This is a genomic window from Mesorhizobium sp. P2_H9, assembly GCF_056403215.1.
Genome location: NZ_JBFUFX010000005.1, coordinates 281405 through 334779, shown reverse-complemented (window position 1 = coordinate 334779; position 53375 = coordinate 281405). Strand labels below are relative to the sequence as shown.

Sequence of the window (53375 nt, the reverse complement as noted above, 5' to 3'; positions counted from 1 at the left end):
ATCCTTGCCGCGCGGCCGGAAAGCGTCAAATCCGGCAGGCGCATCGAGGAACTGGTGGCGCCACCAAAACCGGCCGGCAAACCCGCCAAACCCGTAGCGCTGAATCCCGGCGCATTGTCCGGCGCGGTCAAGGCGGCGGCGCCTGCCCGCATCGAGCCGCAACTGGCGACGCAAATCGCCAAGCCGCCCGATGGCGAGGACACCGGCGAGCAATGGCTGCACGAGATCAAGTTCGACGGCTACCGCACGATGGCGCATCTGGCCGACAAGGAGGTCAGGCTGATCACGCGCGGCGGCATCGACTGGACCAAGCGCTATGGCGACCTGCCGCACGCCTTCGCCAAACTGCCATGCCGCGATGCCATCATCGACGGCGAGATCATGGTGCTCGACGCCAAGGGCATCAGTCGCTTTGCGCTGCTGCAGGACGCGCTGGCCGCGGGCGCCGGCAGCAAGCTGCATTTCTACGCCTTCGACCTGTTGCACCTCGACGGCTGGGACCTGAGAAAGGCGCCGCTTATCCGCCGCAAGGCGCTGCTGGCGCAACTGCTGTCCGGCGTCGGCGCCAACTCCGCCATCCAGTTCTCCGATCATGTCGAAGGCAGCGGGCAGGGGCTCTACGACCAGGCTAGCGAACTTGGGTTGGAAGGCGTCGTCTCCAAGCGGGCGACCGCGATCTACCAGAGCGGCCGCACCAGGAGCTGGACCAAGACCAAGGCTCTGCAGAACGGCGACTTCGTCATTGCTGGCTACACCACCTCCGATGCGGCCGAAGGGCTGGCGGCGCTCGGCATGGCGGAATTCGAGGATGGTGAGTTGCATTATCGCGGCAAGGTCGGCACCGGCTTCGACGCTGCCACTTCAGGCGCGTTGCTCGCCCGGCTGCAGCCGCTGCGCGAAGGCGCGTCTGCGCCGGAGGGCGTGCCGCGCGAGATCATGCGCGAGATGAACTGGGTGCGGCCGCTGCTGTCGGCGCGCATCCACTATGCCAACCGCACCGCCGACAATGCGCTGCGTCACGGCGTGTTTCGCGGCCTGCGCGATATCGGCCTGTCGACGCCGGTCGCGCCAAAACGCAAGCGGCTGATCGCCGAGGCCGACCTCGCCACCATCTGGGTGACCAACCCGGAGCGGCGACTGTTCGGCAAGACCGGACCGACCAAGCTCGACATCGCCGTCTACTACGCGCTGGTCGGCGATTTCATGCTGCCGCACATTCTGGGACGTCCGGTGTCGCTGGTGCGCTGCCCGACCGGCCTGCCAAAGGACTGTTTCTTCCAGCGCCATGCCTTCACCGGCATGCCGCCCTCGGTGGTGACATTTGAGGCAACCAATTCCGAGAACGAAACCAAATCCTACCTTTCTGTCGAAGGTGCCAAGGGTTATCTGGCGCTGGCGCAGTTCGGCGTCGTCGAGTTCCACACCTGGGGCACGCATCGCTTGAGCCTCGACAAGCCCGACCAGATCGTCTTCGACCTCGACCCGGGCGAGGGCATCGCCTGGCGCGAAGTGGTCGAGGCCGCGGTGCATATCAGGAGCGAACTGGAAACGCTTGGCCTGGTGCCGTTCGCCAAGACCTCCGGTGGCTCGGGCATCCACATCACGGTGCCGGTGACGCAAAAGCAGAACTGGAAGAAACTGCACCAGGCAACCAGCGCCATCTCCACGCGCCTGGCGGCAAGCGCGCCCGATACCTTCACCACCACCATGGGCAAGGACAACCGCAAGCGGCGCATCTTCATCGACTATCACCGCAATGCACGCGGCCACACCTCCGCCGCGCCCTATTCGCTGCGCGCCCGCACCAATCTGCCGGCCTCGACCCCGGTGAGTTGGAGCGATCTCGAATCCATCGATGCGCCACAGGATCTGAACTATTCCTCGCTGCCGGGATTGCTGGCGACGTCAGGCGATCCCTGGGCGGATATCGAGGATTTCGCCCGGGATTTGCCTACCCATCTTTCGTCATCCTAGGGTCTGCGCCGCGTCGCTTCGCTCCTTGCTTCGCCATAGGATGACGAAGGGAAGGACGGCCGCTTCCTCAACCTCCATCGACGCTTCCGACAATTTGAATTATTCTGCGCCGCCGGGCCTTCCGGCGACCCCGGCGCGTTCATGGAAGATTTCGCTAGGGATTTGCCGGTATTGTCGGCAGGCATGTAGGATTTCCGCAGCGCCGCACGTCCTTCGGACGAAAGACAGCTGCAGCAGTTTGCGTAGGAGAGAGTTTCATGGCGCCCAGGGCAAGTTGGAAAGGTTACCTCAAGCTCAGCCTCGTCAGCTGTCCGGTCCGGCTCTATCCGGCAACGACGACGAGCGAGCGCATCAGCTTCAACCAGCTGCACAAGAAGACCCATAACCGCATCAACATGAAGCCGGTCGATCCCGAACTCGGGCTGGTTGAGCGCTCGGACCTGGTCAAGGGCTACGAGTACGAGGACAAGCAGTACATCATCATCGATGATGCCGATCTCGACGCGGTGCGCATCGAATCCAACCACACGATGAACATCGAGGCCTTTGTCGACGAGGGTGAGGTCGATGTCATCTACCAGGACGCGCCCTACTATCTGGCGCCGGACGGCGCTATGGCGGAAGAGACCTTCGCCGTGCTGCGCGAGGCCATGCGCAAATCCGGCAAGCTGGCGATCGCCCGCCTCGTCTTGTCCAGCCGCGAACGCGTGGTGACCATCGGTGCGCGCGAAAACGGCATGTTCGTCTGCACCTTGAGGAACCCGAACGAAGTGCGTGGCACAGCTGAGTATTTCGGCAACATCCCGGCCGGCAAGCCGGAGGCCGAAATGCTGCAACTGGCCGAGGCGCTGATCAAGCAGAAGGAAACCACCTTCGATCCGAAGGACTATGAGGACCGCTATGAGATCGCACTGATGGCGATGATCCGCGAGAAGCTCAAAGGTCACAAGCCGATCATCGCGGCAGCACCCGAGCGGGGCAATGTCATCAACCTTATGGACGCGCTGAAGGCGAGCCTGTCGCAGGCGGCGAAGCCGCCGGCCAAGTCGAAGAGCAAGGCCGATGACGAGGCGAAGCCTGCCGCCAAGGCCAAGGCCGCGCCCAAGGAAAATCCGCTCAAGGCCAACCTGCTCAAGGCCGTCGGCAAGAGCAAAGGGTGACGGCGCCCACCGGTATAGTCACACCCGGTGCCGTCTTCGGCACCATCGGCGCGCTGGCGGCGTTTCCGCTGCGGCTGGCCGCGCGCGAGGTCGAGCGCCAGCACGGCCAGTTGCGGCGCGGCGTCACCCGGCGCACCTCTCATGTTGTCTTCGGCCGCAATTTCCTGGCCAAGGCCGGCGATGCCGAGATTGCGCGCCGCGTTGCCGTAGAGCGCGCCGCCGGGCGCATGCTTCTCAGCGAGAACGGGTTCCTGCGCCTGCTCGGGCTGATGAAGGCGCCGGAGGCGTCGGCGCTGTCGAGGCAATCGCTCATCGACCAGTCGCGGCTCGCCGCGGATGATCTCGACCTGTTGTCGCTGTTCGACGCCTTCGAGCATGACGCAGAACCGTATTCCTTCCGCGACCTGATCCTCGCCCGCAAATATGCCGGGCTCACCGCCGGGGGTGCCTCATGGGGCGCTATCGCCCGCTCCGTGCACCGCTCCGGTCCGGTCGCCTCGCTGACCGCCAAGTCGCTCAATGTCGGATCGCAGCATGGGCGCGCCGACGCGATCTACCTCGAAGGCGGCCAGAGCGAGCTCGACGGGCAATTGCTGTTCGATCTGGGCGCTGCCGATGACGACACGCTGGAAGATTTGTTTGCCGAGGCGGAGGCGGCGGAAGAGCAGGGCGATCACGATCAGGCCGCGACGCTCTACCAGCGCTGCCTGGCCATCGACCCGAGCGACGCCATCGCCGCCTTCAACCGCGCCAATTGCCTGCGCGCCGGCGGCCACGTGGCGGAGGCCGCGCACGACTACGCCCGCGCCATAAAACTCGACCCCGCCTTCGTCGAAGCCTGGTTCAACCTTGCCGGGCTGATGAGCGACGAGGGCAAGGTGGCTTCCGCCCGCCGGCATTTGCAAAAGGCCATCGCGCTCGACAAGACCTATGCCGATCCGGTGTTCAACCTTGCGCGGCTCGAATTCGATGCCGGCAATCTGACCGGGGCGCGCCGGCTCTGGGTTCGCTATCTCGAACTCGACGTCGATTCCGAATGGTCGCGCATGGCGGCCAAGGGGATACAGTTCGTCGATTTGCAAGCGACGCGGACGGCGGGGTGAACTCCACCAAGGGTGGCCTATGTTTGCGAATTCTTCGTCGTATGACTATCTCAGCACCGGTCGGCGGGGATTCAGATGGCGGTTCTTTTTGTTGGACTTACGGTCTGGTTCGTACTCATGGCGATTGGCCAGGCACGGGAATTGCTCTTCTATCGAAGCAATGGTTGGGACTTTTCCTTGGACAACAACATCAGTTGGATGAAGTTCTACAACCGGAGGAGATCGATTCTCGAATTCGGGCCGGATCGCCCCGAGGACCTTGTGTCAAATAGGCAGCGCGTCTGTTTCGGTCGGCCGTTCTTCATGCTGATCGTGGGAATATTAGCCGCCGGAACAGCGCACATCATGTTCCATCCGGAACAGTGGAGCAGAGAAGTTCACGGCTCCAAAGTCACGTATCACCATATCGGGACACCAAAGCCTGATGCCAACTAGCTTCCTCTTCGACGGTCACGAAACCGCCCCCGTCACCATTCTGCTCGCCCATGGCGCCGGCGCCTCGATGGACTCTCCCTCGATGACCGCCACCGCGAAGGCGCTCGCCGCTTCCGGCTTCCAGGTCGCGCGTTTCGAATTCCACTATATGGCGGCACGCCGCTACGGCCACCGCAAGCCGCCGCCGCGCGCCGAGACGGTGAACCCGGAATACATCAAGGCGATCGCCGATCTCAGGGGTAGGGGCGTGACCGGCCCGCTGATCATCGGCGGCAAGTCGATGGGTGGGCGTGTCGCTTCGATGGTTGCCGACGAGATGTTTGCGAAAGGCGAGATCGCCGGCTTGATCTGTCTCGGCTATCCCTTCCATCCGCCGGCAAAGCCCGAGCAGCTCCGAACTAAACATCTCGCCGACCTCAAGACGCCGACCCTGATCTTCCAGGGCACGCGCGACGAGTTCGGCACCAGGGACGAGGTTGCGACCTATGATCTTTCCGATGCCATCGAGGTGATCTGGCTGGAGGATGGCGACCACGACTTGAAGCCACGAAAGAGCGTGTCGGGCTTTTCCACTGCCGATCATCTGAAGACACTGGCCGAGACGGTGAAAGCCAAGCTGGCGCGGCCATCGGCTTCGTCATCCTAGGGCGGAGCAAGGAGCGAAGCGACGCGCGCAGACCCGAGGATGACGAAGTGAAAGGCGTATCCGGCAAATGAAGATCGCCAGCTTCAACATCAACAACATCAACAGCCGCCTGCAAAATCTGCTGGCATGGCTCGCCGCAGCAAAGCCCGACATCGTCTGCCTGCAGGAACTCAAGGCACGCGACATGCAGTTTCCGCGCACCGCACTTGCCGCCGCCGGTTATGGCGCGGTGTGGAAAGGCGAGCCGACCTGGAACGGTGTCGCCATACTCGCGCGCGGTTCGGAACCCGTTCTGACCCGCGATGCCCTGCCCGGCGACGAGGCCGACAAACAAAGCCGCTACATCGAGGCAGCGGTGTCTGGCATCGTAATCGCTTGCCTCTATGCGCCGAACGGCAACCCGCAGCCCGGCCCGAAATTCCAGTACAAGCTCGCCTGGCACAAGCGGCTGGAGGCGCATGCCGGGCAGCTGTTCGACACGGGCCTGCCGGTGGTGCTGGCCGGCGACTACAACATCGTGCCCGAGCCGCGCGACATCTACGCCACGCGTTCCTATGACGACAATGCGCTGGTGCAGCCGGAGAGCCGGGCATCCTTCGCTCGCCTGCTGGAGCAAGGCTGGCTTGATGCGCTGCGCAGAAAACACCCGAAGGAAACGCTCTATACTTTCTGGGATTATCGCCGCAACCGCTGGCCGCGCGACGCTGGATTGAGGCTCGATCACATCCTGCTGTCCAAGAAGCTGGCCCGCCGCCTCACTGCCGCCGGCATCGATCGCGATGTTCGCGGGCAAGACGGCGCCAGCGACCACGCGCCGGTGTGGGTGGAGTTGAAGTAGGCCAATGCGCGCGTGATCTCCACCACTTTCGCGCGCGGCATTTTGCGATACATGTTCGCTGGTAGTCTGAAGAATGGCCAGGCTTCGCAATGAGAGAAGTGCGCGGGCAGGGAGGGGGGGAGCCGATGAACAGGGGTGCTGACAGGCTGCTTGCGGTTCTCCTGCTGGCGATCGGCATCGCCAGTTTGGCGGTGGCGCGTCTGGCGCAGCACGATGCGGGCATGTCCATCGCATCGGTGCGTGTGATGGTGTTTCTGGTGGCGGGTGCTGCCTGCCTGGTCGGCGGGCTGTTGTTCCTGGCCGGCCTGTTGCCGGGCCGCCCGAACCACCAGGCCGGCGCGCCGCTGTTCGGCAGGGCCGCTGAATTGCAAAACCCGGGCAGACCAGGCCTGCGCCGGGCCTTCCTAGTTCTGCCAGCGATCACTGTGCTGGCGCTGCTGGTCAACGGGGTCGGCCCGTGGCTGGCGCATCGCACCGGCCCGGGCGAGGTAGCCGCCCCCAGCGAACCCAAGTCCAATGAACCCAAGGACGTCGCCAGCGCCCCGCCCGCACCGGAACCGGTGACACCGCCGGCTCCCCCAACTTCGCCGCCCGTCGCTGCCCCGGCGCCGCCGCCAGCCGCCCCGCCGCCCGACCTAGCCGCGCCACCGCCCGAACTGGCGGCCAAACCGCCGGAGCCGGCGCCATCTCAGCCGGCGCCTCTGCCTGCCCAGCCACCTACGGCACCCGCAGTGCCGGCGCAGCCACCGGAGGTCGCGCTTGCCCCTCCGGCCTCACCGCCTGAGCCTGCTCCGCCAGCAACCGTTGCGCCGCTGCCTCCCGCTCCGCCGCCGCTGCCGACGCAACCCGAAGGCCACCGCGATGCCGTCGTCTGGCTGGCGGTGGCGCCTGATGGGCACTCGATTATGAGCGCCAGCACCGACCATATGATCAAGCTGTGGGACATCGATGGCAAGCGGCTGATCCGCAACCTCGGCGTCCACAAGGACATGGCGCGCACAGCGCTGTTCATGCCCGACGGAAAGCAGGCGCTGACCGCGGGCGACGATGGCGAGATCGTGTTACGCCAGCTTTCGGATGGGGCGGTGCTGCACGTCTTCTCCTCGGGCGAGAATGGCGGCGTCAGGAACCTGGCGATCAGCCCGGACGGCAAGCTGGCCGTCAGCGGTCACGACACCGGCAGCGTCATCGTCTGGGATATCGACAAGGGCAATGTGCTGCATGTGCTGCCAGGCCACGACTGGTCGGTCAGCGCCGTCGCCGTCTCGCCCGACGGCACGCACGCCATCTCGGGTAGCATCGACGGCGAGTTGAAGCTCTGGGACATCGTTTCAGGCAAGCAATTGCGCAGCTGGCACGGCCACGAGCAAGGCACCTACGGCGCCGTCTTCACCGCCGACGGCCACCATGTGGTGACCGGCAGCGGCGACTACACGATCAAGCTTTGGGATCTCGACACCTTCAGGGAAGTCCGCCGCTTCGAGGGCCATTCCGGTACCGTCTACGAAATCGCGCTATCCCCCGACGGCAAGCGCCTGGCTTCGGTCTCGCTCGACGGCACGGCGCGGCTCTGGAACATGGACACCGGCGCCGAGATCGCCGAGTTCGATCCCGGCACCGGGCCGCTTTATTCGGTCGCCTTCGCCGCAGACGGCACGCTGCTCACCGGCGGCTACGACCGCACCATCAGGGATTGGCCGGCAAGCGGCGGCGACGGCGTGGTGCTGTTTGCCGGCGCGCCGGAGTAGTGCGACATTCAATGCAGCGGATATTCCAGAGCAGCGCGGCTTGCGCTAAGGATTACTGGTGGCTGCAAATGGATCGCCAACTTGAGCAACAATGACTGGCCACTTGAAGCCGATACAACTGTCTTCAGTCCGCCCGCGCCGCGTCGTCGAAAGGTCCTCACCGTCGTCCTGGTGTTGCTGGCGGGCTTCGTGCTGCTTGGGCCTGTCCGAAATTACTATCTGCAGTGGTCAGCCATAAGGAAGTTTCAGGCGGCATTCCTGGCCAAGGATTATCGGGAGCAATTCCATCGGACCTCTCTGCTTGCCGAGATGGGAAATGCTGACGCACAGTGCGGTCTAGGAGCGATGTACTGGAATGGCGCTGGAATCGCTCAGAATGACAAGCTGGCGATCTACTGGTGGGGCAAGGCGGTCGAGCAAGGAAATGGCGATGCGGCAGCTTGGCTCAGCCAAGCCTATTCTCGCGGCAAAGGGGTCGAAAGAAACGATCAACTGGCGTTGAAGTTTGCCAGGCAGTCAGCCGACAAGAGCAACGCCAATGGTCAGTACGCCGTCGGCGCCCTGTATGCGCAGGGCCAAGGCGTTACACAAAGCTACGAGCAAGCTCTCTACTGGTGGCGTAAGGCGGCTGACCAGGGAAACGCGGAGGCGGCTTTCGTCGTCGGTCGTGCCTACTATCTCGGCCAAGGCGTCAAGAAGGACGATCAACTCGCCGTGATGTGGGTGCGAAAGGCGGTCGACAAGGGTGAGCCGAATGCCCAGACTCTGCTGGGTAGCCTCTATTCGCTTGGCCACGGTGTCGGTCAGGATGACCGCCTGGCCTTCGAATGGTGGATGAAGGCAGCAACCGCCGGCCTGCCCGAAGCGCAATACGCCGTGGCAAACGCGTATGAGTTGGGAAAGGGCATCGGCAAGGACGCCACCCAGTCGGTCGCCTGGTTGGTCAAGGCGGCGGAACAGGGCAGTGTCCCGGCGCAATCTGCGCTGGCCTACGCATACGCAACGGGCAGAGGCGTCGCCCACAGTGATGCCGAGTCGGCGTCCTGGTTGCTAAAAGCGGCGAGCCAGGGAGATGCCAATGCCCAGGGGAACCTGGGCGTCTCATACTGGACGGGCGCTGGCCTGACCCAGAGTGACGCGAATGCCGTTTCGTGGTGGCTCAAGGCTGCAAAGCAGGGGAATGTTTCGGCCGAGCTGTATTTGGCTGCTGCCTATGCGCAGGGCAGAGGGATAGCCAAGGATAACAAATCCGCCGAATTCTGGTTGCTGGAGGCAGCCAAGGCGGGAAATGTCGAAGCAGAACTCAACCTTGGCAAGCTCTACTACACCGGGATCAGAGGCGAGCCGAATTATCCGGAAGCCATCAAGTGGTTTTCCACGGCGGCGGGACACGGAAACGCCGAGGCCAGGACCTTTCTCGAACTGATGAAGGAAAAAGGCCAGTTCGACAGCAAGACGCTGTGAACTGAGTGCCCAAGGCAACGCTGGCGAAATCGGCGAAGCTTCCCCTTGCAGGAGAGATGCCCGGCAGGGCAGAGGTGATTGAACGCCAACTGGGCCGCCCCATGACCAACCTCCGCCTCGTCGAAGCCTCGATCGCCGACCTGCGCCAGGCCTTGGACGACGGTACCGTCACCAGCGTCGAACTGGTCGGCGCCTACCTCCGGCGCATCGCGCACTACGACCGCCATGGCATCGCGCTGAATGCCGTGCCCGTGCTCAACCCCGAAATGTTCGAGGAGGCGGCTGCGTCGGATTTGCGGCGCCGGAAGGGCGTCACGCTCGGGCCGCTGGACGGTATCCCCTACACCGCCAAGGACAGCTACAAGGTGGCAGGCCTGACGGTGGCCGCCGGCTCGCCGGCCTTCGAACATCTCGTCGCCAGCGAGGATGCCTTCACCATCGCGCGGCTGCGCGCCGGCGGCGCGGTGCTGATCGGGCTCACCAACATGCCGCCCATGGCCAATGGCGGCATGCAGCGCGGCGTCTATGGCCGCGCCGAAAGCTCCTACAATGCCGACTTCTTGACCGCCGCCTTCGCCTCGGGTTCGTCCAACGGTTCGGGCACGGCAACGGCGGCCAGCTTCGCCGCCTTCGGCTTGGGCGAGGAGACATGGTCGTCCGGCCGGGCGCCGGCGTCGAACAACGCGCTGGTCGCCTACACGCCGTCGCGCGGCGTCATTTCGGTCAGGGGCAACTGGCCCTTGGTGCCGACCATGGATGTGGTGGTGCCGCACACGCGCAGCGTGGCGGATATGCTGGAACTGCTCGACGTGATCGTCGCCGACGATGCCGAGACGAGCGGCGATTTCTGGCGCGCGCAGCCATGGCTGGCGCTGCCTCCAAGCTCGGCCGTGCGGCCGCCACGCTACACCGGGCTGAAGCTGGAGGGCTCGCTCAAAGGCGTGCGGCTCGGCGTGCCCCGCATGTATATCGGCAGGGATGCCGAGGCGACAAAGCCCATCGAGACCCGCGCCTCGGTGCTGGCCCTCTGGCAGCAGGCCGCACGCGATCTCGGGCGGCTTGGCGCCACCGTGGTCGAGGTCGATTTTCCCGTCGTCTCCAACTACGAGCGCGACCGGCCGGGTACAAAAACCATGGTCGATCGCGGGCTGGTGCCGGAAGCGTTCGCCGAGCGGGAAATCTGGGATCTCTGTGTCTGGGGATGGGATGATTTCCTGCGCGCCAATGCCGATCCTGCGATTCCCGACCTGGCATCGGTCGACGGCCCGAAGATTTTCCCGCAACCGCCAGGAACATTGCCGGACCGCTATGGCGACGACGGTTTCGACCTGGCGGAGTATGTCGAACGGGCAAAGCTTGGCGTTACGCCCTTCGTGGATATCCCGACAATGGAAGACGGCCTGAAGGGCCTGGAGGCGACGCGGCGGATCGACTTCGAGGATTGGCTGGATGCGCGAGGGCTGGATGCGGTGGTGCTGCCCGCCGTGGCCGATGTCGGTCCGGCCGATGCCGATGTCGACGAGGCCGCCGCCGCCCTTGCCTGGCGCAACGGCACCTGGGTCGCCAACGGCAATCTGGTCTGGCGCCATCTCGGCATTCCCACAGTCACCGTGCCGATGGGCACGATGGCCGATATCGGCATGCCGGTCGGCCTGACCTTCGCCGGCAAGGCCTATGACGATGTGAGGCTGCTGCGCCTGGCCGGCGATTACGAGCGTTCGACCAAACGCCGCACCAGCCCGCCGCGCACGCCGGAATTGCCGGAGGATGTTTTCCAGTCGAGCTCGAGCCAGCCCAGATCGGCGCCACCGTTGTCCCTCATACTTGCCGCCGAGACGCGCCATTCAGATGGTGGGGACGAGATCGTTATCACGCTCGTCATGCATGGCGCGGCCGAGGCCGCCGACTTGGCGGCTGTTGGCGTGAAAGTCCATGTCAACGGCGAGCCTGTCGCCATGCAGCGGACTGGCGCCCGCTTCACCGGGCGTGCCCTCATTCCGGCCGTCGAGCATCGAAGGATCCACAGCGTCTGGCGCGGCGCCTACGGTTCGATCGTTACCGCGATCGTGCGGCATGAGGACGGTTGCGCCGCCGGCGCCTATGTGGTGACCGGCGGCATTGGGTGAGGGGATCTCCCCCCTCGAGGGGGAGATGGCCGGCAGGCCAGAGGGGGTCGGTTCGACTGGGCTCGACGTTTTGCGACAATTGGAGGCTGGCGCTTCACGCACACCGACCCCCTCTGTCGCCTTCGGCGACATCTCCCCCTCGAGGGGGGAGATTCGGCGCCGCTTGACCCTCCTGCCGTCCGCGCTATCTTCGCGCCATGTCAAAGTCCAACCTCGCCCCGCTCATCGTCATCGACCTCCAGACGGGCATGTTCGACGGCGTCGCCGAGCCGCCGATCCATGATGCGGTGGGCATCGCCAGCCGCGTGCGGGCGGTGATGGAATGGGCGCGGCGCGGCGGGCGCAAGGTCGCTTTCGTCAGGCATGACGGGCCGGCCGGCGATCCGCTGGCGCCCGGCGCGCCGGGCTGGCCGGTGTGGCCGGAACTTGGCCAGGCCGAAGACGAGCCGACCTTTTCCAAGAGCGTGGGCAACGCCTTCAGCAATGCCGCACTTGGCGAATGGGTGGCGGGGCAGGGCACCGACGAGGTCGTTCTCGTCGGCGCGCAGAGCGACTTTTGCGTCGCGGCCACGGTCAAGGGTGCCTTTTCCCACGGGCTTGGCGTCACCGTGGTGTCCGACGCCCACAGCACGCTGGACAGCCCCAGCGAAACGGCCGCGCAGATCATCGCCCGCCACAATGCCGAATTCGCCAAGGCCGGCGTGACGCTGGTGACGACAAATTCCTTGACCGGCGTTTGATCCTCGCTCTGGGGTGCCCGCTGTGATGTCGGTGCCTCATGCAAAATAACACCGTGCTGATCACCGGAGCCCGGGCCCCGGTGGCGCTGCATCTGGCGCGGTTGCTCAACAGTGCCGGGCGGCGGGTGATCCTGGCCGACAGCCCGGCTCGGCCGATCGCGGCGGCGAGTACGGCATGCGCGGCCTATCGCCGCTTGCCGCCGCCGCGTTTTGCCCCTGAGGCCTATGCCGAAGCGGTGGAAGCGCTTGTCCGCGCCGAGGGCGTCGACCTCGTCATCCCCACCTGCGAGGAGGTTTTCTATCTTGGCCAGCTCTGGCGTGACCGCGCTATGCCGGCCCGTCTGTTTGCGCCCGACATGGACCTGCTCGCCCGGGTCCATGACAAGCACGCTTTCATCCGGCTGGCGGAGAGCCTCGGCCTCGCCGTGCCGGATACGACGCTGCTGCAGAGCAGGAACGATCTGGAAGCCGTACGTGACCGGTCGCGCGAGCTGGTGTTCAAGCCGGTCTGGTCACGTTTCGCCAGCCATGTCCTACTGCGTCCGTCACCTGAAGAACTCGACACGATCAGCCCTTCGCCTGAAATGCCGTGGGTGGCGCAGCGCTTCGTCGCCGGCGAGGAGATCAGCGCCTATGCGGTGGCCCGCAACGGCGAGCTCAAGGCGCTGGCGCTCTATCGTTCGCTCTATCGCGCCGGCAAGGGCGCCGGCATCTGCTTCGAGCGCGTCGAGGATGCCGCCGCGCGGCGCTTCGTCGAAACCTTCGTCGCCGGTACCGGCTGGACCGGCCAGATCTCCTTCGACCTGATGCGCGAACAGGACGGCCAGGTGTTGCCGCTGGAGTGCAATCCGCGCGCCGTCAGCGGCCTGCATTTCTTTCGCGATCCGCAGCGCTTCACGGATGCCGTGTTCGAAGGCGGCGACGAGGTGAAGCCTGATGTCACCGTACCGCAGACGGTGCGGCTGGCCATGTGGGTGTTTGGATTGCCGGCAGCCTTGCGATCCGGGCAGATCGGACGTTTTGGCCATGCGATGCGCGAGGCCGACGAACTGCTCGACTGGCCGGGCGACCCCGCGCCCAAACGGGCGCAGTGGCGCGCGCTTGCCGAAATCGCCGCCACGGCGCGGCGTCAACACATCAGCCTGCAGGCCGCGTCGACCCGCGATATCGAGTGGAACGGGCCTCTTCACAGCTCGATCTGATGCACCCGCGGCCCTGCGGCTGCCGGTGGCATCTTGCCGTCGATGATGGCGGCGATATCGCGGCGCAGGAAATCCAGCGGTCCGATCGCCGGCAGCACTGCCGGCGGGATGCGGGCATTGTCGCTTGCCGATTTCAGCACGCGGCGATCCTGCTGCAGGGCGAAGGCGAAGAGCGGCCTGAAGGCAAGCGCCTTGAGTTCGCCGAGCAGACCCTGGCGCGGGCCGATCAGCCAGCCGATGCCCTCGACGGTTCGCTCATCCGCCTGGCGCAAATGGAAGGTCGTTGCCAGCGCCAGACCGCGCTTGCCCCAGTATTCCAGCTCGACGATCCCAGGATGGCGGTAGCGGCCGATGGTCTTGGCCCGCTCGCCTTCCAGGAGCCGGCTGACCAGTCCCTGCTGACGGTCCTCGCCGGTGTAGCAACTCTCGACCCAACCCTCGCCGCCGGTCACCTCGACGTGCACGAGATGGCGCTTGGCGGTCAGGCCGCGCAGCACGCCCTTGTGGGTGAAGTGGGTGTGGGTGGCATCCAAAATGTTCTCGGCCGCGTCGAGCACCGTCGATTGCGCCGAACTGCGCACACGCTTCACGACGACGTCCTTGCCCTGCATGCAGTGGAGATAGGGCTCGCCTTCGGGCGTGCCTGAGGAGACGAAGACGACACCGTCGCGCTCGATCGCAGTGAAGCGCCTGACGCGGTAATGCGGGATGTCACCGACATGGCCGGGAATGGCGGTGCAGCGTCCTTCGCCATCATAGCGCCAGCCATGATAGGGGCATTCGATCTCGCCGCCGACGACCTTGCCGGTCGACAATTCGACCAGCCGGTGCGCGCAGCGATCGAACAGGGCGGCAATGCCTTGCGCCGAGCGAAACAGCACCAGCGGTGCACCGTCGAACAGGATGCGCTTCGGCTTGCGTCTGATATCGGCCGACAGCGCCACCGCTTGCCAATGATCCCTGCGCTTTGGATGCCGGGGTTCGCTCACAATTCAAATCTCCGAAGCAGGGGAATGCCGACCCGCGCCAGCACAATTTCCATGATACGCACCGCCACGCGGCGGCGACGCGGCAGATGATTGGCGTAGACGGCGGTGTATTCCACCGTCGCCACGGCGCCGCGCAAGCGTTTGAAGGCGGCGGCGCCAGCGCTCATGTTGAAGAACAGGCCGTGCGCCGTGGCATGGTCCTGCGCCATGGCCATCATCATACGGTAGAGCCCGTCGCCAACCGGCAGGCCGGTGTCGTAGCCGACGATCGGCTGCGTCAATGTCGCGCCGTTCTCCGACAGGGCGGCAACGGCAACGAGTTCGCCGCCGGGCCGGCGCAGGCCGGCAAGCCTGATTATACCGCGGCGGTGCATCTCGGCGATGTAGCGCGCCGTGTAATGCGGATTGAGCGGCGTGTATTTGTCGAGATAGAGCATGCCGTAAAGCGCTTCGGCGCGCGCATAGTCGGTCTCGCTGAAATCGGCATCGCCGACCCTCTCGAAGGGCGTGGTGCGCAGCCGCTTGCGGTCGCGCTTCATGTCGTTGGTCATGGCGGGTGCCGAACTGCGATCGGCGAAGATGTAGATCTGCCGCGCCGCCAGCATGCGAAAACCTTCGGCCTTCAGCGCCGCGATGGTGGCGGGGTCGGCGATCTCGTTCAGCGAGCGGATAACGATGGCCCGATCCGGAAAGCGCGCCGTCAGGCTGGAACGCATTGCCGCGATCGCCTTGCGATCGAGCAGCGGCACCGGATTGGTCGAATAGAGCCAGTTGTTGACCTGCACCTGATGGTCGAGGCCGCTTGCCTTGACCAGTGGCGCGCACAGGCCGATCAGCGTCCGCACCGCCCGCTGCAGAAAGGGAGCCGAGACGAAATTGCGGGTCTCGTCGATGGCGTAGTCGATATAGGCGCTGGACGGGCGGCAGATGTAGCAATTCGGCGCCTCGCTGGCATCGTTGAGCGTCAGCGGAAAGGACCGCCCGGCAATCTCGAACGGCTCGACGGTCACCGTCAAATTGCGGATGAGGTCGCGGACGGGAATCTCGTTGAAGAGCCGCACGAAGGCCTCGACCCGGGTGGGATTGTTTTCAACCCGGTCTGCATGGGCCTGCCTGGTCGCGACAGCCATCGGGCTCATGCTGCCCCCAGTCGGCATTCGACGCGGCGCAGTTTGCGGTTGGTCTCCAGCGGCAGCGGCGCGCGCACGAGGTCAACGGATGCTGTCGCCTGGCGCAAGGCCAGCAGCGCGCGTACCGCCGCCAGCGCGGCAGAAACTGCGTCGTCGGCGAGATCTGGCGCAAGTCGCAATTCGACGGCGTCGGGCGCGGTCTGGATCAGGCGGAAATCGTCGATGCGGCGATCCGCCTTCAGCACCGCATTGCGCAGAATGTCGGGAGTGACCAGGATCGGCCCAGTCGCCGATGCGAGCCGGAAGACATCGTCCATGCGGCCGACGATCTCGTCCACCGTGCGCAGCGGCGAGCCGCAGCGGCAGGGCGCCTTGGATAGGCGCAGCAGATCGTTCATCCGGTAGCGCGCCATGATCTGGGTCTGGCGGCGAAAGGCGGTGACCAGCGGCGTCACCAGCTCGTCGCCGACCGGCTCGAACTCGAAGAACACCGAATCCTCGGCCAGATGCAGCCCGCCTTGCCGGCACGTTACGGCGAACAGCCCTTCTGTTGCCATGTAGATCTGGTCGAGCGGCCGGCCGAAGAATGTTTCGATCACCGGCCGGTCGATCGGGTCCAGCGTTTCGGCGGCTGAGAAGACGCGTAGCGGCGCCAGCTTGAAGTCGGCGGCCGCGAAATGCCGCAGCATTTTGGGCGGCGCGATGATCACCGTCGGTGCGAAATCCTCGAGTGCGGCGCGCCAGTGTTCCGGACCGAGCGTCAGGTCGAAAAAACGCAGATCGATGCGCCGGGATTTACGGGCGCTGTCATAGAGCCCGGTGTTCTGCGGCAGGATGACGGCGACCCGCTGCCGGCGCCAGAGAAGATCGGGCACGGCCTTGGCCAGGATCGCACCCAGCCAGCGATATTTTTCGGCCTGGGAAATGACGAACAGGCCGCGATTGCCTGATGTGCCGGTGCTGGCGCCGACCGTCAGGTCACCGAGGCGGCCGTCGGCGGAAGCGGCGGCCCAGGCATCGCGAGCCGACACGCCGCCTATGTTGAAGCGCTCGAAATTCGCCATCAGCAGCGCCTTGTCGGTCACCGGCAGGTCGCCGAGATGGCGCGGCGCCTTGTCGTAGAAGGGCGCCAGCGGCAGGTCGCGGTCGAGCCAGCGTCGCAAGGCGCGCGCCTGCCAGCGCTCGAAATCCCTGCGGCTCTTGCGCGACACCCAGCGGGTGACGGCAAACGATTTGATCGCTTCGCCGAGCCCGCTCATCCGCCCTCGCTGTCGAGATCGTAGGACGTCGGCTCTGGATCGTGGCAGAACATGACCTCGCCGCCGGTTGCCAGAAACCGCCGCAGCGTTTCGCTGGTTGGCTCAAGGGCTGCGGCATCCTCGGCCAGCAGCGTCGCCGGCAAACCCGGCGTGCGATTTTCGACAAGGGCGGCAAGCAGCCATTGCGCATCGACGCCATAGAGCAGCGGGCGTTCCAAATTTGGGAACAGCAGGCCGAACTGACCATCGGCATGGCCGGGCAAGTCGACAGCGATCACGCTGCCGTCGCCGAACAGGTCGGCGCCGCCGGGCACGCCATCATGCGGCGCGATCTGCTTCCTGGACGACAGCCCGTCGAGGCGGCTCTCGAAATCAGCCGGAAAGAGCTCGGAAAAAACGCCATGGCGCAGATTCTGCCAGCCCGTTCTCGCCTTGGCCCGCGACCACGCCGCATCGCTGGCGATGAAGCGTGCCTCGGGGAACAGCGACAGCCCGGACATGTGATCGGCATGGAAGTGCGTGACGATGACCGCGCGGATATCGCGCGGCGTCAGGCCGAAGCGTGCCAGCACCGGCAGCGGCTGTTCGGCCGCATTGAGCTTGGGCCTCAGCACCGCGCCGTACAGACGCAGCGGCGCACTACGCTCAGGTCCCATTGTTACGTGCGGCGTATAGCCGGTGTCGATCAGCACAGGCCCGGCCTGCGGATGCAGGATCAGCCCATAGCGGACGCGCAGCCGGATTGTCGTCCAGCTGCCGCCGCGCAGGATCAGCCGTTCGGCGGCACCAACCCAGGCACTGTTGGCGAAGACGATCTTCAAAGTGCTGCTCCCTCACCGAATGTGCGGTCGAGCCCGTCCGCGAAGGACACTTTCGGCGCCCAGCCCAACATGCGCCTTGCCTTTGAAATGTCGAGGCTCTGGGCATAGGCAAACAGGCCAAGGCCATAGCGAGTCACCGCCGGTTCCGGCTGGCCGGGCAGGCGTAGCGCCACCGCCTCAATTGCGCCGGCCGCCAGCATCGCCGGCCACAGCGGCATTTTGCGCCATCGTGCGGAAAGGCCGGCGCGCGCGCAGGCCTCGTCGGCGATGCGGCGCACCGGCAGCACCTCGCCGCCGGAGACATTGAAGATCTGGCCCTCGGCATCTTGGTCGGCAGCAAGGGCGGCCAGGATCGCATCGACGACATCGTCGACATGGGTCAGGTCGATGCGCGCTCTGCCGTCGCGAAACAGCGGCAGCGGGCGCCGCCGCGCGGCGCCAAGCAGGCGCGGCAGCAGTGCGCGGTCGCCAGCGCCGTAGATACCGCGCGGCCGCAGGATTACCGGCTTGATTTCGCGGGCTGAAAGCACGACCTCCTCACCCTGCCGCTTGGTGCGCGCATAATGGTTGACCGGAGCGGGCAGGGCGCTGTCTTCGCGCACATCGAGCTGGTCACAAAAAGCGAAACAGACCGAGGGGCTGGAGATATGGACGAAGCGGCGCACATTTTGCCGCCGCGCGAAATCGACGAGGTTGCGGGTTGCCGTGACATTGGCTTGTTCGAAATCCGCCAGCCTGCCGAAGGGCGCGGAAAGTGCAGCGCAATGGACGATCGCCTCGACGTCATCGAGCCGCGCTTGAGTTGATGCATCGAACGGTTGCGACAGGTCGTGGCGGACGATCTCGTGGCCGGCCGCTTCGAGTGCTGCGCAGCGCCGCGCATCGCGGCCAAGGCCAAGCGCCGGCGTGCCCGACGCCGCCAGCCGCGCCATGAGATGCGAGCCGAGAAAACCGCTGGCGCCGGTGATGAGCACACGCCCCATGCTCACGCTTCCAGCGCCATGCCGCCGAACGACACACCGGCCGACGTTCCGAGGAACAGCACTTTGGCGCCCGCAGCAATCCGCCCCTCGCGGCGCGCAATGTCGAGCGCGAAGGGAATCGATGCGGCGATCTGGTTGCCGAAGCACGCCGCGATATCGACGAGTTTTTCCCTGGCGAAGCCGGTCTGGCGCGCCATATGGGCGAGCGCAAAGGGGCTGGCCTGGTGCGGCACGACGATGTCGACATCGTCATGCGTCCAGCCGGCCCGCTGCAAGAGCTCGGCGACAAAACCGTTGAAATGGCGCGACGTGATGCGAAACAATTCCTTGCCGTCCATGTGGAACAGCGCATGGCTGGCGAATTCCTGCGGCTGGCGATGGAAATCGAAGCGGGTGCCGCCGGAACCGATGCTGCAGGCTTCATAGGCCGAAGGGTAGGTGCGCATCAGATTGGCCCTAACCGCGCCCTCGCCAGATGCCGCCCTGCACAGCACGGCCGCCGCCGCGCCGTCGCCGAACAGAGCGGCGATTTCCGGCTGGTTCCAGGGCAGTGCGCGCGAGGCGATCTCGGCGGAGAAAACAAGCGCCCGCTGGCATTGCCCGGCCTCGATCATGTGGGCGGCGGTCTCGAAGGCGGTGAGGAAGCCAAGGCAGGTGCTGTTGACGTCGAAGGCCGCCGCCGAACCGTCGGCCATGCCGAGGCGCTGCATGACAAGCGGCGCGGTCGATGGCAGCGGCTGGTAGGGCACGCCGCAACCGCCAACAACGAGATCGATATCTCCGGCCACCAGCCCGGCATCCGCCAGGGCGAGTCGCGCTGCCACGCAGGCCAGGTCGACCTGCGATTCAGCCTCGCAGACATAGCGTTCGATGACACCGGTGGCGGCTTCGAGCTGGCCATCGCCAAGCCCCAGCCGCGCATCGAGGCTGCGCGACGTCACGCACGCAGCCGGCACGGCCCGCCCGGTTCCGATGATCTTGATCCGCATTCTCATCCCGCCGAGAGAGTAGCGCTTTTTCTAACCCGGATCGCGCCCGATGGTAACAGCGCGGCAGTGACAGTCCACCGATCGCTGTGTGCCGGCCTGGCGACCGCATTCGCTGGAAGCCCACCAGCTGCGGTGGAAGAAGCTTTCAAAATCAAGCAATTTTGCGACGCGGCGCGCCAACAGACGGTCAGCCTTTTGCCATGTTGAGTCCCATTCTCTTTTTCGAATGCCAAACTGGCTGATGGCGAAGGGTGTTCCGATTGGGCTAGGCATGTCAGCCTTCTGGCTATTCAATCGGGCAAGCGGCTCTGATATAGGTCAGCGAGATTGACCTATAATCGACCTGCAAGCCGGGTGGAAGGTGCGTTTTGACATTGATGAACCTGTTGGCGTCGCGCTCTTCGCGCATGAAGGCGTCGGAAATCCGCGAGCTGCTGAAGCTGCTCGACCAGCCCGACATCATCTCCTTTGCCGGCGGCATCCCCGACCCGGCGCTGTTTCCGTCGCAGGCGATCGCCGATGCCTATGCGGCGGTGCTCGGCAGCGCCGATGCGGGTGCGGCGCTGCAGTATCAGGTCAGCGAAGGTTTTCTGCCGCTGCGGCGCTGGCTGGCCGGACAGATGGGCAAGCTAGGCGTCGCCTGCGACGAGAACAACATCCTGATCACTTCAGGCTCGCAGCAGGCGCTGGATTATCTCGGCAAGCTGTTTCTCTCCCCGGGCGATACGGCGCTGGTCACCTGGCCGACCTATCTCGGCGCGCTGCAGGCCTTCAACGCCTATGAGCCGCGCTATGACCGGCTGACGCCCGATGGCGGCAACATGACGCCCGACGCCTACCGCGCCGCGGCCGCCGCCAACGGTGGCAAGGTCAAATTCGCCTATCTGGTGCCGGATTTCGCCAACCCCACCGGCGAGACGCTAGGCCTCAAGCAGCGAGAGGCGGTGCTCGATCTCGCCTCCGAGCTCGACATCGCCGTCGTCGAGGACGCCGCCTATCGCGCGCTGCGCTATGATGGCGAGGGCGTGGCGCCGATCCTGGCGCTCGACTGCGCGCGCTCCGGCGGCATCGACAATGCCCGCACGCTTTATTGCGGCTCGTTCTCCAAAATCCTGTCGCCGGGCATGCGGGTGGGCTGGGTTTGCGCGCCGCGCCGCGTCATCGAGAAGCTGGTGCTGATGAAGCAGGCGTCGGACCTGCACAGCCCGTCGATCAACCAGGTGGTCATGCACCGCGTCGCCGAGTCCGTGTTCGATACTCAGGTCGAAAAGCTCATCGACGCTTACCGCGAGCGCCGCGATGGCCTGCTTGCGGCGCTGGCAGCCAACATGCCGCAAGGCGTGACCTGGACGCGGCCCGATGGAGGCATGTTCGTCTGGGTGACGCTGCCCGAAGGCTCGGACGCCACCGCGCTGCTGGCTCGGGCGGTCAAGGAAGCGCGCGTCGCCTTCGTGCCCGGCAGCGCCTTTTATGCCGACGGAGCCGGCCGCAACACGCTGCGCCTCTCCTTCACGCTCGCCGACAAGCGCGCGGTGAGTGAAGGCATACCGAGGCTAGCGAAGATTCTGAACGGGTAGGGTGGCGCTCTCACCAGCTTTGACCTCGCCCCGGCAGCAGCCCCGCCTCACCCCAGCCACCACCACAGCGCCGCGATCACCGCCACCACCCCGGCGATCGACAGGCCAAGCATGATGTAGGCGCCCTTGATGACGTCGCCGATGACCTTCTTGAGGCTGGCGCGGTCGTTGAGGTTGGGGAAGGGCTCATTTGGTTGCGCCACGCCGAGAAAGTCGCAGAGCGGACCCCAGCCTTCGGTCACCGTGAACACCAGCAGTTTTTCCGCCGGCACCGCGGCCTTCACCTCCTCGGTGTAGGCGTTGTAGCGCGCGATTGCCTTGTCGCGGTCGTCCATCACGCCGCGAAGCGTGCGGCCCCAAATCAGCTTGCGCGACATGTCGCCGAATTTTCGGCCGAACGGCGTCAGCCACTCCAGGATTTTGAACTGCCAGACATTCTCGGTGAAGTAGATCGTGTCGATCGTGCTGTCGTACCAGGCTTCGGCGCCGCGCGGATGCAGCGTCAGCAGCACCTTGGCATCGGGATTTGCGGCCAGCAATTCGCGCCACACGCAGCAGCCGGGATTGTCGACCGTCGCCGTATAGTTGGCAAACACCCTGTTCCAGTCGTGCTGCGTGCCGGGCGCGCTGTTGGCCACCTTGCGCCAGAAGTCGAGATGGCCCTTGTTGGCCTTGTTCAGGATCACTTCCTGCATGTGGTAGCAGGGCAGGCCGAGCCGGTTCAGCGCGGCAAAGGTCGACCACGTACCTGTGCGGCCGAACCCGGCCCCAATGATTTTGAGCGTCATTCCCCCATTTTCCCCGAAACGGACTGATATTCCCCCTGATCTCAGTCTGTGGGGATCAGATTGCGCCCGGGAGGGCCGGCGCGCAATAAATTTCCACTTCAATTGTTCGGGGAGTTGCTACAATGCCTGCTCGGCCAGGCCGGGCGCATCTGAATGCAGTTCGATGATCCCCAGGGCATCGATACCCGTCATGTCGATCGAACGAGGAATGTCATGGCCAGCGCCGCTTCGAGATCGCCGCGCGTGATCCTGCTCATGGGCAGCGCGCCCGATGTGGTGCGTTGCGAGGTGTGGCCGAAGGCCGCCTTCAGCAAGATCGTCGCCATCAACAATGCCTGGCGCGTGCGCCCCGATTGGGATTTTCTCGTCCATTCCGGCGATTTTCCGTCGGACCGGCTGCCGCCGGGCGCCAGGCTGCGGCAGGCGCAGATCTTCAGCGCCTCGCAATATGTGCCGGCGCAGAACGCCTTCGGCGGCTTCGTCTATGCCGGCGCCACCATGTCGCTGACCTCGGCCTACTGGACCATCCACAGCCAGCGGCCCGATGTGCTGGCGTTCCTCGGCTGCGACATGATCTACGACCAGCCCGACAAGACGCATTTCTACGGCATCGGCCGTGCCGACCCGCTGCGCGATGACGTGACGCTGCGCAACCTCGAGGCCAAGTCCGCCCGCCTGCTTGTCCAGGCGCTGCGGCGGGACTGCCTGTGCATCAACCTGTCCGAATTGCCGCGCAGCCGGCTGATCTTTCCGCGCCTGACCTTCGACGAGCTGAAGAGCCTGTCTCGAGCAAGGGTCGCCGAAATGAAAGAGGAGATCCTTGCCGGCATTGCGCACGACAGGGCCGAGAAGGCCGAAAGGATCGAGCAGGACCTCGGCTATTTCTACGAGGACGGCATGTACTGGAACCATCTCGACGAGATCGACGAGACTTACCTGGCCGACATCGACCGGTTGTGGATGTCGGCGGTCTCAGTGGTGTGACCACCAAAATTGTTATTGATCAAGAAGATAGAGCTGGTCTCTGAATCAATTTGGATGGATCGCGGCGCAACATGCTGCGCAGACATGCGTTTGGCCAGCGGTCATAGTTAGAACGAAATAGCCTTGTCGCTTGTCACGGTGTAGGAGCGAGGTGGTGATGACGGTGAGTGCGGCTTTCGTCCTGGCCACGATGGCGGTTCCATTTCAGGGCGGACAACGACAGCCCTATGTGCAACAGCTATGCCATGAGGCCGCGAAAATCTTGCCTGGCGACGTAAGCTCCGCCACCGCACTGCAATCGCTCGCCTTCTGTTTTTTTGCCTATTCGGAAATGGTCTATGGCGGGCAACCGATCCGGAGCTGTGACGCCGTAGTAACTCAGCTGCGGCCCGATAATCCGGGAGCTGCAGCCGAGGTGTGTGAGGCGGCAGCGGCGCTAACTCGAGATTGGGCTAGCGGCCGCTACTGATCAGCCAATTGCAGGCTGCGTTCTACTCCGCCGCCAACAGGTCCTGCGTTTTCGTGTCGAAATCGCTGGCATCGTGGCGTTCGTGCAGCTGCATCGCCGGTTCGCCAAAAGCGCGGTTGACCATGCGGCCGCGCTTTACCGCTGGCCTTGCGTCGATTGCCTTGGCCCAGCGCTGCACATGCTTGTACTCCTCGACCGACAGGAAGGCGCCGGAATCATTGTACATGCGGCCGAGCGCCAGCCCGCCATACCAGGGCCATACCGCCATGTCGGCGATCGTGTAGTCGGCGCCGCCTAAGAATTCAGTCTCGGCCAGCCTGCGGTCGAGCACGTCCAGCTGCCGCTTGGTCTCCATGGCGAAACGGTCGATGGCATATTCGATCTTGGTCGGCGCATAGGCGTAGAAATGGCCGAAGCCGCCGCCGAGATACGGCGCAGAACCCATCTGCCAAAACAGCCAGGACAGGGCCTCGGCGCGCGCCGGCTGCTCGGTCGGCAGGAACTCGCCGAACTTTTCGGCGAGGTAGAGAAGGATCGAGCCGGATTCGAACACCCGCACCGGTTCCTTGCCGCTGCGGTCGAGCAGCGCCGGGATTTTCGAGTTGGGGTTGATCTCGACGAAGCCTGAGCCGAACTGGTCGCCATCGTTGATGCGGATCAGCCAGGCGTCGTATTCAGCGCCCTTGTGGCCGAGCGCCAGAAGCTCCTCCAGCATGACCGTCACCTTGACACCGTTCGGCGTCGCCAGCGAGTAGAGCTGCAGCGGATGCTTGCCGACCGGCAGCTCCTTGTCATGCGTCGGGCCGGCGATCGGCCGGTTGATGCTGGCGAAAGCGCCGCCATTGCCCTTGTTCCAGGTCCATACTTTCGGCGGTGTGTAATCGGTCATGTCGGGAGGCCTCATGTTTTGGCGGGGCTTGGGAGCAGCAGCCTGCGTGACGCGGGCGCGGATTGATGGGGCGGGGGCAGACTTACATTTAGGTACCGGTGCGCGGGCTGGAAAGGGGGAAGTCCAACTTTTGTTGAACTATTGTCGATGTCGGCCAATGTCGGCGCAAGCCCTGAAGTGAGTATCCCTGTCCCAAGCCCTTGCGCCTCGTGCCGTCTGTCATACCTATAGAAGATCAGGCCCTTGCAGGCCGCATCGCCTACCCAGGACAAAAAGCATGACCATCGATCCCAATCTGCGCTCCATCGTGGCCGTGCGCGCCTCGATCCCCGAAGACGCCTTCACGGCGTCGGCGCTGGGCACCCGCCGCGAGGGCAGCGGTGTCGTCATTCGCCCCGACGGGCTGGTGCTGACCATCGGCTATCTCATCACCGAGGCGGAGGAAGTGTGGCTGACCACCCAGGACGGCCGCGTCGTGCCGGCGCATGCGCTGGCCTATGATCAGGAAACCGGTTTTGGCCTGGTGCAGGCACTCGCCCCGCTCGGCCTGCCGGCTCTTGCGCTCGGCGACGCCGGCAAGGCCAAGGTCGGCGATCCGGTGGTTCTTGCCGACGGTACCGGCCGGTCGGTCAAGGCGCACATCGTCACCAAGCAGGAATTCGCCGGCTATTGGGAATATCTGCTCGACGAGGCGATCTTCATCGCGCCCGCCCACCCGTCATGGGGCGGCGCCGCCCTCATCGGCGAGGACGGTTCGTTGCTCGGCATTGGCTCGCTGATGCTGCAGATGAGCCGCAACGGCGAGGTCGCCGACATCAACATGGTGGTGCCGATCAATCTCTTGCCGCCCATCCTCGACGACCTCCTGACCCGCGGCCAGGTGGCCAAGCCGCCTCGTCCCTGGCTCGGCGCCTTCTCCGCCGAAAACAATGGCGCCGTGGTGGTGATGAGCGTCGCCGCCGGCGGCCCGGCCGCCAAGGCCGGCTTGCGCCAGGGTGATATCATCTCGGATGTCCGCGACGGCGAGGTCGACGGTCTCGCCGATTTCTATCGCAAGCTGTGGCAGAACCCGGCGGGCGCGGAAATTCCCTTGCGGGTGGTGCGCGATGGCCGCGACACCTGGCTGCGCATCAAGTCGGCCGACCGCAACAGCTTTCTCAAGAAGCCGCATTTGCAGTAGGTCGCTCCCCTTCCACGAGGGGAGAAGGGAAGGCCGCGCCTCACTTCACCAGTGGACTTTCCCAGACGACGAACAACAATGCCTTGAGTTGGGCGAAGCGCTCCGGACCAAGTTCGGCGCGCCACTCCTCCTCGATGTCGCGCAGGATGTCGACCATCTTCCAGAAGGCAGCGTGGCCGCGTTCGGTGGACCGCACCACGCGCGCGCCACCTTCGCCGGAAATATCGGAGCGGACGATATAGCCGTAGCCTTCGAGGCTGCTGAGCAGCTGGTTGATGGCCTGCTTGCTCATGCCGGCGCGCTCGGCGATGGCGCCGGGGCGCGCGCCGTCCGGCCCGGGAAACTGCAGCACCGCCATATGCGGCAGGCGCAATTCGTCGAAACCGGCGGCGTTGAGCTCCTTGATCAGCCGGCGCTGGATCGCCTGCGCCGGCACACGCAGCAGGGCGCCGATCAGCAGGTCCTGGGTCTTGGTCTGGAGAACTTCGGTTGCGGTGGCCATTGACGATCCGGTAAATTGAGTTTACTGATAGCTAGTAAATGTAATTTACCGGAGGGGTTTGCGCAATGTCAGTCATGGATCTTCACATCAATCCAGCCGACGAGACCATCGGCGACAAGTGGCTATCGATCCGCTTCCTGGTGACGGGCGACAGTTCGAACGGCAGCGTCGCCGCCTTCGAGTTGAAGGTGGCCAGCGCGATGCGTCTGCTGGCGCCGGCGCACAGCCATGATCACTATGAAGAGACGATCTACGGCATTGAAGGCGTGCTGACCTGGACCGTCGACGGCAGGCCGATCGAGGTCGGACCGGGTGAGGCGCTGTGTATTCCACGCGGCGCCGTGCACCGGTTCGACAACAATGGCACCCTCGAAGCGAAGGTGCTGTGCGTCGTCACACCGGCGGCGATTGGCCCGGACTACTTCCGCGAGATCTTCGCCATGTTCTACGCCGCCGCCGGCGGCCCGCCGGACAAGGCCAAGATGATGGAGATCATGCGCCGCCACGGGCTGACGCCGGCTGCACCGAAAGCCTGATTTTCCCTGAGCCGGCGAAGGGCTCGGTGTCCGCCTGCCGGGTCCCCGCTGCTGCGCGGCGTCCCGGCGTTCGCTGGCCTTTCATCGTGCCACTGGCACGATGAATTCGCTTCGCGAACCGGCTGCTCACTCCCCGCAATCGGTAACGCTGGCCCCGCTGTCCCACGTGGCAAACGGGACGACCTTGCCTTCGACGGCCACCGTTCTGTGCAGCCTGGTGCCGTCCGGCTGCATCTTGCTGCTTTTGCCCTTGCCGGTCAGCAGATTGTAGTCGCAGTCGCTGGCGACGTTGTCCTTCATGTAGTCGTGATAGTCATAGGCAAAGCCGGCGACGATGAAGGCGTCGTTGCGCCAGGCGATGGTCAGCGTCTGGTCGGTCCGCGCGCCATTCATCGGTATGCCCGGTATGGAGAGCTTGATCGAGCCGTTCGGCAGTGCCGTCAACTCCGGCTCGATGTAGGACGCCTCGTAGCCCGGCCGGTCATAGCCGTTCCATTCGCCATAGATCTGCTCCTGCACGGTGCCGGCAGGCTTGAGGAAATTGTGTTCCTTGTCCCTGAGGAAAAAATGCATGTCCATGGCACTGCCGGGTTCGGTCTCGACGATCATTGCCAGGTCGATGGCGCCGTCGCCGTTCCAGTCGCCGGTGGCCGCGGTGATGATTTTCTGGGTTTCGATCGGCTCGCTGAGTGCAGCGCCGGAGAGCAGACAACTTGCCGGCAGCAGGGCGAGGCCGAGGAGCATCGATCGCATGGCATTTCCCGAGGTGAGGGTGAGATGTCCGGAACAAAAACAGGACGATAGAAGATTTTGCAGAAGCTACATCATGGCGGGAAGAACCACCATGGGCGTTGGCAGGACAGAAGGGGGTGGGAAGGAACGCGACGGCGGTTCCTGATCCTGCCTGCCTCATCGGATTGGACTGGCAGGCTCCGCTTGTTGGGGAGGGTTCGTTTCGCTAAGCCTGCATTCGGACCACAGCGGCACCGGAGGCACCAGAACGATGACGACAATCGAGACGTGGACACTCCTCTGATGGCGCCGGTCAAGGTCGATCCCGACAAGGTGCACGAATTCCCGGATGCGGCCAGCTTCTACACCTGGCTCGCCAAGCACCACGACAGTGAGACCGAGGTCTGGATCAAGGTGCACAAGGTCGGCTCGGGACTGCCGTCGATCACGCCGAAAGAGGCCATCGATGTCGTGCTGTGCTGGGGTTGGATCGACGCGGTGCGCAAGGGTTTTGACGACAGGAGTTTTTTGCAGCGCTTCACGCCGCGCAGCAAGAAGGGCATCTGGAGCCAGATCAATGTCGGCAATGTCGCCCGCCTGATCGAGGAGGGCCGCATGACCGGGCATGGACTGAAACAGGTCGACGCCGCCAAGGCCGACGGCCGCTGGGCGCGTGCCTATCGCAGCAAGGACATGAAAATCCCCGACGATTTGCAGGCCGCCATCGACGCCGAGCCGAGAGCAAAGGAGATGCTGGGAAAGCTCAGCGCCCAGAACCGTTTCGCGCTCGCCTTCCGCACCCACAACATGAAGACCGAGGCCGGTCGCAAGAAAAAGATCGAGACCTTCGTCGAGATGTTGAAGCGCGGCGAGACGATCTACCCGCAGGGCAAAAAATGACGCCCGGCTCGATCGGTTCGGTGGCTGCTCACCCCACCGGCAACTGCAACCCGACCTTGACCCGGTCCATGGCGACAAAAGTGCGAAAACGCTTGACGTTGTTGTTTTCGAAGAACAGCCGCCTCGTCAGCGCCTCGTAGTCGGCCATCGTCGCCACGGTGACGACGAGGATGAAGTCGGCTTCGCCTGTCACATAGTAGCATTGCTGCACCTCGGGCACCGAGGCGAAGTCGCGCTTGGCAGCGTCGATCAGCGCGGCGCGTTCGCTGACCACCTCCACCTCGACGAACAGCGTGATCGGATGGCCGACCTTGGCCGGGTCGACCAGGGCGACATTGGCGCGGATGACACCCGTCTCCTCCATGCGCCGGATCCGCCTTTGCACGGCCGGCGCCGAGAGGTTGACGGCCTCGCCGATCACCCGCTGCGGCGTCGTGTTGTCCTTTTGCAGGATGGCGAGGATGGCGCGGTCGAAACTGTCGAGGCTTGGCGGCATTTTCCGCTCCAGACGAAACAAACTTGCATTCGGGTTGCCCAAACAGAGCGCAATTCTCGCCCTTGTTGCAATAGACATAAGGCAACGAGGAATCCGACACCCATGTTTTTGCTCAACACCTTGCCTGAACATCGCGCGCCGCTCGATCCGGCCGATGCCACGACGCTGGGCGTGACCGAGGCCGAAGAGGCCGAACGCTTCTTGGCTGAGCGGCAAAACCATGCGGAAACGCCGCTGCACTCTTTGCAGGCGCTGGCGACTGAGCTCGGCGTCGGCTCGGTCCATGTCAAGGATGAAGGCTTTCGGCTCGGGCTCGGCAGCTTCAAGGCGCTGGGGGGCTCCTATGCCGTCATCCGGCTGGTGCTGGAGGAGGCCGCAAAACGGCTAGGCCGCGGCGTCGAAATCCTCGACCTGCATTCGCCCGAAGTGGCGAAGGTGGCCGCTGGCATGACCTTCGCCTGCGCGACCGACGGCAATCACGGCCGCTCGGTGGCGCAAGGCGCGCAACTGGTCGGCGCCCGGTCGGTCATCTTCGTCCATTCAGGCGTCAGCGACGAACGCGTCGCCGCGATCGCCCGCGTCGGCGCCGAGATGATCAGGGTCGACGGCAGCTACGACCAGTCCGTGGTCGAGGCCGCAAGGGTTGCCGTCGAGCGGGGCTGGACCGTTGTCTCCGACACCTCATGGCCGGGCTATGAGCGCATTCCGGGGCTGGTCATGCAAGGCTATACGGTGATGGTGCGCGAGGTACTTCGCCATCTCGCCCGGCCGCCGACGCATGTCTTTCTGCAGGCCGGCGTTGGCGGCTTTGCAGCGGCCGTTGCCGGCCATTTGACCGTCCTGTTTGGCGAACAGAGGCCGACAGTCGTCGTGGTCGAGCCGGCGCGTGCCGCCTGCATCTTCGCCACCGCCAAGGCTGGGCATCCGGTGAAGATCGCCCATGATGCACCAACGGTGATGGCGATGCTCGAATGCTACGAGGCCTCGCCGCTCGCCTGGCGGGTGCTGGTGCGGGTTGCCGACGCCTTCATGACCGTTGACGAAGAGGATGCGGTCGCGGTGATGAGCCGCCTGGCGCGGCCTTCGGGCAGCGATCCGGCCATCGTCTCCGGCGAGAGCGGCGGGGCCGGACTGGCGGGACTGATCCACGCTCTGGCGGCTCCTGAGATGCGGTCAGCCCTTGGCCTCGACGCCAACTCTCGTGTGCTGGTCATCAACACCGAGGGCGCCACTGATCCCGGCCGCTATGCCGAACTGGTCGGGCTCAAGCCGGAAGATGTAGCCAAGGCGCGGGTCGGACAAACGGCATGAGCAACCTGGCCATCAATTCCGGCCGCCTGCTCGGTCGCCTTCGCGAACTCGGCTCGCTTGGCCGCGATGCGCAAGGTCGGCTCGTTCGCCTCGCGGCTTCCGACATGGACGGGATTGGCCGCGACCGCTTCGTCGGCTGGCTCAGGGAGAGTGGACTGGAGGTCTCCGTCGACCGCATCGGCAACATCTTCGGCATCTGGAAAACCAGTGACAACGAGAGCAAGGCTCCCATCCTCCTCGGCTCGCACATCGACACGGTGATCGACGCCGGCATCTATGATGGTTGCTATGGCGTACTGGCCGGGCTGGAAACGATCGTGAGCCTGAAGGAGGCCGGTTTTGCGCCCACCCGTCCGATCGTCGTCGCCGCCTTCACCAATGAGGAGGGCGTGCGCTATTCGCCTGACATGATGGGCTCGCTTGTCTTTGCTGGCGGCATCGGCGTGGAGGAAGCACTTGCAGCAATCGGCACCGATGGCTCGGTGCTCGGCCAGGAACTCGAACGCATCGGCTATGCCGGCAGGCACGAGCCCGGTTTCCTCAAGCCGTATGCCTATGTCGAGTTGCACATCGAGCAGGGGCCGGTGCTGGAGCGCGAGGGGGTGGCGATTGGCGCGGTCGAGAACCTGCAAGGCATTTCCTGGCAGCGCGTCACCATCGACGGCGTCGCCAACCATGCCGGCACCACGCCGATGTCAATGCGCCGCGATGCCGGCGCCGCCGCCGCCCGCGTTATCAGCTTTCTGCAGGATCGCGCCACTGCTTCGCCGACGCCCACGGTGGCGACGGTCGGCACCATCGCCTTCGAGCCGAACGCCATCAACGTCATCCCGTCGCGGGCAAGCTTCACCATCGACCTGCGCGATCCCCAGGAGCATCGCCTGCAGGCCGAGGAAGCCGCGCTGGCTTCCTATCTCGATGCGCTCGCCGAAAACACGGGCGTGACAATCGCGGTCGAAAGGCTAGCGCGCTTCAAACCGGTGACCTTCGACAGCCATATTGTCGACCTCATCGAGGTTTGCGCCAGGGAGAACGGCCTCTCGTGCCGGCGCATGACGTCGGGCGCCGGGCATGATGCGCAGATGATTGCGCGGATCGCGCCGTCTGCCATGATCTTCGTGCCGAGCCGGGGCGGCATCAGCCACAACCCGGCGGAGTTCACGGCCGACGACGAACTGATCGCCGGGGCGAATATCCTGCTTGGCGTCGCCGCCAGGCTTGCGTCGTAAGAGAAGGGGGCTCGAGATGACCGATCTCAACGCACTTCATCTGGAGATGACCGAGTGGCGGCAGGATCTGCATGCCCATCCCGAGTTCGGTTTCGAGGAGAAGCGCACCTCGGCTTTCGTCGCCAAAAAACTGCGCGAGTTCGGACTGGAGGTCGTCGAGGGCATTGGCGGCACCGGCGTCGTCGGCACCCTGACGCGCGGCAGCGGCAACCGGGCGATTGCATTGCGCGCCGACATGGATGCCTTGCGCATCGCCGAACAGGGCACTCAAGATTATCGCTCGCAGACGCCTGGCACCATGCATGCCTGCGGCCATGACGGCCATACCTCGATGCTGCTCGGCGCCGCAAAGCTGCTGGCCGCCGAGGGCGGCTTCGACGGCACGGTGCGCTTCATCTTCCAGCCGGCCGAGGAGTGGGGCAGGGGCGCGCTCGCCATGCTGGATGACGGGCTGCTGCAGCGCTTCCCCTTCGAGGAGATATTTGGGCTGCACAACATGCCAGGCCTGGCGATCGGCCATTTCGAGACACGCGTCGGGCCGATCATGTCGGCCGAGGACAATTTCGAGATCGTGCTGAAAGGCGTCGGCGGTCATGCCGCGCGGCCGCATTGGGGCAGCGAAACGCTGGTCGCCGCCTGCGCGCTGGTCACCGCGCTGCAGACCATCGTCTCGCGCCGGCTGAGCCCGACCGATATCGGCGTCGTCTCGGTGACCGAGCTGATCACCGACGGCACCCGCAACGCGCTGCCCGGCCTGGCGCGCATCCTGGGCGATGCCAGGAGCTTTCGTGCCGAAGTCAGCGCCGAGATCGAGAAGCAGATGCGCACCATCGCGCACGGCACCGCGCAGGCCTACAACGTCTCGGCCGAGGTGACCTACACGCGCGAATTCGTGCCGCTGGTCAACGATGCGGCAATGGTCGACGAGGCGTTTGCCGCGGCCAGGAACGTGCTGGCCGGTGACGCTGTCGGCGTCGCGGCGGAGCCGATGACCGGCTCGGAAGATTTTGCCCGCTTTCTCGACCATGTGCCGGGATGCTTCGTCTTCCTCGGCAATGGCAACTCCGCGCCGCTGCACAACCCGTCCTACGATTTCAACGACGAAGGCCTGCTGCACGGCGCCCGCTTCCATGCGGCGATTGCGCGCCAGCGCTTGCCTGGCGCTTGAGGCGCCAGTCCAAGGTAACGGTTTCTTCTCTGGTTTTGTGCACATTGGCCGCAAAAGGGCGGGCGAAGCCAAGGCATGGCCAAACGAAAGACACGCAGTGGGGAGTTTTGGGCGCTGGCGCTCGAGCGCGCCCATCTTGGCGTCTGGGACTGGGATATCGCGAGCGGCGACTGCTTCTACTCGCCGACCTGGTCGCGCATGCTCGGCTATGACGATGGCGAGCTGGCCAACAGCAGCGATCTCTGGCTGAAACTGACCCATCCCGACGACCGCGAGCGGGCGCAGGCCAGCGGCGACCGCCACATTGCCGGCCTGACCGCCTCGATCGAGACCGAGCTCAGGCTGCGGCACAAGGACGGTCACTGGGTCTGGGTGCTGGATCGCGGTGGCGTGGTCGAGCATGATGCCGCCGGCAAGCCGGTCAGGCTGATGGGTGTCCAGACCGACATCACCAAGCAGAAGGCCGCGGAAGCCCAGCTCGAACAGGTCAATATCCGCTTTCGCCTGGCGCTCGCCGCCAGCGGCACCGGCATCTGGCATCACGACATCGATGCCAGCAAAAGCTATTGGGACGAGCGCACCCGCGAGATCTACGGGCTCGCCTCCGACACCGATGAGGTGACGGCCGATCTCTGGCACACCTATCTGCATCCCGAGGACAAGGAAGTCACCGAGCAGGCCCACCAGGTGCCTGTCGGCTCGGATGCCGTCATCGCCTCGCAATATCGCATTATCAAGCGCGACGGCGAAATCCGGCATGTGGAATCGCTGGTGCGCTTCATCGCTGCCGGCACGGCCGGACAGATCCTGGGCACCGTGCGCGACATCACCGAGGCCAAGCTGCGCGAGCAGGAGCTTGCCTATGCGGCGGACCATGACGCGCTGACCGGTCTTTTGAACCGCGCCGCCTTCGACAGGCTGCTGGCCGACCATATCGCCACGGTGCGCCGGCTGCCGCTGGCGGTGTTCTATATCGACCTCGACTACTTCAAGGCGCTGAACGACTTCGCCGGCCACGCCGCCGGCGATCTGGCGCTGACGAGCGTTGCCGACGGCATTGTCCGCCGTCTGCCGCCATCGGCACATGCCGCACGGCTGGGCGGCGACGAGTTCGCGCTGCTCGTCCCGAACTGCGATACCGCGCAGGCCGAGACGCTGGCCGCTGCTGTTCTCGCGGCGGTTCGCGATGCCGACCTCGGACCGGCGGCCGCGTCGCGCAAGCTCGCGGCCAGCATCGGCATCGCCTTTGTCGACGACGTCAACACCACGGTCGCCGATGCGCTGGCCTGCGCCGATGACGCCTGCTACGCGGCCAAGGCTGCCGGGCGCAATCGCTTTGCCGTGTTTTCCGTCGAGACGGCATCGGGCTCCGGCGGCCTCAACGCGGCGCGCGTCGCCGCCGACACCGTCGATGCCATGGAAGACGGCAGGCTGAAACTGTTCGGCCAGGAAATCCATCTGCTTGGACAGCCGTGGGAACAGAGCCGCCATGTCGAGGTTCTGGCGCGGCTGGTCGGGCGCAACGGCAAGCTGATTCCGCCGGTCGAGTTCATCCCGGTCGCCGAGCGTTTTGGCATTGCCTCGCGGCTCGATCGCTGGATCATCAGGAAGGCGCTCTCGGTTTACGGACCGGCGCTGAAAGCGGGCGTGCTGACGCTCGGCTTCAACCTGTCGGCGCAGACGCTGAGCGACCCGCAGCTCTGGGATTTTGTCGACAGCGTCATCGATGAGACCGGGGTGCCGCATTGCGGCATCGGCTTCGAGATCACCGAAACCGCGGCCGTCACCAATTTCGACGCCGCCGAACAGTTCGTGCGCAAGGCACGCGAGCGGCGCTGCCGCGTCAGCCTCGACGATTTCGGCGCCGGCATGAGCTCGTTCGAATATCTCCGGCGCTTTCCCGTCGACACGATCAAGATCGACGGCTCCTTCATCGAGCACATCGTGCAAAGCCGCTTCGACCGCGAGATCGTGCTGGCCATCACCAGCATCGCCAGAAGCCTCGGCTGTTCCGTGGTGGCCGAGAAGATCGAACAGCAGACCGCGCTCGACATGCTGAGGGATATGGGGGTCGACTCCGGCCAGGGATTTCTGCTGCACCGGCCCGAGCCGCTGGAGGCGATCGTCTCCCGTGCGACCGCCCAGGTGGCTGTGCCGGAGCGGCGGCAAGCGTAGCTGGCCGGTCGCTTGAGGCGCGCCCCCGGGGGTGGTCAGGCTTCGATCGAAGCGCAAGCTTCATGTTCGCCTGGCCTTCAGCATCGCGCGGCCGCATCGGCAGAAAATAAGCAACTGCTAAAATTGATACGACCCGTTTAAGGGCGTCATAATTCGGTCGGGAGGATAAAGCCGGTGCCAGTGACAGTGGCTGGCGTGCCGAAATCGGAGACGACGATGAAAAAGTTCCCTCTGCTGGTAACGACCTCGATCGGCCTACTGGGCGTCTTTGTGGCCACGAACGCGTTCGCGACCCAGGTCTCCGACCATGGAGGCGGAGTAACGGTCACCATCCCGGATGATGACAGCCAGGACGCCACCACCACTGGCGAGAACGAGCACGTCGCCACGGAAAGCGATGACAGCAACGACGATCACGATGGCGTCGACACAGGCGAGCATCACGGCGACCAGGGTGACGATGAAGGCGGCGATCACGAGAGCGGCGATCACAACAGCGGCGACCACGAGAGCGGCGACCACGACGGCGATCATGCGGGCGGTGGCGGCGGCGGCGGCGGTGGCGATGGTGGCGGCGATGGCGGGGGTGACGACTGATCCGTCTGCCAGGGTCCCAACGGGAACGACTTTCCCCAGGCGGGAAGCCTCAAGCGGTCATCTGCTTGAGCGCCTTCAGCAGTCGTAGATGCGTGTGGGAATGGTGGTGCCTGACATGCACGGCCGAATAGATCGGATGTGAGATCTTCGGCGCATCGGCAACCAGTTGCGCCACGCCCTCCTGCCGCAATTTCGTCGCCACCGTTTCGGTGACGAAGGCTGTGCCGCCTCGGCTTCGCAGCAGGTAGGCGACGGCGCCGCCATTTCCTGTCGACACCGGGACGTTTTCCAGTTCCGGCAGCATCTGCTTGTGGGCGCGGTTGAAGAAGGCGGAATAGTTGGCGCGGATATAGTCCGAAGGCGTGACCGCGTCGAACGCAACGCCGCGCGTCGACACCATGACGAAATTCTCTTCGGCGATCTGCTCGTAATGCATGTCGGGAAGATGTTGTGGCGAGTAGAGCACCGCCAGATCGAGGCTCCCGGTGGTGAGGTCCAGGATCATCTGGTTCGAATAGTCGATCTCGACATAGATCGCCAGTTTGGGCAGCGTCGTCCGCACCCACTCCAGCCACCCCTCAAGCACGCGCTCATAGAGTTCGAACTGGATGCCGATGCGGATCAGCTGGTCGAACTTGCCGACCGACTGGATCTCGCGGCGGGCATCGAGCCATCTGAGCTTGACGGCGCGGGCATGGTCCTCGAAGCGGAGGCCGGCAACGGTCGGCTCCGTCCCGCTCTTGCCGCGGATGAAGAGCTGCTTGTCGAGCAGCGCCTCCAGCGAACGGATGCGGCTCGAAACGGTCGACTGGGTGATGCCCAGCCGTTCCGCCGTGCGGTTGAAGTTGCGGGTTTCGATCAGGTCCAGGAACGTGTCGAGCAGTTCGATCTGCATATTCACCACCCCGCAGAAAGTCTTGCAACAGCTACCGTTTTTAGCCCAGATCGACAATGGCTAATCGGATTCTTCGATTAACATCACCCGCCGGGTTGCATTGCCGGTTCTCGCTCTGAAGCGCAGATTTGGAGCACCTTTCAAACATCACCGCGGCAGGTCATCCATCCATGTTCATCGTCGACACCGACGTCCACAATTACTGGTCCAGCGCCGAGGTGCTGCTGCCCTATCTCGAACCCTATTGGCGCGATTTCCTGGTGCGCGGCGAAAAGCCTGGCCCGGCGGGAAGCTTTCCGCATGGCCACCGCCCATGGCTGCACCCCGAGGGATTTTCGCGGCATGACATCCGGCCGACGACCGAGGAGGACAACTACCTGATCATGAAGGAAAAGCACCTCGATCTCTACGATATCGACGTGGCGATCCTCACCGCCGACGAGCCGCTGGAAGCCTCGACGCTGGCCAATTATCACTACGCCAACGCTCTGGTGAAAGCCTACAACGACTACATGATCGACTGGTGGCTGCCCAAGGACCGGCGCTTCAAGGGATCGATCATCATTTCGCCGACCGACCCGCACGGCGCCGCCGCCGAGATCCGTCGTCTCGGCGCCCACAAAGACATTGTCCAGGTGCTGGCCAGCCACGGCTCGCAACGTCCCTATGGTGATCCGTTCTATCATCCGATCTTCGAGGCCTGCGCCGAAGTCGGGCTGCCCTTCGCCATCCATTTCGGCGGCCAGGGCGGCGTCAACCACAATGCCATCGCCAGCGGCCCGACGACCTATTACTGGGAAACCCATGCGCTGCTCAGCCAGCCGGCGATGACCCATGTCGTCAGCATGATTTCCAACGGCGTGTTCGAGAAATATCCCGACCTCTACTTCGTCGTCATCGAATGCGGCGTGTCCTGGGTGCCGTCGCTGATGTGGCGGCTCGATGCCAACTTCAAGGCATTGCGCAAGGAGACGCCGTGGCTGAAGATGCTGCCGTCGGAATATTGCCGCCGCAACATCCGCTTCAGCACCCAGCCGCTCGAACAACCGCAAAACGTCCGGCATCTCTGGGAAACGCTCGAGCATATGGATGGCCAGAACACGCTGCTTTTCGCCTCCGACTATCCGCACTGGGATTTCGACGCGCCGACCAACATCCACATTCCGCCGGCCTGGCGCGACAAGGTCATGGGGTTGAATGCGCTGGAGATCTACAAGCGCATCGAGGTCCCCGCCGCCACCGCGAGGGTCGCGTGATGACGGCCACGGCAGCTGCGCCAGTCCGAGGCCGCACCTTCGCCTGCAAGGTCTACGAGGTCGCGATCGGGCAACCCAGGATCGTCGCCTTCGGCCGCATCAGCATCGGCATATTCCAGCTCGACGACGGCTATGCCGCCTTGCTCAACATCTGCCCGCACCGGGCCGGGCGGCTTTGCGAAGGGCCGGTATGCGGAACCACCAGACAGACCGACCGGGCGGAGTTCGTCTATGAGCGCTCTGGTGAAATCGTCCGCTGTGCCTGGCACGGCTGGGAGTTCGAGATCAGGTCGGGAAAATGCCTCGTCGACGACAGGCTGAAGGCGAAGACATTTCCGGTCGAGGTCAGCGGCGAAGACCTCTATCTCGAGTTCGGCCGCTAGCTCCGGTTGCAGAAGGTGACGACAATGGAAACGGTAAAATTCACCCAGATGAAGGATGGCGACCGCGAGGACTATGCTTTCCTCACCGACCATGAGATCGAATACGCCGCCGGCACGGCCGACCGCCTGCTGGCTGCCATGGTCGAGCTCGACAAATCCCTGTCCGGCTATAAGGTCACGCGGCTTGGCCATTCGCTGCAGGCCGCGACCCGGGCCTGGAATGCCGGCGCAGACATCGACTGGGTGGTATCGGCGCTGCTGCACGATATCGGCGACATTTACGCGCCTTACAATCACGACGAATACGCCGCCGCCATCATCCGGCCCTTCGTGCGCGAGCAATGTGCCTGGGTGGTCGAGAAGCACGGCGATTTCCAGCTCATCTATTACGGCGAGCATGTCGGCGCCAATCCGCACAAGCGCGACGCCTTCCGCGACAGCGCCTATTTCGACGATTGCGCCGAATTCTGCGAGCGCTGGGACCAGTCGAGTTTCGATCCGGACTATCCGACCCGGACGCTGGAATTCTTCGCGCCGCTGGTCAGACAGGTCTTTGCCCGCAGGAGCTATGATCCGGCGGTGACCAGACCCGGAATGCGCGTGGCGATGTCGGATGATGCGGTCGTCGCCGACCGGGCGAGGGCGTAGCGCCGCATCCCGCAGATGCTGCTGCAACCGGATGGGTTTTCGTGCATTCTTGTGCATGGCCACGATGTTTCGCCCCGACACCCCGGCAAAATGCTGCTCCTATTGCGGCTCACGCGACCATGATTATGAGGATTGCCCGAAGCGCAAAGCCGACGCCGAGCGGCAGAAAGAGGAGCGCGCCGGGCAGGATCGGGCCATGACGGACGAGCCAGGCAAATCCACAAACCAGTCAGAGCCATCCCGCTGATCCCTGACGCCAAAAGCTGGCGCGAGAAGTCCGCCATATCCACATGATTGCAATCTTGCCGCCACACTCGTGGTCGATGCATGGTATGGGCAATCAAACGGGGGTGGGCAATGACCGACACGCAAGGCACTTCGAACCGTCCGCAAAACAGGGTCGCGGCGGTCGCGTCCCGCTCGATCGGCTCCGGCCTGATCGCACTGGTCGTCATCGCGCTGGCCGTCTTTGCGGTTCTCGGCTCCTGGTACACGATCGACCAAGGCGACCGCGGCGTGCTGTTGACCAATGGCGCTCTGAGTTCGGTCGTCGATCCCGGCCTGCATTTCAAGCTGCCGTGGCTGCAACGCGTCGAGAAGATCAGCCTGCGCCAGCAGGTCATCAAATGGGGTTGCGAAAACGAGAATGATTGCAGCGGCCTGCCGGCCATGCAGGCCTATTCGCGCGACCAGCAGCCCGCCGACATGCGCGTCACCGTGAATTTTCACGTCCCGGCGGCCGAGGTCAGCAACGTCTACACCAATTACGGCTCGATCGAAGCGCTGGCCGATCGGGTCATTGCCAGAAAGGCGCCGCAGGAGATCAAGACCGTGTTCGGCCAGTATGATGCGGTGTCGGTGATCCAGAACCGGGCGAAGTTCAACAAGGATGTCGCCGACGCCATCGCCAAGGTGACCGACGGCCCGGTGATGATCGACAGCGTCCAGGTCGAAAACATCGACTTCTCCGACGCCTATGAACAGGCGGTCGAAGCCAGGATGACGGCGCAGGTCGAAGTCCAGAAGCAGGAACAGAACCTGCAGCAGGAAAAGATCAAGGCCGACATTGCCGTGACCCAGGCCAAGGGTCGCGCCGACAGCGTCAAGGCCGAAGCCGAGGCCAGCGCCTACAAGACCAGGATCGAAGGCGAGGCGACGGCCGAAGCCATCAAGGCGCGTGCCGCCGCCCTTGCCAACAACCCGCTGCTGGTCGAGCTGACCAAGGCCGAGAAGTGGGACGGGCAATTGCCGACGTCGATGATCCCGGGCTCGACCGTGCCGTTCCTCGAACTCAGCGCGCCGGCCGTCGCGCCGAACTGAGTGAGGCTCGCGACCTAGCTGGGCTCGAACAACTCGACGACGTTGCCGGACGGATCTTCGCAAAGAATCTGCCGCCCGCCCGGGCCTTCGACGATCTCGTTGCGGAACTGCACGCCGGCCTGGCGCATCTCAGTGACGATTGTCGGCAAGTCCTGAACTTCGAGGACAATGCGGTTCCACCCGCCCGGCTCGGGTGTCCGGCCGTCCGGCATCGGCCTGGCGGCCGACGCCATCGGGCCGGCGAGCCAGAGCGAGAGGTCGCCACGCGTCAGGATGGCCATCGCCGGACCGAATTGCTGCTTCAGCGCGAAGCCCAGATGGCTCGTATAGAACGCGATGGACATTTCGACATCGCGGACCAGATACCGGACGGACACCATCCGCAGGCTCCCTCACAAACGCCCCTCGCGAGAAATAGCTGGCGGGACAAGTTGCGGCAAGACGTCTGCATCCTGCTCATCGGACATGCGCGACAGAGCGGCTCGGGTGATACGCGACTTACAACCAAATGCTTGAGCGCTCAATGTCCGATGTGCGCTCCTTCGCGTCGCTCGTCGAGCCCTGACTTTTTCTGGGGTGGCTTGAAAAACGGGCGTTGAACCGTTCTATAATCGAGGCGGGGGTGCGCGGGTGGCGGATGTCGTCTCAATCAGAATTGGTGCGGAGTCTGCCGGGCGGGTGTCGGCAGGACGCCTGCGGTTTTTCGCATTCATGGCGATCGCCGCGTTCATGATCGCCGGTCCGGCCGCGGAGCAGGTCTTCGGGGTGCGAACGCCATTGCTGCGCTCCTGGACCATGTTCAGTGCGATCGGAATGGGCGTGATCGACGCTTCCTTCGAAATCCGCCGGCCCGACGGCGCGCTTGTCCCGCTCGACCGGTTCGAGATGCTCGGCGCGCCCCGCCACGGCAAGGTGAAGCGGATCGAAAGCCGCGACGAACTGGCTTCCGTCATCAAGCGGCTCTGCACGGCCGCCGGGCAGGGCGCCGACATCCGTGTACGCGCGCGGCAGGCGGCGCGCAGCGGCTGGCAGATCATCCATACCGATGCCGAAAATGCCTGCGCCGGCTGATGCCATCGCTGACTGGCCCGGCTGGCGTCTGATGCACGCTGTTGCCGCACGCTTCGTCGACTGGGCGGTCTGTTCGGAGGGTTCGTCGCGTTCGTCCGCTTTGATCCGCATCGGCCTGGCAATGCTGTTCTGGTCGCGTTGGGCGGGCGAGTTGCTGCTCTATATGGACCAATCGCCGGTGGGCCTGTTTCTGGCCGCCAACTTCTTCGTCGCGACCCTGCTGCTCTTCGTCGGCTATCACAGCAGGGTCGCCGCCGTCTGGACGGGCGTGGTCGGGCTGGCGATGTATCATTATTTCGGCTTCCAGCTCGGTCGCGAACCCTGGACGCACCATCATGCCTATCTGCTTGCCGCCGCAGCGCTGCTGATCGCGCTCACCCCTTGTGGCCGCTCCTATTCGCTGGACCGCTACCTCACGGTGATGCGCGCCGAACGCACCGGCGTTGCGCCGCCGGCAGAGCGCGGCAATCTGTGGGGGCTGCGGCTGATCGTGGTGCAGCTGTCGGTGCTTTACTTCTTCGCCGCCTTCGACAAGTCGAGCTACGCCTTTCTAAGCGGCGCGCGGATCGAGGCGATATTCCTCTGGTACTACGCGGGTTCGGACTATCCAGCCGGCCTTGCCTGGCTCGCCACGATCGTGTCCGTCGCCGTGGTCGCGCTCGAATATTGCCTTGCCTTCGGTCTGCCGTTTCGCGCGACGAGGCGCTATCTGCTGCTGCCGGGCCTGGCCTTCCACGCCATCATCTATCTGACGCTGCCGGTCTATACGTTCAGCGTCACCATGGCGTTGCTCTATCTTGCCTATTTCGATGCGGATGCCGTCGACAAGGTCATCGCGCGTCTCCAGGGGACCTGATTTAAAGAGGAAATTTCGTGAAGCGTGATTTGTTGTTTTCCCCGGTCGTGGCAGTGGCAATCGGTCTGGCCATGGTCTGCGGCGCGGCGCGTGCCGGCAGTGCGCAGGACTATTATCACAGACGGGCATGGGGTTCCTTCAACGGTGGCCAGATGAACACGTCGCTGCTGGTGTTCCGCGACCTCAACCGGAACGGCGTCTACGATCTCGGCGACCGGCCGATGTCGCGTGTGGCTGTCGAACTCGGCAGGCCGAAGGGCGACACCATCATGCGATGGACCAATGTCAGCGGCTTCGCCAACTTCCGGATGTCGGTCATCCAGCGCGATCTCGAAGTTGTCGATCCCGGCCACTACGCGTTCCGGGTCGTGCCTCCACCAGGTTATTCCGTCACCACCGGCAACGCCTCGCAGGAAAGCGACTATGTCGTTTCGCCTGGATCGCCGGGCGACATGATCGCACGGCGTACGACGCACCCGGTTGGGCTTGCGGCAGATCTGACGATCAGCGGCGTGGCCGCCGCCGGCGCGCGCATTTCCCTCACAGGGCCGGACGGCGTCACTGCCGCCGCCAAGGTCGGCCCGGATGGGCGGTTTAGTGCACCCGCGACATCAGGCGAATGGCTGGTCGACGTCTCAGTCGACGGAGCCACGCAGCGGCGCAAAATTGTGGTCGGCGCGGCGCCAGTGGTGATCTCCGCGTTTTCGGGCAAAGGCGGGCCTGCCGAGGAGCCGCTGCCCAACCAGCATGTCGTCGGCTTCGACGACCTGATGACGACGTCGGGAGTGTTCGAGGTTCCGTCCGGCTATGGCGGGCTCGACTGGTACAATCTCGTCGCCATGCACCAGCGCTTCACCGACGGCCCGGGCTACATCAACACAACCATGTCGGGCGAATTCATCGCCTACAACAGCTCTGGCCACCCCGCGCAGGTGTTCAGCGACAAGCCGTTCGATTTCACGGGCGCCTATTTCGGCGCCGGCTGGGACGGCGCGGAGGGCGAGACGCTTGTCCTGAAGGCCTGGCGGGGCGATGAGCCCGCCTATGAGGATTCGTTTGTGCTGTCCGCGAACGGGCTGGTCTACTTCGCAGCCGACTATAGGCGCATCACGCGGCTCGAGATCCGGACGCAGCATTACTGGCAGGCCGCGATCGACGATTTCGCTTATCGCACCGGTCCGTAGCGTGGTCCACGCAGCACCTTGACGCTGCATTCCGGCTGTCGCCGGTGGTTTTGAGGCGGTCAAGCCGCGTCAGCAAGACGTTCTCTGGGAGACTCCGCAGGAACGGCCGCCGTCCGACCGGCCGGGGGTGGTGGTGTCGTGATGGCTGTGGCCGCCGCCATTGCCACCTGAGCTTCCATTGCCGCCGGAGCTGCCATTACCGCCGGAGCCGCCATTTCCGGCACCGCCGTCACCGCCATTCCCACCGGCGCCGCCATCGCCGCCATTTCCGGCGCCGCCGTCGCCGCCATTCCCACCGGCACCGCCATTGCCGCCGTCGCCACCGTTGCCGCCCGCGGAACCGCCATTGCCGCCATTACCGCCGTTGCCGCCATTGCCACCGTTACCGCCATTCCCACCGGCGTCGCCACCATTGCCGCCGTTGCCACCTGCGGAACCACCGTTGCCGCCATTCCCGCCGTTGCCGCCATTTCCACCGGCGTCACCACCATTACCGCCGTTGCCGCCGTTCCCGCTTACTTGCGCCAGAAGAACGCGGTTGGCCTCTTGCAATTGGGCTTTCGGATCTATCGACCGGTGGAATCCGTCTCGCGGCTCCGGCAGGACCGACGCCGCGCGGGTTGCCGTCGGCAGCAGCATGGTCGAGGCAAGCAGCGCCGCCGCCAGCATGCTCCTGAACTGTGGGACGGAACGGGGCACGATATTGGCATTCGCCATCAATGCGAAAAACCCTGAGCGTCCTGCCGACCCGGCAGGCTCCACGCCGATTCTGATTGAGATCACATCCACCATCCGCATACCCCGTCGCGGTCTATAAACCGCTTCGACGCCTGTTTTTCGACCACCCCAAAAAAAGTCAGGGGCTCGCCGCCGCGCCTTCGCCAATCTCCAACGTCGCAGGAAAAGCGCGACGCCGAGACAGCCAATCTCACCCTGGCGGGCAGGCTGCTGCGCCAACGTCTCAAACCATCTGGTTTGTGCGCCTCACCTTCTCAGCGCATGCGCAGCCGCATTGGCGAACGAGATATCGCTCTTGATCTCGCGCATCGCCATCGAGGTGATGGTGCGCCGTACGCCGGGCAGGCGGCTGAGCTCTTCGCGCAGCATCCGGTCCAGCGCCATCATGTCGACGGTGACGATCTGCAGCAGATAGTCGGCCTCGCCGGTCGTGGCGTGGCAGCGCCGGATCAGCGGGTGCTTTTGCACCGCCGCCTCGAAGGCGTCCGACACCTCGAAATCGATCGACACCTGGATGAAGGCCTCGATGCCGAAGCCGAGTTTTGCCGGATCGATCTGCGTGGTGTAGCCGCGGATGATGCCGGCATCCTCGAGCGCCTTGACCCGCTTCCAGCACGGCGTCTTGCTCAATCCGACCTCGTCGGCGAGCACGGCAAAGGAGATTCGCGCATCGCGTTCAAGTGCGGCAACGATCTTCCGGTCGAGGGCATCCAACATGAATCGTTCCCTGAAATTGCTAAATAGTCGGACATTCGTCCTTCAATTCTGGCTATTTGAATAACAGAAAGGAACAATGTTCAAGCGCAAAGCGGCTACACTGTCGCCAGACAGAGCCTGCGGCGATGGGCCGGGCAAGGAGCAGCTGCATGAACAAGCCGGATTACTATGCCCGCATCGAAACCCCGGAGATGCGCGACTACGGCGTCTATCTCAAATGCGACACGCTGCTGCAATGCCAGAAGCCGCTGGCCGAGATGGTCAATGCCGACGAGCTGCAGTTCCAGATCGTGCATCAGGTCGAGGAGCTGTGGATGAAGCTCATCACCTACACGCTGGTCGATGTCATCGATTTCCTCGAAAAACAGAACACGCATCGCATCGTCACGCTGATGGGCCGCGTGCACCGGCTGATGCGCATGATGACGGCGCAGCTCGACCTGCTCGAGACCATGTCGCCCAAGGAGTACCAGCAGATAAGGCTGCAGCTTGGCAATGGCAGCGGCCAGGAATCGCCCGGCTTCAAGCTCTTGCTGCGCATGCCGCCGGACCTGTGGCGGGCCTTCAAGGCCGCCTATCTCGATGGCCGCGGGCTGACGGTCGAGGACGTCTACGATGCCAGATATGATCACGGCGACTCCTATGTCGTCGCCGAGGCGCTGATCGAATTCGACGAGCTGTTCCAAAAGTTCCGCGCCAACCATCTCTATCTGATCCACCGGTCGATCGGGCTGGGCTCGAAATCGCTGAAGGGCCGGCCGGTCGAACTGCTTGCCGCCGGTGCGCGCCATCGCTTCTTCCCGGAACTGTGGGATGTCCGCTGCGACATGACCGACCGCTGGGGTGGCGAGTATGGGGTGGTCCGCGACTCGATCAGCCATCCGGAGAAGGTGGGGTAGGGCTCTTCGCCGCTGGCGGTCGGGGAGGCAGATCAGAACCTCGCGATCCTTCGCGCCCCCCTCTGTCCTGCCGGACATCTCCCCCACGAGGGGGGAGATCGGCAGTTTCGTCGACTGCGCTCTTCCTCCAGCGTTGGTGATTGGCGAAAGCCGGAGTGACATCCAATCTCCCCCCGCGTGGGGGAGATGGCCGGCAGGCCAGAGGGGGGCGCTGTCCCTCCAGCATCAAATGAGGTTGCCACTCCGCTCGGCAGAACTATTTCCAACCCAATGTAGGACTCGTGTCACGTCGCCCGTCCTTGGGTCGAAACCCAATCCCGGAGGAACATCGTGGAAACCACCCAATCGACCTGGCAGACTGTTGCCATTCTCATCGCCCGCCTGATCTTCGCGGCCATGTTCGCAATGGGGGTGGCCTTCAAGCTCATGGACATGGGCATGACCGCCGGCTACATCGCCGCCGCCGGCTTCCCGTTCCCGCTGTTCCTGGCCTGGTGCGCCGCAATCCTCGAAACGCTGCTGGTGATCGCCTTCCTGACCGGCGCGTTCCTGACCCCGGCAGCGGTGATCGGCGCGGTCTACGTGGTCTTCCTCGGCTTTGCCTTCCACGGTCCTTCGCACTGGACCGCGAACCAGGCCGAGTTCGGCGCCTTCATGTCGCATTTCCCGTTCGCCGCCGGCCTGCTCTTTGCCGCGGTGCATGGGCCGGGCGATGTGCTGGCGTCGAGGCTTGGCAGGGTATGACGGCGCGGCGAGCAATCACCGCTTCGCTCATGACAAGGGTTCCTTCATCTGGCCGACCATGCGCGCCAGTTTGGAAAAGGACGGCATATCCGTCTCCGGCTGGCACTGGTTGGCCAGCTCCAGCAGCCGGATCGGGAAGTTGACGGCATCGCGGCTCGAAGCCGACATGCCGCCGGAGCGTTCCTCGCCGGTTTCGCTGGCCTCGGCCTTGCGCAAGGCGATGTCGATGTCCTCGACCGACAGCACTCCCTTGCGGACCAGCACCTGATTGATCGAGGCGATGGCCATCAGCAGGCCTTCGAGTTGCAGATTGGCGACGTTCATTGCTTTGCTCCCATTGGGTATGGACCAAACGCGCGAACGCCCGTTCCGATCCAGACGGCGCTTCAGCGTCCGGATTTCAAAATTGGCGATCGCCTATTCTTCCATCCAGCGATGGCCATATTCGAGCCACAGCGCCTTCACCTCCCTGGGGCCGAGGCTCGATCCGTCGCCGCAACTGATCGCCACCGCGCTGATGTCGTAGTGGGGGTGGGCGTCGATGACGAAGCGGATCGCCTCGCCCAGCGGCCTCATGCCGATGACCGGATCGGCCTGGCCCGCGCCGATGCTGCGAACGCCCGATACCTTTGCTGGTGCATGCCGCATCCTGAACATGGATGCCATGGCTGGTTTGTCCATCCTGCCCTCCCAAGTCCCGGGCAAATGATTCCATAAGCGCTGGCTAATGACCAGCCGGTCGCAAAGGCCTGAGCGGCCGATATGTCCATCGAGGCATTTCCACAGGTTTACGGGGTCCTGGGATCGTCGACCGGCGGCCTGGCGGGAAGACCAAGCCTTGTTCGCTGCTCGTCGGCGAACGCCTCGGCCTCGGCCTGGGTGTCGAACGGATGCCGGGTCAGCTTGCCCTGTTCGGTGACCAGCACCGCCCACCGGCGGTCGATCCGTTCGACGCGGACGTCATCGGGTTCTCCAATCACCATGGTCGTCCTCCACAGGCAAACGGGCGGCGCAATGGCGCCGGCGCTGCTACGCCTTGGGGCCCCGCTTGGCGGGGGCTTTCTCGGCTTGTGCCTCAACCGACCTGACGCCGAGGCCGAACTGCTTCGCCAGTTCCGACCGCTTGGCGGCATAGTTGGGCGCCGTCATCGGGTAATCCGCCGGCAGCCCCCATTTGGCGCGATAGACCTCCGGCGTGATACCGTGGCGCGAGCCAAGGTGGCGCCGCAGCGACCTGAATTTCTTGCCGTCTTCGAGGCAGAAAATGAAGTTCGGCGTGATCGACCGCTTCGGGTTGACGGCGGGTTCCGGCGCCGGTTGCTCGGCAGCGACGGGCAGATCCAGGCCGCCAAGGGCGGCATTGACGCTGGCGATAAGCGCCGGCAAATCATCCACCGGCACTGAATTGTTGCTGACAAACGCCGCGACGATATCGACGGTCAAACCTATATTTCGCTGGTTGCTTTCTCCAGACATAGCGTTGCTCCCCTGTTCCCAACCAAGGCAAGAATATCAGGCAGGGTTACGCTGTGGCATGGCACTTTAGGACACATGCATGTGGCTTGACTATCGCTATGGTAGCGCTATCAACTATGGTTCCGACCGATTCCATACCGTGCCGCGATTGCCCGGTGACGGCATCTATGCTATTGATTTGGGCATGGTGCTGATTTGCGCCACAGACCCGCCGCCAAGGCGGGTTTTTTGTTTTCAGACCGGATCGCCAGAGACAATCGGGTTCACTTCCGGCGCAAATGTACGTCTCGTAGTCGGACACCCAATCCCGGTGACAGTGGCAGGGATGCTAGGAATTTTTTCCTTGCCAGGTGACGGCAGCTATGCTACATATTTGTCCATGGTGCTGATTTGCGCCAACGACCCGCCGCCGAGGCGGGTTTTTTGTTTTCAGGCGATCTCGTTGACCAAAAAGCCACTTGTGTTGCCGCCGTTGACCGTTGGCGGGGCGCCTATCACGTGCAATGAGGCATCAAACATCTCATCGCCATGAATAGGCGCAAAGGCCAGTCGGATCCGCGGGCACGCCGCCGCGACGACTGCCGTCTGATTACGCCGACCGCCTCTCCGCGACGCTTCCTGATTGCACCTTGCGGCGAACCACTTGGCGCTGTCCCGCGTCAAACCAATGAGGCATTTGCCGGTGAAATCCGCGGGCTCGTCCAGCGCCGTGTCAAATACGGCCCATGTGTCAGTCGGCTCCTGTACGACGATGAATCGCATATTAGAGATTCCTAGGTAGCTCGCGAGAAAGGGACTGTGTTCCCTGACTCTGTGCAGAGGTGAACAACTATGTCTGTGCGATACGCCACAATCATCATCGACGATCACGGCCGCGAGGTCGTCAGCGCCATCGGCGAGTTCGGAGCCGCGCCGCTGGCGCGCGCTGGCCGTTTCGAGACGGTCGCACCCGGCGTGCTGATCGGCATGGTCAAAGGCGGTCCGATCGATGCGGTCGGCGGCTTTGGTTTTGCAGTGGGATCGCAGGGCGTCAACGGCAGGGCGGTCGGCATCGCCAGGGCTAGCCTGAAATCCCCACCTGAAGCGGCGGCAGAGTCCGGGCAAGGCGACAGCAGGCCAGCCAAAGCGGCGGCAGAACCCGTTAAGCCGGCGCGGAAGAAGGCAAAGCCGGCACGCCGGAAATCCCGCAAGGGCAAGGCGGCCAGGCCGGCCAGAAGGGCCGCAGAGCCGGCCAGGGTTTTGGCGCATGGCTGAAAATCCGTCCCGCAAGCCCGCGCAGAAATCCCCAAGCAAATCCGGGCGCAAGCGGCCGAAGAAAACGCTGGGCGATGATTTCGTCGAGGCGGTGCGCGCCGACTTTCGCAGCCATGGCGCCGGCGTCATCGCCGCGGTGCGGGCCGACAAGCCCGACCAGTATCTGAAGATCGTGCTGTCGGTGCTGCCGAAGGATCTACATGTCGAAATCAACCATCTGGACGCGCTGAGCGATGACGAGATCCGCAGCCGCATCCGCGGCCTCGAAGCCGTCCTCCGGCCGTTCCTCGCCAAGCCAGGCAGCGGCGCGGAAGGAATATCTGCGCCTGCTGGCTGAACTGGACCGCCGGCGTCGCACGAACCTGCTTGCCGCCTACCAGCCCTATTTACGGCAGGCTGAATTTCACGCCGCAGGCGCGACCAACCGTGAGCGCCTGTTCATGGCCGGCAACCAGCTCGGCAAGACCCGGGCCGGTGGCGCCGAATGGGCCATGCATCTCACCGGCCGCTATCCCGCGTGGTGGCAAGGCAAGGTTTTTGACAGTGCGGTGCGGCTGTGGGCGGCCGGCGTTACCGGCGAGGGCACGCGCGACAACCCGCAGCGCATTCTGGTTGGCCCGCCGCAGCAGCAGACGGCGTGGGGCACCGGCATGATCCCGGGCGACGCCATCCTGAACACCACAATGGGGCGCGGCGCGCCCGGTGCGCTGGACAGCGTTGTCGTGCGCCATGGCGGCGGCGGCGATGTCCAGGCCGATGAATCGGTGCTGTCGTTCAAGAGTTTTGAAAAAGGCCGCGCGAAGTGGCAAGGCGAAACCCTGCACGGCGTCTGGTTCGACGAGGAGCCGCCGCTCGACATCTATTCCGAAGGCCTGACCCGCACCAACGCCACCGGCGGCATCACCATCGTCACCTTCACGCCGCTGCTCGGCATGTCCGATGTGGTGCTGCTGTTTTTGTCGGCGGAGCAGGTGGAAACGATGGCGAAGGGGTGAGGCGCCGGCCTTCCCTTCTCCCCTTGTGGGAGAAGGTGGCCGAGCGAAGCGAGGTCGGATGAGGGGTGTTCCAGCTTGGCAAGGACGCGATCCGTCCAACACCCCTCAACCGTCTCGGCGCTGCGCGCCGATCCACCTTCTCCCACAAGGGGAGAAGGGAGCCGCTTGCTACTGTTGCGGATCACAATCCTAGGGAAGCGGCAACGGTGTGTCACTCAAGGTCCTGAGGTAAGCGATGAGGTCTGCTCGCTGCTTCTCGTCCGGCAGACCCGGGAAACTCATATCGGTTCCAGGCAAAGTGAGTGCGGGGTTTGAGATAAAGAAATTGAGTTCCTCAAAGGTCCAATCGCCACCAGCGTCCTTTAGACTCGACGAATACTGGACATCGCTTTGCGAAGCCTTCCGCCGCCCGACGATCCCCCACAGATTGGGCTTGGGATTCTTGACCCCCAGCACCACAAGATGACAAGCCCCGCACGTCCTGCCGAAAATCTCTTTGCCCGATTCAGCGTTTGCCGATGCAAGCCGTGGCGAAATCGGCGCAAGGGCCGGTCGTCCGGCGCCATGACTGCGCAAGTAGGCCACGACGTCATCGTGACCCCTGAGCTTGGCCAGATGGATGGGCGGACTCCCATTCGATGTCAGTGCATTGACCTCTGCTCCAGCACCGACGAGATAGATGACGCACTGAAGGCAGCCATTCTCGGCAGCCACGTGCAGCGGGGTCTGCGCTTTCGCCAACTGATTTGGATCGGCCCCATTATCGAGTAACAGCTTCACGATGTCGGCGTAGCCACCCTTGTTGGCGGCGTAGAGTGGCGTTCTTTGCCAACTGACGGGCAGGTTAACGTCCGCCCCACGATTGATCAGAAGTTTTGCCAGTTCGACATGTCCGGCTTCGCAGGCGATGTAGAGAGCCGTGACGCCGTCAACTTCGTTGATAGCGGCGCCTTTGTCCAAGGCGGAAGTCACCGCTGCGACGTCGCCTTTCTTGACAAGATCACCCAGGTCGCTCGCCTGGGCGGGGAGTGCAAGAAACCAAAGGACCGACGAAGCCCTTATCACCCACATGCGTCCCCGCTTGATCATTGTATCCTCCCTGATGAGTGTTCCTTGATGAGAGTTCCCTTGGCCGGTGTTATCGGAAGCAAACAGAAATGTTTGGTCTAGCCATGCCTGTTTGTGAGTTCACGCCCTAGCGAGACCTTGACGCGAGGTGCGAAAAAGCAACGCAAATACTGCTGATTGGTTATGACGTAGGTGCCCTCGCAGATGTGGTATTGATCATCAGGAGATTCCTGTGTGCGGCTGCGTGAGATATTGAAGCCATGCGGCAAGTAGATGTAGCCGCCGTCGATCGTGGGCTGAACCGAAGACCGAGGTACGGGGTGGCAATCAGAACCGCCGCAACACTTCAATCTCGTCTGTGGGTCAATCTTGTCCTGGTACCAGTCATGGGCGTTTGCCGATGCTGAGACGGCGATACACGCTGCCGTGAAAATGAACCTTCGCATGGCATTCCTCACGCAATTGGCAGGCGCTGCTGGTTCGAGCGTCCATGTATATTAGTGTTCCCTTGAAAATGCCATTGGCCTCCGACTGACCAACGCAGCTTCGGCATGCGACGCAACAGAACTTGGGTTCCTCGCCCCCGCAAAGCTGGTTCGATCGCCTCATCCGGCTACGTCTGCGCCGTTCCCCCTCTCCGTCTCGGCTTCGCCGAGCCACCTTGCCGGGGCGAGCCGCGGGTCTCGCCCGTCCTTCGGACCCCCCCGCTTCACTGGGGCGAGGAATCGCCAATCGCCCTTAAAGCTGAGCCTCGATCGCCGCCTTGTCGATGACCGACCAGACCTCGACGATCTTGGCGTCGCGGAATGCGTAGATCACATTCTCGGCGAAGGAGACGCGCCTGCCGTTGACGGGGAGGCCGAGAAAAATTCCCTTTGGCGTGCAGTCGAAGGCGAGCCGGCTCGCAACATAGAGCCGGTCGCAAACCAGCATCTGGATGTTGAACTGAAGGTCGGGGATGTCATCGAAATCCCGCTCCAGCATGGCCCGATAGCCCGCTAGCCCGAGCCGCCGGCCATTGTGGATCGCGCCATCGTCGACGAACCGCCCGAGAGCAGGCCAGTCCTGCCGGTTCAGGCAGTCAATGTAGGCGCGGTAGATGTCAGCGAGGTCGGCCACGGCAATTGCTCTTGTCTGCTGCTGCAAGGTAGCGATCCAGTTCAGCTTCGTCATCCCAGGGCGGAGCAAGGAGCGGAGCGACGCAGCGCAGACCCTGGGATCCATGCCGTGACGCCGACCGAAGAGTGCAGCGGTGCAGAACAGCCGATCCTTCCGGCCTCCAAAAAGCTCTTGCCAGAACAACACCCTAACGCCGCAACCTGAATCAATCCGGGAAGGTGAGCCATGTCCCGTCACGTCACCTTCATGACCATCGACGATGCCGAGCATTATTCGCCTGACGAGCGCGCGGCGATCGTCGCCGCCTATCCCGCACATGAGCGCGAAGCCAGGGCAAAGGGCATCCCGGTGCTCGGCTCCGGCCGCATCTTCCCGATCGCCGAGGAGCTGGTCGCCTGCGAGCCGTTCCGGCTGCCGCGCTACTGGCCGCGCCTCGGCGCGCTGGATTTCGGCTGGGACCATCCGTCGGCCGCGGTCGAACTCGCCTGGGATACCGAGGCCGATGTCGTCTATGTCGCCAAGGCGGCCCGCGCTTCGCAGCAGACGCCCGCCATGCAGGCGTTGACGCTGAAGCCATGGGGCGAATGGCTGCCCTGGGCCTGGCCGCGCGACGGCCGCCGCGAGACACTGGAAGGGGCCGGGGTGGCGCTGGCCAAACAATATGCCGCGCACGGGCTGAACATGCTGACCCGCCATGCGCAATTCGCCGACGGCTCGGTGTCGGTCGAGGCAGGGCTGATGGAGATGCTCGATCGCATGCAATCCGGCCGCTTCAGGGTGTTTTCGACGCTGTTGCCCTGGTTCGAGGAATTCCGGCTCTACCACCGCAAGGACGGCCAGGTGGTGAAACTGCGCGACGATCTGATGGCGGCGACCCGCTACGGCGTGATGATGCTGCGGGAAGCGGTGGTCGATCCCGCGGAGTTCAAGACAGGGCGCAAACGGTCGGCGGCGCAGAGCGATCCGCTGGGGGCGTTTCGGTGAGCGAAGCGCGTATCGCCAGCGCCGAACCGGTCCGTCAATATTGCAAGCTTGAAGCTTGCTTTCAGGCACGCCCGGCGGCAATAGGGGACATCACTGCTTCAATAATTCGGGGGTACTATGGAATCGGAAATGTCACTGCTCGGCTACTTCATTTCCTGGTTGCCATACCTGCTTTATCTCGCAATCCAAATTTGGCTCACATTCAAACTCATCCGCGTTCTGCAGACGATGGTGCGAGCGCAGGAAGGCATCCTGGCCAAGCTGACCGAGATCGACAGCCGGATGGCCCGAAGGCCAGACACTCAAAACTGATGCGACCCTTTGCCATTTGAGGGCATCTTAGAGGGCTAGGACCCAAATGAACGTGTTGGACCTGCCAGGCTCATCGCTGCTGGCGATACAGCGGCAACGCAATTTGAACGGCGGCGAACTCGAAGCCGTCATCTACCGTTACGCCGATCGCAAATTCTTGGTGACCTCGGTGATGTCGATTCCTGGCTCGTTGTCCCTTGAAACGGGACAGCCTTCGGTCTTGCCAATCGATGCCAGCGATGAGGACCTTGGTCGTGTTGTTTGCGAACATTTGCTCACACACGATCCCCGGGAGCCGCCCAATCAGCGCCATGCC

General features: G+C 64.1%; 59 protein-coding genes (2 of these 59 running past the window's edge). 37 read left to right on the top strand and 22 right to left on the bottom strand.

Annotation, left to right across the window (positions count from 1 at the left end; all coding sequences use genetic code 11):
• From ligD to AC1DXN_RS11845, 11 genes are all read left to right on the top strand, one after another.
• A protein-coding gene (gene ligD, locus AC1DXN_RS11895; RefSeq protein ID WP_477273893.1) for a DNA ligase D crosses the window boundary here: on the top strand, window positions 1-1974 show its 3' portion. Its footprint begins 513 nt before the window's first position; only the last 1974 of its 2487 coding nucleotides appear in the window; its start codon lies off the left edge, out of view; the stop codon is at window positions 1972-1974.
• Between the two features lie 257 nt (window positions 1975-2231).
• Window positions 2232-3134: a non-homologous end joining protein Ku gene (ku, locus tag AC1DXN_RS11890; protein WP_477242353.1), complete on the top strand. Its 903-nt coding sequence runs from the start codon at window positions 2232-2234 to the stop codon at window positions 3132-3134.
• A 14-nt stretch (window positions 3135-3148) separates the two neighbouring features.
• Window positions 3149-4237, top strand: a complete 1089-nt coding sequence (locus AC1DXN_RS11885; RefSeq protein WP_477274021.1) for a tetratricopeptide repeat protein — start codon at window positions 3149-3151, stop codon at window positions 4235-4237.
• A 75-nt stretch (window positions 4238-4312) separates the two neighbouring features.
• Window positions 4313-4672 (top strand): hypothetical protein, encoded by a 360-nt coding sequence (locus tag AC1DXN_RS11880; protein WP_477273892.1) that lies wholly within the window; start codon window positions 4313-4315, stop codon window positions 4670-4672.
• Entirely contained in the window at window positions 4662-5318 is a 657-nt protein-coding gene (locus AC1DXN_RS11875) for an alpha/beta hydrolase family protein (protein ID WP_477273891.1), read from the top strand. Before AC1DXN_RS11880 ends, AC1DXN_RS11875 begins: the two co-directional genes overlap by 11 nt.
• A gap of 67 nt (window positions 5319-5385) precedes the next feature.
• Window positions 5386-6156: an exodeoxyribonuclease III gene (locus tag AC1DXN_RS11870; protein WP_477273889.1), complete on the top strand. Its 771-nt coding sequence runs from the start codon at window positions 5386-5388 to the stop codon at window positions 6154-6156.
• Between the two features lie 125 nt (window positions 6157-6281).
• A complete protein-coding gene (locus tag AC1DXN_RS11865) occupies window positions 6282-7904 on the top strand; it encodes a WD40 repeat domain-containing protein (RefSeq protein WP_477273887.1) in 1623 nt (540 codons plus the stop codon).
• An 81-nt stretch (window positions 7905-7985) separates the two neighbouring features.
• Window positions 7986-9368: an SEL1-like repeat protein gene (locus AC1DXN_RS11860; RefSeq protein ID WP_477273886.1), complete on the top strand. Its 1383-nt coding sequence runs from the start codon at window positions 7986-7988 to the stop codon at window positions 9366-9368.
• A gap of 101 nt (window positions 9369-9469) precedes the next feature.
• Window positions 9470-11494 carry an amidase gene (locus tag AC1DXN_RS11855; RefSeq protein WP_477273884.1) on the top strand — a complete coding sequence of 675 codons (2025 nt, stop codon included), beginning with the start codon at window positions 9470-9472 and terminating at the stop codon, window positions 11492-11494.
• A 197-nt stretch (window positions 11495-11691) separates the two neighbouring features.
• Entirely contained in the window at window positions 11692-12234 is a 543-nt protein-coding gene (locus AC1DXN_RS11850; RefSeq protein WP_477273882.1) for a cysteine hydrolase family protein, read from the top strand.
• 38 nt (window positions 12235-12272) lie between these two features.
• Entirely contained in the window at window positions 12273-13436 is a 1164-nt protein-coding gene (locus AC1DXN_RS11845) for an ATP-grasp domain-containing protein (RefSeq protein ID WP_477273880.1), read from the top strand.
• On the opposite strand, the gene AC1DXN_RS11840 is transcribed toward AC1DXN_RS11845, so the two are convergent.
• The 6 genes from AC1DXN_RS11840 to AC1DXN_RS11815 are packed head-to-tail and all read right to left on the bottom strand — an operon-like array spanning window position 13421 to window position 19607.
• Window positions 13421-14425, bottom strand: a complete 1005-nt coding sequence (locus AC1DXN_RS11840; RefSeq protein ID WP_477273878.1) for a Rieske 2Fe-2S domain-containing protein — start codon at window positions 14423-14425, stop codon at window positions 13421-13423. The two genes, AC1DXN_RS11845 and AC1DXN_RS11840, sit on opposite strands and share 16 nt — an antisense overlap.
• A complete protein-coding gene (locus AC1DXN_RS11835) occupies window positions 14422-15564 on the bottom strand; it encodes a GNAT family N-acetyltransferase (RefSeq protein WP_477273876.1) in 1143 nt (380 codons plus the stop codon). The genes AC1DXN_RS11840 and AC1DXN_RS11835 overlap by 4 nt, the downstream gene beginning before the upstream one ends.
• Window positions 15561-16814 (bottom strand): F390 synthetase-related protein, encoded by a 1254-nt coding sequence (locus AC1DXN_RS11830; RefSeq protein WP_477273874.1) that lies wholly within the window; start codon window positions 16812-16814, stop codon window positions 15561-15563. The genes AC1DXN_RS11835 and AC1DXN_RS11830 overlap by 4 nt, the downstream gene beginning before the upstream one ends.
• Window positions 16811-17635 (bottom strand): MBL fold metallo-hydrolase, encoded by an 825-nt coding sequence (locus AC1DXN_RS11825; protein WP_477273872.1) that lies wholly within the window; start codon window positions 17633-17635, stop codon window positions 16811-16813. Before AC1DXN_RS11825 ends, AC1DXN_RS11830 begins: the two co-directional genes overlap by 4 nt.
• Complete coding sequence (locus AC1DXN_RS11820; RefSeq protein WP_477273870.1) at window positions 17632-18618, bottom strand: NAD-dependent epimerase/dehydratase family protein; 987 nt, start codon at window positions 18616-18618, stop codon at window positions 17632-17634. The genes AC1DXN_RS11825 and AC1DXN_RS11820 overlap by 4 nt, the downstream gene beginning before the upstream one ends.
• Before the next feature lie 2 nt (window positions 18619-18620).
• On the bottom strand, window positions 18621-19607 hold the full coding sequence (locus AC1DXN_RS11815; RefSeq protein WP_477273868.1) for a 3-oxoacyl-ACP synthase III family protein: 987 nt from the start codon (window positions 19605-19607) through the stop codon (window positions 18621-18623).
• A gap of 377 nt (window positions 19608-19984) precedes the next feature.
• On the opposite strand from AC1DXN_RS11815, the gene AC1DXN_RS11810 reads away from it, so the two are divergent.
• The gene (locus AC1DXN_RS11810) at window positions 19985-21184 is read left to right on the top strand and encodes an aminotransferase-like domain-containing protein (protein ID WP_477274020.1); all 1200 of its coding nucleotides are present in this window, start codon (window positions 19985-19987) and stop codon (window positions 21182-21184) included.
• A 47-nt stretch (window positions 21185-21231) separates the two neighbouring features.
• Here the strand turns inward: AC1DXN_RS11810 and AC1DXN_RS11805 are convergent, their stop codons facing one another.
• A complete protein-coding gene (locus tag AC1DXN_RS11805) occupies window positions 21232-21972 on the bottom strand; it encodes a sulfotransferase family protein (RefSeq protein WP_477273866.1) in 741 nt (246 codons plus the stop codon).
• A gap of 153 nt (window positions 21973-22125) precedes the next feature.
• On the opposite strand from AC1DXN_RS11805, the gene AC1DXN_RS11800 reads away from it, so the two are divergent.
• Complete coding sequence (locus AC1DXN_RS11800; RefSeq protein ID WP_477273864.1) at window positions 22126-22956, top strand: hypothetical protein; 831 nt, start codon at window positions 22126-22128, stop codon at window positions 22954-22956.
• A 157-nt stretch (window positions 22957-23113) separates the two neighbouring features.
• On the top strand, window positions 23114-23425 hold the full coding sequence (locus AC1DXN_RS11795; RefSeq protein ID WP_477273862.1) for a hypothetical protein: 312 nt from the start codon (window positions 23114-23116) through the stop codon (window positions 23423-23425).
• 22 nt (window positions 23426-23447) lie between these two features.
• Here AC1DXN_RS11795 and yghU read toward each other — a convergent pair whose 3' ends face one another.
• Window positions 23448-24314, bottom strand: coding sequence for a glutathione-dependent disulfide-bond oxidoreductase (gene yghU / locus AC1DXN_RS11790; protein WP_477273860.1), 867 nt, complete (start codon window positions 24312-24314; stop codon window positions 23448-23450).
• Between the two features lie 277 nt (window positions 24315-24591).
• On the opposite strand from yghU, the gene AC1DXN_RS11785 reads away from it, so the two are divergent.
• Window positions 24592-25494 carry a S1C family serine protease gene (locus AC1DXN_RS11785; RefSeq protein ID WP_477273858.1) on the top strand — a complete coding sequence of 301 codons (903 nt, stop codon included), beginning with the start codon at window positions 24592-24594 and terminating at the stop codon, window positions 25492-25494.
• 40 nt (window positions 25495-25534) lie between these two features.
• Here AC1DXN_RS11785 and AC1DXN_RS11780 read toward each other — a convergent pair whose 3' ends face one another.
• Window positions 25535-25996, bottom strand: a complete 462-nt coding sequence (locus tag AC1DXN_RS11780; protein WP_477242395.1) for a MarR family winged helix-turn-helix transcriptional regulator — start codon at window positions 25994-25996, stop codon at window positions 25535-25537.
• Between the two features lie 65 nt (window positions 25997-26061).
• Here AC1DXN_RS11780 and AC1DXN_RS11775 point away from each other — a divergent pair, with 65 nt between their 5' ends.
• Complete coding sequence (locus AC1DXN_RS11775) at window positions 26062-26532, top strand: cupin domain-containing protein (RefSeq protein WP_477242397.1); 471 nt, start codon at window positions 26062-26064, stop codon at window positions 26530-26532.
• 126 nt (window positions 26533-26658) lie between these two features.
• Here AC1DXN_RS11775 and AC1DXN_RS11770 read toward each other — a convergent pair whose 3' ends face one another.
• Entirely contained in the window at window positions 26659-27285 is a 627-nt protein-coding gene (locus AC1DXN_RS11770) for a hypothetical protein (protein WP_477273856.1), read from the bottom strand.
• A 282-nt stretch (window positions 27286-27567) separates the two neighbouring features.
• On the opposite strand from AC1DXN_RS11770, the gene AC1DXN_RS11765 reads away from it, so the two are divergent.
• A complete protein-coding gene (locus tag AC1DXN_RS11765; protein WP_477274018.1) occupies window positions 27568-28164 on the top strand; it encodes a YdeI/OmpD-associated family protein in 597 nt (198 codons plus the stop codon).
• A 28-nt stretch (window positions 28165-28192) separates the two neighbouring features.
• Here AC1DXN_RS11765 and AC1DXN_RS11760 read toward each other — a convergent pair whose 3' ends face one another.
• A complete protein-coding gene (locus AC1DXN_RS11760) occupies window positions 28193-28660 on the bottom strand; it encodes an Lrp/AsnC family transcriptional regulator (protein ID WP_477273854.1) in 468 nt (155 codons plus the stop codon).
• Window positions 28661-28762: 102 nt separating this feature from the next.
• Between AC1DXN_RS11760 and AC1DXN_RS11755 the strand changes: the two genes are divergently transcribed.
• From AC1DXN_RS11755 to AC1DXN_RS11735, 5 genes are all read left to right on the top strand, one after another.
• A complete protein-coding gene (locus AC1DXN_RS11755) occupies window positions 28763-29971 on the top strand; it encodes a diaminopropionate ammonia-lyase (RefSeq protein WP_477273852.1) in 1209 nt (402 codons plus the stop codon).
• Entirely contained in the window at window positions 29968-31200 is a 1233-nt protein-coding gene (locus AC1DXN_RS11750) for a hydantoinase/carbamoylase family amidase (protein WP_477273850.1), read from the top strand. The genes AC1DXN_RS11755 and AC1DXN_RS11750 overlap by 4 nt, the downstream gene beginning before the upstream one ends.
• Window positions 31201-31216: 16 nt before the next feature.
• Window positions 31217-32368: an amidohydrolase gene (locus tag AC1DXN_RS11745; RefSeq protein WP_477273848.1), complete on the top strand. Its 1152-nt coding sequence runs from the start codon at window positions 31217-31219 to the stop codon at window positions 32366-32368.
• Window positions 32369-32443: 75 nt separating this feature from the next.
• Window positions 32444-34543, top strand: a complete 2100-nt coding sequence (locus AC1DXN_RS11740; RefSeq protein ID WP_477273847.1) for an EAL domain-containing protein — start codon at window positions 32444-32446, stop codon at window positions 34541-34543.
• 216 nt (window positions 34544-34759) lie between these two features.
• Complete coding sequence (locus AC1DXN_RS11735) at window positions 34760-35140, top strand: hypothetical protein (RefSeq protein ID WP_477273845.1); 381 nt, start codon at window positions 34760-34762, stop codon at window positions 35138-35140.
• A gap of 49 nt (window positions 35141-35189) precedes the next feature.
• Here AC1DXN_RS11735 and AC1DXN_RS11730 read toward each other — a convergent pair whose 3' ends face one another.
• Entirely contained in the window at window positions 35190-36035 is an 846-nt protein-coding gene (locus AC1DXN_RS11730) for a LysR family transcriptional regulator (RefSeq protein ID WP_477273843.1), read from the bottom strand.
• 170 nt (window positions 36036-36205) lie between these two features.
• Between AC1DXN_RS11730 and AC1DXN_RS11725 the strand changes: the two genes are divergently transcribed.
• The 4 genes from AC1DXN_RS11725 to AC1DXN_RS11710 all read left to right on the top strand — a co-directional run bounded on the left by AC1DXN_RS11725 (window position 36206) and on the right by AC1DXN_RS11710 (window position 39642).
• A complete protein-coding gene (locus AC1DXN_RS11725; RefSeq protein WP_477273841.1) occupies window positions 36206-37291 on the top strand; it encodes an amidohydrolase family protein in 1086 nt (361 codons plus the stop codon).
• Window positions 37291-37674 (top strand): Rieske (2Fe-2S) protein, encoded by a 384-nt coding sequence (locus tag AC1DXN_RS11720; protein WP_477273839.1) that lies wholly within the window; start codon window positions 37291-37293, stop codon window positions 37672-37674. Before AC1DXN_RS11725 ends, AC1DXN_RS11720 begins: the two co-directional genes overlap by 1 nt.
• A gap of 24 nt (window positions 37675-37698) precedes the next feature.
• Window positions 37699-38322 (top strand): HD domain-containing protein, encoded by a 624-nt coding sequence (locus AC1DXN_RS11715; protein WP_477273837.1) that lies wholly within the window; start codon window positions 37699-37701, stop codon window positions 38320-38322.
• A 357-nt stretch (window positions 38323-38679) separates the two neighbouring features.
• Window positions 38680-39642 (top strand): prohibitin family protein, encoded by a 963-nt coding sequence (locus AC1DXN_RS11710; protein ID WP_477273835.1) that lies wholly within the window; start codon window positions 38680-38682, stop codon window positions 39640-39642.
• A gap of 14 nt (window positions 39643-39656) precedes the next feature.
• On the opposite strand, the gene AC1DXN_RS11705 is transcribed toward AC1DXN_RS11710, so the two are convergent.
• A complete protein-coding gene (locus tag AC1DXN_RS11705) occupies window positions 39657-40022 on the bottom strand; it encodes a VOC family protein (protein WP_477273833.1) in 366 nt (121 codons plus the stop codon).
• Window positions 40023-40272: 250 nt separating this feature from the next.
• On the opposite strand from AC1DXN_RS11705, the gene AC1DXN_RS11700 reads away from it, so the two are divergent.
• Genes AC1DXN_RS11700 through AC1DXN_RS11690 form a run of 3 tightly spaced genes read left to right on the top strand, consistent with a single transcriptional unit; the run spans window position 40273 to window position 42753 of the window.
• On the top strand, window positions 40273-40713 hold the full coding sequence (locus tag AC1DXN_RS11700; RefSeq protein WP_477273831.1) for a hypothetical protein: 441 nt from the start codon (window positions 40273-40275) through the stop codon (window positions 40711-40713).
• Window positions 40697-41569, top strand: a complete 873-nt coding sequence (locus tag AC1DXN_RS11695; RefSeq protein ID WP_477273829.1) for an HTTM domain-containing protein — start codon at window positions 40697-40699, stop codon at window positions 41567-41569. Before AC1DXN_RS11700 ends, AC1DXN_RS11695 begins: the two co-directional genes overlap by 17 nt.
• A gap of 17 nt (window positions 41570-41586) precedes the next feature.
• Window positions 41587-42753 (top strand): hypothetical protein, encoded by a 1167-nt coding sequence (locus AC1DXN_RS11690; RefSeq protein WP_477273827.1) that lies wholly within the window; start codon window positions 41587-41589, stop codon window positions 42751-42753.
• A gap of 69 nt (window positions 42754-42822) precedes the next feature.
• Here the strand turns inward: AC1DXN_RS11690 and AC1DXN_RS11685 are convergent, their stop codons facing one another.
• Window positions 42823-43545 (bottom strand): hypothetical protein, encoded by a 723-nt coding sequence (locus tag AC1DXN_RS11685; protein ID WP_477273825.1) that lies wholly within the window; start codon window positions 43543-43545, stop codon window positions 42823-42825.
• 192 nt (window positions 43546-43737) lie between these two features.
• Window positions 43738-44208: an Lrp/AsnC family transcriptional regulator gene (locus AC1DXN_RS11680; RefSeq protein WP_477273823.1), complete on the bottom strand. Its 471-nt coding sequence runs from the start codon at window positions 44206-44208 to the stop codon at window positions 43738-43740.
• Window positions 44209-44357: 149 nt separating this feature from the next.
• Here AC1DXN_RS11680 and AC1DXN_RS11675 point away from each other — a divergent pair, with 149 nt between their 5' ends.
• Both AC1DXN_RS11675 and AC1DXN_RS11670 read left to right on the top strand, forming a co-directional pair.
• Window positions 44358-45107, top strand: coding sequence for a tryptophan 2,3-dioxygenase family protein (locus tag AC1DXN_RS11675; RefSeq protein WP_477273821.1), 750 nt, complete (start codon window positions 44358-44360; stop codon window positions 45105-45107).
• A gap of 330 nt (window positions 45108-45437) precedes the next feature.
• Window positions 45438-45851 (top strand): DoxX family protein, encoded by a 414-nt coding sequence (locus tag AC1DXN_RS11670; protein ID WP_477273819.1) that lies wholly within the window; start codon window positions 45438-45440, stop codon window positions 45849-45851.
• A 27-nt stretch (window positions 45852-45878) separates the two neighbouring features.
• On the opposite strand, the gene AC1DXN_RS11665 is transcribed toward AC1DXN_RS11670, so the two are convergent.
• From AC1DXN_RS11665 to AC1DXN_RS11645, 5 genes are all read right to left on the bottom strand, one after another.
• Window positions 45879-46175 carry a hypothetical protein gene (locus AC1DXN_RS11665; RefSeq protein WP_477273817.1) on the bottom strand — a complete coding sequence of 99 codons (297 nt, stop codon included), beginning with the start codon at window positions 46173-46175 and terminating at the stop codon, window positions 45879-45881.
• 93 nt (window positions 46176-46268) lie between these two features.
• Window positions 46269-46532 carry a hypothetical protein gene (locus AC1DXN_RS11660; RefSeq protein WP_477273815.1) on the bottom strand — a complete coding sequence of 88 codons (264 nt, stop codon included), beginning with the start codon at window positions 46530-46532 and terminating at the stop codon, window positions 46269-46271.
• Window positions 46533-46639: 107 nt separating this feature from the next.
• Window positions 46640-46834, bottom strand: a complete 195-nt coding sequence (locus AC1DXN_RS11655; RefSeq protein ID WP_477242444.1) for a hypothetical protein — start codon at window positions 46832-46834, stop codon at window positions 46640-46642.
• Between the two features lie 46 nt (window positions 46835-46880).
• A complete protein-coding gene (locus tag AC1DXN_RS11650; RefSeq protein ID WP_477242446.1) occupies window positions 46881-47327 on the bottom strand; it encodes a Ros/MucR family transcriptional regulator in 447 nt (148 codons plus the stop codon).
• A 429-nt stretch (window positions 47328-47756) separates the two neighbouring features.
• Window positions 47757-48089 carry a hypothetical protein gene (locus AC1DXN_RS11645; RefSeq protein WP_477273813.1) on the bottom strand — a complete coding sequence of 111 codons (333 nt, stop codon included), beginning with the start codon at window positions 48087-48089 and terminating at the stop codon, window positions 47757-47759.
• Between the two features lie 69 nt (window positions 48090-48158).
• Between AC1DXN_RS11645 and AC1DXN_RS11640 the strand changes: the two genes are divergently transcribed.
• Genes AC1DXN_RS11640 through AC1DXN_RS11630 form a run of 3 tightly spaced genes read left to right on the top strand, consistent with a single transcriptional unit; the run spans window position 48159 to window position 49576 of the window.
• The gene (locus tag AC1DXN_RS11640; protein ID WP_477273811.1) at window positions 48159-48581 is read left to right on the top strand and encodes an RNA-binding protein; all 423 of its coding nucleotides are present in this window, start codon (window positions 48159-48161) and stop codon (window positions 48579-48581) included.
• Window positions 48574-48918 (top strand): hypothetical protein, encoded by a 345-nt coding sequence (locus AC1DXN_RS11635; protein WP_477273809.1) that lies wholly within the window; start codon window positions 48574-48576, stop codon window positions 48916-48918. Before AC1DXN_RS11640 ends, AC1DXN_RS11635 begins: the two co-directional genes overlap by 8 nt.
• The gene (locus AC1DXN_RS11630) at window positions 48815-49576 is read left to right on the top strand and encodes a terminase large subunit domain-containing protein (RefSeq protein ID WP_477273807.1); all 762 of its coding nucleotides are present in this window, start codon (window positions 48815-48817) and stop codon (window positions 49574-49576) included. Before AC1DXN_RS11635 ends, AC1DXN_RS11630 begins: the two co-directional genes overlap by 104 nt.
• A gap of 189 nt (window positions 49577-49765) precedes the next feature.
• Here AC1DXN_RS11630 and AC1DXN_RS11625 read toward each other — a convergent pair whose 3' ends face one another.
• Together AC1DXN_RS11625 and AC1DXN_RS11620 are read right to left on the bottom strand one after the other, a co-directional pair.
• Window positions 49766-50665 carry an ankyrin repeat domain-containing protein gene (locus AC1DXN_RS11625; protein ID WP_477273805.1) on the bottom strand — a complete coding sequence of 300 codons (900 nt, stop codon included), beginning with the start codon at window positions 50663-50665 and terminating at the stop codon, window positions 49766-49768.
• 717 nt (window positions 50666-51382) lie between these two features.
• Window positions 51383-51817: an ester cyclase gene (locus tag AC1DXN_RS11620; protein ID WP_477274016.1), complete on the bottom strand. Its 435-nt coding sequence runs from the start codon at window positions 51815-51817 to the stop codon at window positions 51383-51385.
• A 171-nt stretch (window positions 51818-51988) separates the two neighbouring features.
• Here AC1DXN_RS11620 and AC1DXN_RS11615 point away from each other — a divergent pair, with 171 nt between their 5' ends.
• From AC1DXN_RS11615 to AC1DXN_RS11605, 3 genes are all read left to right on the top strand, one after another.
• The gene (locus AC1DXN_RS11615; protein WP_477273803.1) at window positions 51989-52747 is read left to right on the top strand and encodes a phage terminase large subunit family protein; all 759 of its coding nucleotides are present in this window, start codon (window positions 51989-51991) and stop codon (window positions 52745-52747) included.
• Window positions 52748-52876: 129 nt separating this feature from the next.
• Window positions 52877-53059 (top strand): hypothetical protein, encoded by a 183-nt coding sequence (locus AC1DXN_RS11610; RefSeq protein WP_477273802.1) that lies wholly within the window; start codon window positions 52877-52879, stop codon window positions 53057-53059.
• 46 nt (window positions 53060-53105) lie between these two features.
• Window positions 53106-53375, top strand: partial view of a hypothetical protein gene (locus AC1DXN_RS11605; protein WP_477273800.1) — the 5' portion only. Its footprint extends 249 nt past the window's final position; 270 of the gene's 519 nt are visible here — the first part of the coding sequence; its start codon is at window positions 53106-53108; its stop codon lies beyond the right edge, outside the window.

What these genes read in the sequence shown, in the direction of transcription:
- ku (WP_477242353.1), top strand. Translation starts at nt 2,232, where the DNA reads ATGGCGCCCAGGGCAAGTTGGAAAGGTTACCTCAAGCTCAGCCTCGTC.
- AC1DXN_RS11880 (WP_477273892.1), top strand. Translation starts at nt 4,313, where the DNA reads ATGGCGGTTCTTTTTGTTGGACTTACGGTCTGGTTCGTACTCATGGCG.
- AC1DXN_RS11875 (WP_477273891.1), top strand. Translation starts at nt 4,662, where the DNA reads ATGCCAACTAGCTTCCTCTTCGACGGTCACGAAACCGCCCCCGTCACC.
- AC1DXN_RS11870 (WP_477273889.1), top strand. Translation starts at nt 5,386, where the DNA reads ATGAAGATCGCCAGCTTCAACATCAACAACATCAACAGCCGCCTGCAA.
- AC1DXN_RS11865 (WP_477273887.1), top strand. Translation starts at nt 6,282, where the DNA reads ATGAACAGGGGTGCTGACAGGCTGCTTGCGGTTCTCCTGCTGGCGATC.
- AC1DXN_RS11855 (WP_477273884.1), top strand. Translation starts at nt 9,470, where the DNA reads ATGACCAACCTCCGCCTCGTCGAAGCCTCGATCGCCGACCTGCGCCAG.
- AC1DXN_RS11850 (WP_477273882.1), top strand. Translation starts at nt 11,692, where the DNA reads ATGTCAAAGTCCAACCTCGCCCCGCTCATCGTCATCGACCTCCAGACG.
- AC1DXN_RS11845 (WP_477273880.1), top strand. Translation starts at nt 12,273, where the DNA reads ATGCAAAATAACACCGTGCTGATCACCGGAGCCCGGGCCCCGGTGGCG.
- AC1DXN_RS11835 (WP_477273876.1), bottom strand. Translation starts at nt 15,564, where the DNA reads ATGAGCCCGATGGCTGTCGCGACCAGGCAGGCCCATGCAGACCGGGTT.
- AC1DXN_RS11830 (WP_477273874.1), bottom strand. Translation starts at nt 16,814, where the DNA reads ATGAGCGGGCTCGGCGAAGCGATCAAATCGTTTGCCGTCACCCGCTGG.
- AC1DXN_RS11820 (WP_477273870.1), bottom strand. Translation starts at nt 18,618, where the DNA reads ATGGGGCGTGTGCTCATCACCGGCGCCAGCGGTTTTCTCGGCTCGCAT.
- AC1DXN_RS11815 (WP_477273868.1), bottom strand. Translation starts at nt 19,607, where the DNA reads ATGCGGATCAAGATCATCGGAACCGGGCGGGCCGTGCCGGCTGCGTGC.
- AC1DXN_RS11810 (WP_477274020.1), top strand. Translation starts at nt 19,985, where the DNA reads ATGAACCTGTTGGCGTCGCGCTCTTCGCGCATGAAGGCGTCGGAAATC.
- AC1DXN_RS11805 (WP_477273866.1), bottom strand. Translation starts at nt 21,972, where the DNA reads ATGACGCTCAAAATCATTGGGGCCGGGTTCGGCCGCACAGGTACGTGG.
- AC1DXN_RS11800 (WP_477273864.1), top strand. Translation starts at nt 22,126, where the DNA reads ATGCAGTTCGATGATCCCCAGGGCATCGATACCCGTCATGTCGATCGA.
- AC1DXN_RS11795 (WP_477273862.1), top strand. Translation starts at nt 23,114, where the DNA reads ATGACGGTGAGTGCGGCTTTCGTCCTGGCCACGATGGCGGTTCCATTT.
- yghU (WP_477273860.1), bottom strand. Translation starts at nt 24,314, where the DNA reads ATGACCGATTACACACCGCCGAAAGTATGGACCTGGAACAAGGGCAAT.
- AC1DXN_RS11785 (WP_477273858.1), top strand. Translation starts at nt 24,592, where the DNA reads ATGACCATCGATCCCAATCTGCGCTCCATCGTGGCCGTGCGCGCCTCG.
- AC1DXN_RS11780 (WP_477242395.1), bottom strand. Translation starts at nt 25,996, where the DNA reads ATGGCCACCGCAACCGAAGTTCTCCAGACCAAGACCCAGGACCTGCTG.
- AC1DXN_RS11775 (WP_477242397.1), top strand. Translation starts at nt 26,062, where the DNA reads ATGTCAGTCATGGATCTTCACATCAATCCAGCCGACGAGACCATCGGC.
- AC1DXN_RS11770 (WP_477273856.1), bottom strand. Translation starts at nt 27,285, where the DNA reads ATGCGATCGATGCTCCTCGGCCTCGCCCTGCTGCCGGCAAGTTGTCTG.
- AC1DXN_RS11765 (WP_477274018.1), top strand. Translation starts at nt 27,568, where the DNA reads ATGGCGCCGGTCAAGGTCGATCCCGACAAGGTGCACGAATTCCCGGAT.
- AC1DXN_RS11760 (WP_477273854.1), bottom strand. Translation starts at nt 28,660, where the DNA reads ATGCCGCCAAGCCTCGACAGTTTCGACCGCGCCATCCTCGCCATCCTG.
- AC1DXN_RS11755 (WP_477273852.1), top strand. Translation starts at nt 28,763, where the DNA reads ATGTTTTTGCTCAACACCTTGCCTGAACATCGCGCGCCGCTCGATCCG.
- AC1DXN_RS11750 (WP_477273850.1), top strand. Translation starts at nt 29,968, where the DNA reads ATGAGCAACCTGGCCATCAATTCCGGCCGCCTGCTCGGTCGCCTTCGC.
- AC1DXN_RS11745 (WP_477273848.1), top strand. Translation starts at nt 31,217, where the DNA reads ATGACCGATCTCAACGCACTTCATCTGGAGATGACCGAGTGGCGGCAG.
- AC1DXN_RS11740 (WP_477273847.1), top strand. Translation starts at nt 32,444, where the DNA reads ATGGCCAAACGAAAGACACGCAGTGGGGAGTTTTGGGCGCTGGCGCTC.
- AC1DXN_RS11735 (WP_477273845.1), top strand. Translation starts at nt 34,760, where the DNA reads ATGAAAAAGTTCCCTCTGCTGGTAACGACCTCGATCGGCCTACTGGGC.
- AC1DXN_RS11730 (WP_477273843.1), bottom strand. Translation starts at nt 36,035, where the DNA reads ATGCAGATCGAACTGCTCGACACGTTCCTGGACCTGATCGAAACCCGC.
- AC1DXN_RS11725 (WP_477273841.1), top strand. Translation starts at nt 36,206, where the DNA reads ATGTTCATCGTCGACACCGACGTCCACAATTACTGGTCCAGCGCCGAG.
- AC1DXN_RS11720 (WP_477273839.1), top strand. Translation starts at nt 37,291, where the DNA reads ATGACGGCCACGGCAGCTGCGCCAGTCCGAGGCCGCACCTTCGCCTGC.
- AC1DXN_RS11715 (WP_477273837.1), top strand. Translation starts at nt 37,699, where the DNA reads ATGGAAACGGTAAAATTCACCCAGATGAAGGATGGCGACCGCGAGGAC.
- AC1DXN_RS11710 (WP_477273835.1), top strand. Translation starts at nt 38,680, where the DNA reads ATGACCGACACGCAAGGCACTTCGAACCGTCCGCAAAACAGGGTCGCG.
- AC1DXN_RS11705 (WP_477273833.1), bottom strand. Translation starts at nt 40,022, where the DNA reads ATGGTGTCCGTCCGGTATCTGGTCCGCGATGTCGAAATGTCCATCGCG.
- AC1DXN_RS11695 (WP_477273829.1), top strand. Translation starts at nt 40,697, where the DNA reads ATGCCTGCGCCGGCTGATGCCATCGCTGACTGGCCCGGCTGGCGTCTG.
- AC1DXN_RS11685 (WP_477273825.1), bottom strand. Translation starts at nt 43,545, where the DNA reads ATGGTGGATGTGATCTCAATCAGAATCGGCGTGGAGCCTGCCGGGTCG.
- AC1DXN_RS11680 (WP_477273823.1), bottom strand. Translation starts at nt 44,208, where the DNA reads ATGTTGGATGCCCTCGACCGGAAGATCGTTGCCGCACTTGAACGCGAT.
- AC1DXN_RS11675 (WP_477273821.1), top strand. Translation starts at nt 44,358, where the DNA reads ATGAACAAGCCGGATTACTATGCCCGCATCGAAACCCCGGAGATGCGC.
- AC1DXN_RS11665 (WP_477273817.1), bottom strand. Translation starts at nt 46,175, where the DNA reads ATGAACGTCGCCAATCTGCAACTCGAAGGCCTGCTGATGGCCATCGCC.
- AC1DXN_RS11660 (WP_477273815.1), bottom strand. Translation starts at nt 46,532, where the DNA reads ATGGACAAACCAGCCATGGCATCCATGTTCAGGATGCGGCATGCACCA.
- AC1DXN_RS11655 (WP_477242444.1), bottom strand. Translation starts at nt 46,834, where the DNA reads ATGGTGATTGGAGAACCCGATGACGTCCGCGTCGAACGGATCGACCGC.
- AC1DXN_RS11650 (WP_477242446.1), bottom strand. Translation starts at nt 47,327, where the DNA reads ATGTCTGGAGAAAGCAACCAGCGAAATATAGGTTTGACCGTCGATATC.
- AC1DXN_RS11645 (WP_477273813.1), bottom strand. Translation starts at nt 48,089, where the DNA reads ATGCGATTCATCGTCGTACAGGAGCCGACTGACACATGGGCCGTATTT.
- AC1DXN_RS11640 (WP_477273811.1), top strand. Translation starts at nt 48,159, where the DNA reads ATGTCTGTGCGATACGCCACAATCATCATCGACGATCACGGCCGCGAG.
- AC1DXN_RS11635 (WP_477273809.1), top strand. Translation starts at nt 48,574, where the DNA reads ATGGCTGAAAATCCGTCCCGCAAGCCCGCGCAGAAATCCCCAAGCAAA.
- AC1DXN_RS11630 (WP_477273807.1), top strand. Translation starts at nt 48,815, where the DNA reads ATGACGAGATCCGCAGCCGCATCCGCGGCCTCGAAGCCGTCCTCCGGC.
- AC1DXN_RS11625 (WP_477273805.1), bottom strand. Translation starts at nt 50,665, where the DNA reads ATGATCAAGCGGGGACGCATGTGGGTGATAAGGGCTTCGTCGGTCCTT.
- AC1DXN_RS11620 (WP_477274016.1), bottom strand. Translation starts at nt 51,817, where the DNA reads ATGACGAAGCTGAACTGGATCGCTACCTTGCAGCAGCAGACAAGAGCA.
- AC1DXN_RS11615 (WP_477273803.1), top strand. Translation starts at nt 51,989, where the DNA reads ATGTCCCGTCACGTCACCTTCATGACCATCGACGATGCCGAGCATTAT.
- AC1DXN_RS11610 (WP_477273802.1), top strand. Translation starts at nt 52,877, where the DNA reads ATGTCACTGCTCGGCTACTTCATTTCCTGGTTGCCATACCTGCTTTAT.